This is a genomic window from Paenibacillus pabuli NBRC 13638, from assembly GCF_001514495.1.
Taxonomy (GTDB): domain Bacteria; phylum Bacillota; class Bacilli; order Paenibacillales; family Paenibacillaceae; genus Paenibacillus; species Paenibacillus pabuli.
This window is the reverse complement of sequence record NZ_BCNM01000012.1, coordinates 173,015-230,685: the sequence shown is the minus strand read 5'-3', so window position 1 is coordinate 230,685 and position 57,671 is coordinate 173,015. Positions and strand designations below refer to the sequence as shown.

At 46.3% G+C, this 57,671-nt stretch carries 40 protein-coding genes and 1 pseudogene (2 of these 41 running past the window's edge); 16 read left to right on the top strand and 25 right to left on the bottom strand.

Annotation, left to right across the window (positions count from 1 at the left end):
• The 9 genes from PPA03S_RS17780 to PPA03S_RS17745 all read right to left on the bottom strand — a co-directional run.
• Positions 1–2,403: the 5' end (the start) of an SDR family NAD(P)-dependent oxidoreductase gene (locus PPA03S_RS17780; RefSeq protein ID WP_062324699.1), read on the bottom strand. Its footprint begins 3,843 nt before the window's first position; the window shows 2,403 of its 6,246 coding nt (coding positions 1–2,403); the start codon lies at positions 2,401–2,403; the stop codon falls past the left edge of the window.
• Positions 2,400–6,353 (bottom strand): type I polyketide synthase, encoded by a 3,954-nt coding sequence (locus PPA03S_RS17775; RefSeq protein WP_217998950.1) that lies wholly within the window; start codon positions 6,351–6,353, stop codon positions 2,400–2,402. The genes PPA03S_RS17780 and PPA03S_RS17775 overlap by 4 nt, the downstream gene beginning before the upstream one ends.
• Positions 6,354–6,384: 31 nt before the next feature.
• Positions 6,385–9,672: an ACP S-malonyltransferase gene (gene fabD / locus PPA03S_RS17770; RefSeq protein ID WP_062324695.1), complete on the bottom strand. Its 3,288-nt coding sequence runs from the start codon at positions 9,670–9,672 to the stop codon at positions 6,385–6,387.
• Between the two features lie 20 nt (positions 9,673–9,692).
• On the bottom strand, positions 9,693–10,373 hold the full coding sequence (locus tag PPA03S_RS17765; protein WP_062324694.1) for an MBL fold metallo-hydrolase: 681 nt from the start codon (positions 10,371–10,373) through the stop codon (positions 9,693–9,695).
• 15 nt (positions 10,374–10,388) lie between these two features.
• Positions 10,389–11,132 carry a diacylglycerol/polyprenol kinase family protein gene (locus tag PPA03S_RS17760; RefSeq protein WP_062324691.1) on the bottom strand — a complete coding sequence of 248 codons (744 nt, stop codon included), beginning with the start codon at positions 11,130–11,132 and terminating at the stop codon, positions 10,389–10,391.
• A gap of 171 nt (positions 11,133–11,303) precedes the next feature.
• Entirely contained in the window at positions 11,304–12,140 is an 837-nt protein-coding gene (gene bacA / locus PPA03S_RS17755; protein WP_062324689.1) for an undecaprenyl-diphosphate phosphatase, read from the bottom strand.
• A gap of 380 nt (positions 12,141–12,520) precedes the next feature.
• Positions 12,521–13,399 carry a membrane protein insertase YidC gene (yidC, locus tag PPA03S_RS17750; protein ID WP_062324687.1) on the bottom strand — a complete coding sequence of 293 codons (879 nt, stop codon included), beginning with the start codon at positions 13,397–13,399 and terminating at the stop codon, positions 12,521–12,523.
• Positions 13,336–13,686, bottom strand: coding sequence for a hypothetical protein (locus PPA03S_RS32945; protein WP_157284224.1), 351 nt, complete (start codon positions 13,684–13,686; stop codon positions 13,336–13,338). The genes yidC and PPA03S_RS32945 overlap by 64 nt, the downstream gene beginning before the upstream one ends.
• A 92-nt stretch (positions 13,687–13,778) precedes the next feature.
• Complete coding sequence (locus PPA03S_RS17745; RefSeq protein WP_062324686.1) at positions 13,779–15,398, bottom strand: DUF4153 domain-containing protein; 1,620 nt, start codon at positions 15,396–15,398, stop codon at positions 13,779–13,781.
• Between the two features lie 134 nt (positions 15,399–15,532).
• Between PPA03S_RS17745 and PPA03S_RS17740 the strand changes: the two genes are divergently transcribed.
• On the top strand, positions 15,533–17,302 hold the full coding sequence (locus tag PPA03S_RS17740) for an ABC transporter substrate-binding protein (RefSeq protein ID WP_062324684.1): 1,770 nt from the start codon (positions 15,533–15,535) through the stop codon (positions 17,300–17,302).
• Positions 17,303–17,363: 61 nt separating this feature from the next.
• Here PPA03S_RS17740 and PPA03S_RS17735 read toward each other — a convergent pair whose 3' ends face one another.
• Positions 17,364–18,716 carry an FtsW/RodA/SpoVE family cell cycle protein gene (locus PPA03S_RS17735; RefSeq protein ID WP_062324682.1) on the bottom strand — a complete coding sequence of 451 codons (1,353 nt, stop codon included), beginning with the start codon at positions 18,714–18,716 and terminating at the stop codon, positions 17,364–17,366.
• The gene (locus tag PPA03S_RS17730; RefSeq protein WP_062324680.1) at positions 18,713–19,048 is read right to left on the bottom strand and encodes a PadR family transcriptional regulator; all 336 of its coding nucleotides are present in this window, start codon (positions 19,046–19,048) and stop codon (positions 18,713–18,715) included. The genes PPA03S_RS17735 and PPA03S_RS17730 overlap by 4 nt, the downstream gene beginning before the upstream one ends.
• Before the next feature lie 299 nt (positions 19,049–19,347).
• Here PPA03S_RS17730 and PPA03S_RS17725 point away from each other — a divergent pair, with 299 nt between their 5' ends.
• Positions 19,348–19,932 carry a P-loop nucleotide/nucleoside kinase family protein gene (locus PPA03S_RS17725; RefSeq protein ID WP_062324678.1) on the top strand — a complete coding sequence of 195 codons (585 nt, stop codon included), beginning with the start codon at positions 19,348–19,350 and terminating at the stop codon, positions 19,930–19,932.
• A 221-nt stretch (positions 19,933–20,153) separates the two neighbouring features.
• Here PPA03S_RS17725 and PPA03S_RS17720 read toward each other — a convergent pair whose 3' ends face one another.
• Positions 20,154–22,304, bottom strand: a complete 2,151-nt coding sequence (locus tag PPA03S_RS17720; RefSeq protein ID WP_062324676.1) for a TerD family protein — start codon at positions 22,302–22,304, stop codon at positions 20,154–20,156.
• Between the two features lie 406 nt (positions 22,305–22,710).
• Here PPA03S_RS17720 and PPA03S_RS17715 point away from each other — a divergent pair, with 406 nt between their 5' ends.
• The 3 genes from PPA03S_RS17715 (at position 22,711) to PPA03S_RS17705 (ending at position 27,864) form a co-directional block, all read left to right on the top strand.
• Positions 22,711–24,753 carry a serine hydrolase domain-containing protein gene (locus PPA03S_RS17715; protein WP_062324674.1) on the top strand — a complete coding sequence of 681 codons (2,043 nt, stop codon included), beginning with the start codon at positions 22,711–22,713 and terminating at the stop codon, positions 24,751–24,753.
• Positions 24,754–24,916: 163 nt separating this feature from the next.
• On the top strand, positions 24,917–27,229 hold the full coding sequence (locus PPA03S_RS17710; RefSeq protein WP_167666062.1) for a sensor histidine kinase: 2,313 nt from the start codon (positions 24,917–24,919) through the stop codon (positions 27,227–27,229).
• Complete coding sequence (locus PPA03S_RS17705) at positions 27,226–27,864, top strand: response regulator transcription factor (protein WP_062324670.1); 639 nt, start codon at positions 27,226–27,228, stop codon at positions 27,862–27,864. The genes PPA03S_RS17710 and PPA03S_RS17705 overlap by 4 nt, the downstream gene beginning before the upstream one ends.
• Before the next feature lie 132 nt (positions 27,865–27,996).
• Here PPA03S_RS17705 and PPA03S_RS17700 read toward each other — a convergent pair whose 3' ends face one another.
• The 3 genes from PPA03S_RS17700 to PPA03S_RS17690 all read right to left on the bottom strand — a co-directional run bounded on the left by PPA03S_RS17700 (position 27,997) and on the right by PPA03S_RS17690 (position 31,672).
• Positions 27,997–28,962, bottom strand: coding sequence for a sugar phosphate isomerase/epimerase family protein (locus tag PPA03S_RS17700; protein ID WP_062324668.1), 966 nt, complete (start codon positions 28,960–28,962; stop codon positions 27,997–27,999).
• 164 nt (positions 28,963–29,126) lie between these two features.
• The gene (locus tag PPA03S_RS17695) at positions 29,127–30,308 is read right to left on the bottom strand and encodes an ROK family transcriptional regulator (RefSeq protein ID WP_062324666.1); all 1,182 of its coding nucleotides are present in this window, start codon (positions 30,306–30,308) and stop codon (positions 29,127–29,129) included.
• A gap of 524 nt (positions 30,309–30,832) precedes the next feature.
• The gene (locus tag PPA03S_RS17690; protein ID WP_062324740.1) at positions 30,833–31,672 is read right to left on the bottom strand and encodes a YitT family protein; all 840 of its coding nucleotides are present in this window, start codon (positions 31,670–31,672) and stop codon (positions 30,833–30,835) included.
• 388 nt (positions 31,673–32,060) lie between these two features.
• Here PPA03S_RS17690 and desA point away from each other — a divergent pair, with 388 nt between their 5' ends.
• The 3 genes from desA to PPA03S_RS17675 all read left to right on the top strand — a co-directional run bounded on the left by desA (position 32,061) and on the right by PPA03S_RS17675 (position 34,960).
• A complete protein-coding gene (desA, locus tag PPA03S_RS17685) occupies positions 32,061–33,119 on the top strand; it encodes a Delta(5) desaturase DesA (protein WP_062324664.1) in 1,059 nt (352 codons plus the stop codon).
• A gap of 108 nt (positions 33,120–33,227) precedes the next feature.
• Positions 33,228–34,364 carry a sensor histidine kinase gene (locus tag PPA03S_RS17680; protein WP_174532146.1) on the top strand — a complete coding sequence of 379 codons (1,137 nt, stop codon included), beginning with the start codon at positions 33,228–33,230 and terminating at the stop codon, positions 34,362–34,364.
• Positions 34,361–34,960: a response regulator transcription factor gene (locus tag PPA03S_RS17675; RefSeq protein ID WP_062324662.1), complete on the top strand. Its 600-nt coding sequence runs from the start codon at positions 34,361–34,363 to the stop codon at positions 34,958–34,960. The genes PPA03S_RS17680 and PPA03S_RS17675 overlap by 4 nt, the downstream gene beginning before the upstream one ends.
• Before the next feature lie 135 nt (positions 34,961–35,095).
• Here the strand turns inward: PPA03S_RS17675 and PPA03S_RS17670 are convergent, their stop codons facing one another.
• From PPA03S_RS17670 to PPA03S_RS17660, 3 genes are all read right to left on the bottom strand, one after another.
• Positions 35,096–36,001 (bottom strand): hypothetical protein, encoded by a 906-nt coding sequence (locus tag PPA03S_RS17670; RefSeq protein ID WP_062324660.1) that lies wholly within the window; start codon positions 35,999–36,001, stop codon positions 35,096–35,098.
• Between the two features lie 52 nt (positions 36,002–36,053).
• Positions 36,054–36,794 carry a polysaccharide deacetylase family protein gene (locus tag PPA03S_RS17665; protein ID WP_062324658.1) on the bottom strand — a complete coding sequence of 247 codons (741 nt, stop codon included), beginning with the start codon at positions 36,792–36,794 and terminating at the stop codon, positions 36,054–36,056.
• A gap of 399 nt (positions 36,795–37,193) precedes the next feature.
• Positions 37,194–37,697 (bottom strand): ferritin, encoded by a 504-nt coding sequence (locus PPA03S_RS17660; RefSeq protein ID WP_062324656.1) that lies wholly within the window; start codon positions 37,695–37,697, stop codon positions 37,194–37,196.
• A 181-nt stretch (positions 37,698–37,878) separates the two neighbouring features.
• Here PPA03S_RS17660 and PPA03S_RS17655 point away from each other — a divergent pair.
• Positions 37,879–38,187: pseudogene (locus PPA03S_RS17655) on the top strand (amino acid permease); the annotation flags it as partial.
• 76 nt (positions 38,188–38,263) lie between these two features.
• On the opposite strand, the gene PPA03S_RS17650 reads toward PPA03S_RS17655, so the two are convergent.
• From PPA03S_RS17650 to PPA03S_RS17635, 4 genes are all read right to left on the bottom strand, one after another.
• The gene (locus PPA03S_RS17650) at positions 38,264–38,383 is read right to left on the bottom strand and encodes a hypothetical protein (RefSeq protein ID WP_017688846.1); all 120 of its coding nucleotides are present in this window, start codon (positions 38,381–38,383) and stop codon (positions 38,264–38,266) included.
• 103 nt (positions 38,384–38,486) lie between these two features.
• Positions 38,487–38,744 (bottom strand): YolD-like family protein, encoded by a 258-nt coding sequence (locus PPA03S_RS17645; protein ID WP_062324652.1) that lies wholly within the window; start codon positions 38,742–38,744, stop codon positions 38,487–38,489.
• Positions 38,745–38,906: 162 nt separating this feature from the next.
• The gene (locus tag PPA03S_RS17640; RefSeq protein ID WP_062324650.1) at positions 38,907–40,613 is read right to left on the bottom strand and encodes a DUF11 domain-containing protein; all 1,707 of its coding nucleotides are present in this window, start codon (positions 40,611–40,613) and stop codon (positions 38,907–38,909) included.
• The gene (locus PPA03S_RS17635; protein WP_062324734.1) at positions 40,610–47,320 is read right to left on the bottom strand and encodes a CLIPPER-2 domain-containing protein; all 6,711 of its coding nucleotides are present in this window, start codon (positions 47,318–47,320) and stop codon (positions 40,610–40,612) included. The genes PPA03S_RS17640 and PPA03S_RS17635 overlap by 4 nt, the downstream gene beginning before the upstream one ends.
• Before the next feature lie 232 nt (positions 47,321–47,552).
• Here PPA03S_RS17635 and PPA03S_RS17630 point away from each other — a divergent pair, with 232 nt between their 5' ends.
• On the top strand, positions 47,553–48,671 hold the full coding sequence (locus tag PPA03S_RS17630; RefSeq protein ID WP_062324648.1) for a GGDEF domain-containing protein: 1,119 nt from the start codon (positions 47,553–47,555) through the stop codon (positions 48,669–48,671).
• A gap of 97 nt (positions 48,672–48,768) precedes the next feature.
• Here the strand turns inward: PPA03S_RS17630 and PPA03S_RS17625 are convergent, their stop codons facing one another.
• Together PPA03S_RS17625 and PPA03S_RS17620 are read right to left on the bottom strand one after the other, a co-directional pair.
• On the bottom strand, positions 48,769–49,290 hold the full coding sequence (locus tag PPA03S_RS17625; protein WP_062324646.1) for a hypothetical protein: 522 nt from the start codon (positions 49,288–49,290) through the stop codon (positions 48,769–48,771).
• 52 nt (positions 49,291–49,342) lie between these two features.
• The gene (locus tag PPA03S_RS17620) at positions 49,343–50,989 is read right to left on the bottom strand and encodes a sensor domain-containing diguanylate cyclase (protein ID WP_062324732.1); all 1,647 of its coding nucleotides are present in this window, start codon (positions 50,987–50,989) and stop codon (positions 49,343–49,345) included.
• Positions 50,990–51,291: 302 nt separating this feature from the next.
• Between PPA03S_RS17620 and PPA03S_RS17615 the strand changes: the two genes are divergently transcribed.
• From PPA03S_RS17615 to mnhG, 6 genes are read left to right on the top strand one after another with little or no spacing between them, the layout of a single operon-like run.
• A complete protein-coding gene (locus tag PPA03S_RS17615) occupies positions 51,292–54,246 on the top strand; it encodes a Na+/H+ antiporter subunit A (protein WP_062324644.1) in 2,955 nt (984 codons plus the stop codon).
• 1 nt (position 54,247) lies between these two features.
• Positions 54,248–54,586, top strand: coding sequence for a Na(+)/H(+) antiporter subunit C (locus PPA03S_RS17610; protein WP_062324642.1), 339 nt, complete (start codon positions 54,248–54,250; stop codon positions 54,584–54,586).
• A complete protein-coding gene (locus PPA03S_RS17605) occupies positions 54,579–56,057 on the top strand; it encodes a Na+/H+ antiporter subunit D (protein WP_062324640.1) in 1,479 nt (492 codons plus the stop codon). Before PPA03S_RS17610 ends, PPA03S_RS17605 begins: the two co-directional genes overlap by 8 nt.
• Positions 56,058–56,063: 6 nt before the next feature.
• On the top strand, positions 56,064–56,540 hold the full coding sequence (locus tag PPA03S_RS17600; protein WP_062324638.1) for a Na+/H+ antiporter subunit E: 477 nt from the start codon (positions 56,064–56,066) through the stop codon (positions 56,538–56,540).
• Positions 56,540–56,824, top strand: a complete 285-nt coding sequence (locus PPA03S_RS17595) for a Na(+)/H(+) antiporter subunit F1 (protein ID WP_053782045.1) — start codon at positions 56,540–56,542, stop codon at positions 56,822–56,824. Before PPA03S_RS17600 ends, PPA03S_RS17595 begins: the two co-directional genes overlap by 1 nt.
• Positions 56,808–57,200, top strand: coding sequence for a monovalent cation/H(+) antiporter subunit G (mnhG, locus tag PPA03S_RS17590; protein ID WP_062324636.1), 393 nt, complete (start codon positions 56,808–56,810; stop codon positions 57,198–57,200). Before PPA03S_RS17595 ends, mnhG begins: the two co-directional genes overlap by 17 nt.
• Before the next feature lie 151 nt (positions 57,201–57,351).
• On the opposite strand, the gene PPA03S_RS17585 is transcribed toward mnhG, so the two are convergent.
• A protein-coding gene (locus tag PPA03S_RS17585; protein WP_082704199.1) for a rhamnogalacturonan acetylesterase crosses the window boundary here: on the bottom strand, positions 57,352–57,671 show its final stretch. 853 nt of this gene lie beyond the right edge of the window; the window shows 320 of its 1,173 coding nt (coding positions 854–1,173); its start codon lies beyond the right edge, outside the window — the gene reads right to left on this strand; the stop codon is at positions 57,352–57,354.

Here is a 57,671-nt window from a genome sequence, read left to right as displayed (position 1 = left end):
TGTATGCGCCTCGGTAGGAATGCCGTTTTGATGCATCAGATCATAATAATCCGAACTAACTACCCCGACAAACATGCCTGTTTTACTCCCGGACAAATCGGATGGCCTGTAACCGGCATCTTCAATGGCTTCCCATACGGTTTGCAAATAAATGCGCTGTCTTGGGTCCATCAACCCAGCCTCATGAGGGGATATGCCAAAAAACGAAGCATCAAATTGATCAATGGCTTTCATAAATCCGCCCCATTTGATGTTGGTTTTGTTGACTTCCTTTATGGGGTCCCCATAATATTGATGCCAATCCCAGCGTTCGGGAGGGATTTCGGAAATGAATGTTTTTCCGGAAACCAAGTTCTCCCATAGTTCATCCAGACTCTCGGATTGAGGCATGTAAGCGCCTATTCCAATAATGGCAATGGGTTCTTTATTCCTCCTATGGACATCGACAGGCTCACTTGTGATCTCATTAAATCCATCTGTTTCATCCTCTGAGACCGTTTGCGAAGTCTGCATTTCGGGTTCATCGTGCCCGCCACTCATTCCATGATATCGGGCGATATCTTCGCCATAAGCTTCGATCAGGTACGTTGCAAAAGCCCTTAAAGTCGCATATTCAAACACGACAGGAGGCGTCAGATCAATGTTGTACGTTGCATTAAGTCGATTGACAAAATCAGTCGTCGAAATGGAATCAAATCCGTAATCGCTCTTATCCGCGTCCAGGTCCATTTCTTGTACATCCACACTAAGAATGTGTGAGGATATCGTCAAAATGATCTCGGCTGCCTTTTCAAGTAAAACTTCTTCATTTATGCTGTTCTCCAACAACATGTTCTTTTTCGACGGCTCCACATTTGCAAACGACGTTTTCTCATGTACCCTCTGAAATTTGATTGAATCCCCGCCCACAATCACCAGCTGACTTTCCTTGCAATGGAACGCATCTTCAAAAGCCTGTATGGCATCTTCGCTGGATAACGATGAAATCCCGAGTGTATTTTCCAAAAAAAGGCGATGAGTTGGATCTACTCCCATCCCTCCTTCCAACCACAGAGGCCAATTCAGGGAGATCGTTTGACCGGGACGCATCCCCTCTTTGTTCAATCGATCCCGTTGACGGCAATAAGCGTCCATAAAGCCATTGGCAAAGGCATAATCACATTGTCCAGCATTTCCAAGAACGGACATGACAGAAGAGCAAACGATGAAAAAGTCCAACTGTTCATGACAGGAAGCTTCGTCCAGCCAAACCGTTCCGTATACTTTTGGAGCCAGAACAGCTTCCATGTCCGCTTTATTTTTGGATTGAAGTGTTGAGTCTCTCAATACGCCAGCGCAATGAATCAGACCATGAATTCTCCCAAATCTGGCTTTGCATTCGCGGATGAGATCAAAGGCCGACTCACGTTGCGATACATCCGCTGGGATATACACCATTTCAGCTCCTAACTTCCCCAAATCGCGCAATTGTTGTTCCTGATCTCTACTGAGAATGGAGCGTCCGGACAAAACAATAACTCGAGCGGATTGGGCAAGCAAGGAGGCAAACTGAAGACCGATGCCACCCATCCCACCTGTAATCAAATAAATGCCTTGTTTGTTCCACTCTACTTGTGGATATTCTGTTTTCGGGAGCGATACCAATCTCTTCACATAGCGCCGATTGTCCCGATAACGAACCTCAACCGCCTGGTCCCGAGCTTCCAGCTCCTGTTGAATGAGTTGAAACATATGGATAGTTTCATTTCCCATGTCCAATGTACGGCACGTCCATTGCGGGTGTTCCCATTTCACACTGCGCATGAAACTGCTTACAGCTTCATTTGCCGGTTCTTCTTTACGATCACTGGAATACGCATATAACAGGTTTACTTTCTTGTTGTCAGCACATTTCGCCAGCCATCGGCATGTATAAAATAAGGTGTACACACCTTGGGCAAGCCGTTTGCTTAATAGGGTCCCTTCATCTTCAGGAAGCACCGTACCACTCCATCCGTGAACGACAGTATCAGGTATCCACTGTAATTCGGACAGCCTGTTGAACAAACGGTCAACGTCCTCTTCCTGTTCCGGGCGGATTATGAATGTATTAACGTCCTGCTCAATGAATTGATTTCCCTGTAACACACGAATCACGGAAGTACTCTGGTCCCATTGCCGCATGTTTTCTTCACCAGAAACAAATAACAGAAGCCTTTCACTTTTGAAAAGAGTACGTTGAAGGGTCTGACTCTCCCAGGAGGGATAAAGATACGTATTCTGCTGCATGTTTTTTTCATGGGAAGCCGAGCTATCCTGTCGCTGTATCTCCTGTATAAGCTGGTAGGCTGTCTCAGATGAGAGACGTCGTCCCTTAACCATGTCAAGAATCTGATCCAGTGATAACATCTGATCTTTTCTCATCGCTCCTCCATATAAGTTAAGACATCAATAGGCTCGACCTCTCCGGCTTCCAATTTTTGCAAAAGTATTTTCAATAGGTCCTTTGCATGGTGTTTTTTGTTCTGAACCGGTCTTACCGTAAAATCGCTCATTTCCATGCATATTTGTTCCTGCTCATCAAGCCATACCATATCAAACTTAAATGCTTTTCCCCCTTGTTTACCCTGCTGTCTGACATACACACTTCCCTTGTCTGGAAGCCGATTCCACCACTTGACCGCACCTATGGAATAGGGCATACAAGGAACAGAGCTCATCTTTTGGACAAGTAGCATCGCTGTCTGCAGAGCGCTGTCCATCGTTACAGGATGAAGCGTATACAAATGTGACTGTTCATAACAAGGGACCGGAAGCACATACCTGGCAATAGCCTCGTTATCACCCATGCAGCAATCCGTTATGGATTGAAAGGAAGGTCCATAGACCAGTTGAAGCCCCTCAAGTTTGCGATATACTCCCGGAACAGGGTCAATACATCTTTTTCTAATCGCATCGATATCCTGGTTCGTTCCGAATGGACTGCGTTGTCGCGCGTCCTGTATGTTGCCATCTGTCTTTATTCCATACAACGTACCTTGTCCGTAAATTTTTCTGGAGTTCGCCTCATCGCCGGTCCAAACGTGGAACTGAACTTTTCCCTGAGCTTTGGACAAAGAAATATTCACTTCAACCGGATGCTCTATCACCGTTAAGGGTATGGACCACACTACTTCATCAAATCCGCTGACCTCCTGGATGCCTGCATTCTGCGCAGCGGCTAATGCCATCTCCAAATAAGCAACACCTGGTAATGTCCGTTTACCGTCTACGAGGTGATCATTCAGAAAAAATTCTTTGCCTGTAAACAGCGTTTGGTACTTGAATTCATCCAAGGTTGAGGCATTCCAGCCGATCATCGGGTGCAAAGTCGATCCCAATCCTTTCCCATACACACTTGTAATCGCATGTACATCCGTAACTGATTCATTAGCTACATTAGCTACGGTATCATCATTGTGATGTAATCGATGGATTACAGAATCGAAACGCTGAGTCGGCAGGGCAAGCTTGTTAAATGTTCCTGGAGGGAACCATAGGTCCCATCTCACATTCACGCCATGGAGCCATAACTGACAGAGAAAATTCCAGACATCATCTCCCGCTTCATCCTCTTTTAAAGCGAGTTTCAGCGTATCAGGTGAGGCAGATTGAAATGCACCGATGTCGATGATTTTGATGTCTGACGAAATTTTCCCCAGCTCAATCTGGCTTTCCTGCGTTTGACGCAGCCATAGCTCAGCGCTTCCAATTTCGGGAAGAATATCGTTTCGGGCATATAACTGCTTGTCATTTTGGTTCGTATAGATCTCTTGCTGTTTCAGGTTCATGGATTGGACAACAGCCTTATAATCCGCATTGGAATCCAAAACAAGCCGGGCGACCATTTCTGGAAGTAAGATGTGATCGTCCATCAGGTCCAGCATTTCTTCGAAACGTGGATCGGGCTCAGCCATTATGGTCAAATCCCACTTGCGGTTCAACCTTCGGAGGGAATGAGCCACAGCCGTAACCATAATGAATAACTGTTGAGCGGAAAGCTCCGTAAACCTCAGGACATCAACGGGGTTCCCAAGCAACTCCCCCAAATTCCACTCGTCCCCACTTACTTTACCTAGCAGATTCGACCATTCATCCATATACTTTCTGAAGGTGAACTGATGAGAGATAAGGGATTGACCCTTCGTCAGATAATATTGAACCCGTTCGTAATCACTTACCATTGGATATTCCAATTGATCATTTCTGCTATTCCCAGAGCCCACACTTTCAACTTGCGAGCTACCCAACAGACGCCGGAGATAAGACTCGTCAAAAGAACTCGGATACAAAATATCCTGCAATGTTGGATCATAATAGGGCAGATACGGACGATTGAGTTGAATGAAGTCTGTTTCATCCCTCCCAGCAAGCCTCGCAAGGATTTGTTCGGGAGCAATCATATGGTTTACGGCAAGAACAGCCCACATGCCTGTATGTTCCCCTGTTATCCATTCCACTTTTAAGCCCGATTCCAGTAAACATCGAAGGACGGCGTATCCCGCAATGAACTGACAACAGGAAAGTGTCTCTTTCTCCCATGGTTCATTGTAGAACATCCGCCGATAGTGATCGGCCAGTGAGCGATTAGCAATTTGGTCAAGTAAGGATTGGACAAAGTCCTGCACATGCGGTAAATCACGGGTTGACATGCTAAATTGCTCATAGTTTAAACAGGAAAAATGACCCATTCTTATTGCCCACTTTTCCTGTTTTGGCCTCGATGAAAGTCCAGACTCTAAATGCAACTTTTCCTTTAACTGCTGCAAGCTGTCTGCCATGACAGCATAACGGTAAGGAGAAGCCACTCTTCCCGTGAGCATCGTTCCGCTAATATCACGCAGCGTACATTCATCAAACTGGGGTGTAAGCGAGAATGCTCTCCACGATTCAAGCTGTTTTTCCAAATGCCATTTCGTTTTGCCTGAGAGCGTGAACAACTGAGAACGGACTTCTGCTGCTTCCCCCCTCTGTTTGTGCAAGGGTGCAGCGCTCCATTGTTCAATCACCAGATGCGCGTTAACTCCACCAAAGCCGAAAGAGCTTATGCCTGCTCTTAAAGGCAGCCCGTCGCCAGCACTGTTCCAATCGGTTAGCTGGCTGGCCACCTCAAAAGGAGTACTCTTAAAATCTATGACGGGATTAGGGTCGTTAAAATGAAGGTTGGCTGGTATTTTGCCATGTTTCATCATCATGATCACTTTAACAATACCAGCCATGCCTGCAGCACTCTCAAGGTGGCCAATATTGGTTTTCACCGAACCAATTCGACAGAACTGGGTACGGGAAGTATAGGCAGCAAATGCATTTTTGAGCGCTTCAATTTCGATGGGATCTCCCAATGACGTGCCGGTTCCATGTGCCTCAATATACGTGACCATTTCCGGGGAAATACCTGCATCCTGATACGCAGCCAAGATGACGTCTTGTTGTGCCTTCATGCGCGGAGCGGTTATGGATGCGCTTCTTCCGCCATGATTGCAGGCAGACCCTTTAATAATTCCGTGGATATGATTGCCTTCCGCTAACGCATCTTCAAGCCTTTGAAGCAAAAGCACCCCTGCTCCATCGCCTGGTACATAACCATTGGCTTCCTTATCAAAGGTTTTACAACGTCCATCCGGACTTAACATTCTGGACTTGGAAAATGAAATAAACTTCCAGGGGTGAAGATTAAGATTCACACATGCAGCCAATGCGTAATTGCACTCTTTTCGTTGCAAGGCTAGCTTCGCTTCATGGACGGCTACTAGTGAGGATGCACAGGCCGCATTCACCGTTATACTGGCCCCCTTGAGGTCCATGACGTAAGAAATCCGATTGGCAAGGATGCTTTCATAATTTCCAAGGCAGGCGTAGCTATCTGTCTCCAATCCTGGGAGAGAGGCCATCTGGCGGTGATCCACTGTCATTACTCCGGCATAAACGGAAGTGACCTGATTCTGTAACCTTTGAAGTGAAATCCCGGAATCCTCAATGCATTGCCAGGAAACTTCTAGCATAATTCGTTGCTGTGGGTCCATATTTTTGGCCTCTCGGGGAGAGATACTAAAAAAGCGGTGATCAAAAGAATACACATCATCCAGCAGACCGCACCATTTCCCAATGCTCTTATTCGGGGCTTCAATATCTTGAGAATAGAACTTCGATACATCCCATCGATCTGGAGGAATCTCCTTGATGGAATCCACACCATTCGCAAGATTATCCCAAAACGTCGTATAATGATCAGCCTGTGGAAACCTGCATGCCATACCAACAATGGCAATATCCGCAAGGAAAATTCCCGGATCAATATCGGATGTTGGCTTCAAGTCCTTCTTTTGTCGCATCATCACACACCCCTGTCCCCCACAATGCTAAAAGTTAGTTCATCTCAACCGCCACAGCCAACTGCTTCAAGCGTTCCTCCAAAACCAAAGCCGTATCTTCCATCAGCTTTATGCCCACTTCAGCTACACGACGGTTTCTCCAGTCCTCAAGCGGTGTGCCTTTTACCCATTGATTAAAAGCACCCAAGGCAGGACCACAGTGGATCTGATAATCGACCTGATGACCTTTTGTTCCTTCCATGGCAAGCTTTGTGCTATGGGCAAAATACCACTTGAATACCAATGCCATTTTGTATTTGGGATTCTGTTCAGCTTTCTGTATTTCCTCGGGAGATCGATATTGAACAACCTCGCGGTATACTTCTTCAAAGGTTTTTTTGAAATATTTGTTTTCCAGCTGCTGTTTGTTTTTTTCACTAATGTCATTCAATGAATCATGCTGCCGGTACAGATCATAGAGCTTGTTCGCCCTGGCGGGGAAAAATACACCTTTGCGAAGCACCTGCACCTTGGCTCCGATCTCAAACATGTCTCCAGCAGGGGCATATTCCGTGTCCTGTATATTCATGTCCTGTAGTAAATCCTTCACAGCGTCGCTAGTAGCTGCTTCAACAGTGCATTGATTAATTGAACCGGTTACAATGAAATCCGCTCCGAGCAGAAAGGCTGCTGCTGCAGCTTCAGGTGTACCAATACCGCCCCCAGCACCTATGCAAATGTCTCTTGAATAACTGTACTTTTCCATCATTCTATTTCGAAGACGAACGATTGCAGGCAGCATGACATAAGCCACGCCCGCATCTGTATGTCCTCCTGAATCAGACTCAAGACAAAGATCTTCTGCAACAGGTACTTTTTTCAGGAGTTCTGCCTGAGCAGATGTAATCTTGTTTTCCTTTAACAACCTCTCAACCATAAATTCCGGAGCGGGACTTAAAAATACTTCAGCTACTTCAGGTCTGGATACCTTGGCAATAATGCGATTGGTTGCAGTTACCCGCCCATCTGAAGAACGCTTCAATCCATGGGCACGATACTGAATTAATGCCGGAGTAACACCCATGAAGGCGGAAGCCTCTACTGTATGTACACCTTTACGCAGTAATAAGTTAACTTGTTCTTCCTCTCGTTCAGGATGAGTCATTTGATGCAGAAGATTTAACCCATACGCCTGTCCATCCTGCAAATGCTGTTGTATATAATCGATTCCTTCTTCGATCTGTTTCAAACTTAGCCCACCTGTCCCCAAAAAACCCATCATTCCTGATTGCCCCACTTTAACAACCATCTCGGGAGAAGCAATCCCTTTGTACATTGCACCTGTCAAATAGGCCCATTTCAACTTGTAGTCCTTTTTAAATTGTTTTGAGCCTAGGGATTCGGACAGTCGAGTTCCTTTGCTGCCGGGCTGTATGGCGGATGATGTTGGAGAAGTGGAGTGAACTGCTGACGTTGACGGTTCCACAGACATTTCATCAGGACGATATACTATGGGCTCGCACTCCGTCTGAATCTTTGTAACCAGCTTAGTCAGCACGTTGCCTGGACCTATCTCTTCTATTGTGTTTACTCCCATGCCCATCAGAACCCTTACCGTTTCACACCAGCGAACCGGATGTGTAATTTGACGGACCAAATTGCCATGAATTTCATTCAAGCGGTAGGGCTTAGCTGTATAATTCGAAATGATGGTCATCGTTGGAGCGGAAAAAGAAAAACGCTGGAGGTACTGTTCAAATTGTTTCGCTGATTGTTCCATATAACGGGAATGAAATGCCCCGCTGACCCTGAGAGGGATATACATCTGCGCGCCGTTTTGTTCAAAAATCGTTTTGGCCTGATCAATGATTTCTAGAGGTCCTGCCAGAACAATTTGGGTCGGGGAGTTCAGATTGGCGATATCCAGTTGATGCAGCCCATATTGTTGAAGGATTTTTTTTAATGCAATATCCGTTAGACCGATCACAGCGGCCATCCCCCCTTTAGGGGCTTTGCTCATGAGTTCTCCTCTTTTGCGTACAAGCTTCAGTCCTGTAGCGAAATCAAATACGTCTGCCGCAAAAAGCGCATTGTATTCTCCCAGACTGTGACCGGAAACTAGGCTTGGCTTTCTGCCCGTTTCCTTGATCTTATGTAAATATGTCATGGCGTTAACTACAAACAAAGCTGGCTGCGTATATTCTGTGAGGCTTAATTGCTGAGAACGATCATACATACACAGTTCCCGAATGGAATATCCAAGAATATCTTCCGCCTGCCGGGTCAGCTCTGGAAACTGCTCAAACAACCCTTCACCCATGCCCAATTTCTGTGATCCCTGTCCTGGAAATACATATGCCCACAAAGGTTCATCCCCTCCAGTTTCATTCGAATTGGCATAACAACTAATGATCTGTTCTACATGTTTTACATCCTGATGGAAGGGTGTCATGGTTACACATGTTCGTTCCTTCCGGGGGCTAATCTGATTCACGAGGCTGGAAAGTGTGCCCGAAGGCCCCAAATCCAGAAATATACTATTCGGTTTCTCTTCTCTTATATGAGATAACGCCTGAGAGAATTGAATCGGTTCCATGACAACTCGCCAAAAATGGTCGGTTGATACCTTGGTGACAGGTTGTCCGGTCAAGCTGGAGAAAAACGGAATCGCGGGAACATTGTAAGACTGCGTGTTCAGATAGGCTAAATACTCTTTGGCCGCAGGATTGATACAGGCTGAATGAAAACCCTGAGTCACAGGCAGTCTGACATAAGAAAGCCCTTGGTTTTTAAGCCAACTCTCTGCTCTTGTAACCCCTCTCAAACTCCCGGAGATGACTAGATGATTTGACGAATTCACAGCAATTAGCTCGCACTCCCCATACAGCTCCGGATTAGTGTCATAGACGTCACGACTATGCAATACAGCCAGCATGCCTCCCGGAGTACACGTCCTGTGCATGATTTCAGCTTGTCTATAAACTGCTTCCAGTCCCGCCTTGGGAGTCATTACGTTGGATACAGCCGCTGCCGCAAACTCCCCCAAACTGGTGCCAACAACGGTTGTGGGTATAACCCCCCTCTCCATTAACGTCCTGGCAAGCGCATATTCCAGCATATAAATGGCAGGATGTGTAATTAGAGTTTCCTCGAAATCATCAGAATAAGACCGATTTGAATCGTATAATTCCTGTATAATGGATCTGCCGCCGATATCTTGAACCCAACGATCCATCTGCAGCATCCATTGACGAAACACCGGATAACTCCGGTATAGTTCTTTTCCCGCCTGAATATATTGTGAACCCTGACCGGAGAACATAAAAACAATATTTTCCTTCATATGTCACGCCCCTTGTTCCTTCACACAAAGCTTTTGGCATCCGGCTGATTCTTTCGCATACGAAAAGCAATAAACTGTTCTTTATCCAAAATATTAAAATATATATTTCTCTCAAGCAGCATATCAAGTGTCTGACCCGGTTCAAGGCCAAACGAATGTGCAGGGTATACCCTGACAGAAGGATGTACTCGTTCCCGTATTTTTTGTAAACTGTGATACATCGCACCCGGGTCCCCTCCGCGCTCAGAGCATATGCCACATCCCTCCGCAAACAGAGTATCTCCTGTGAAAATATGGTCTTGCAATGAAAAACATATTGAACCCGGCGTGTGCCCAGGGGTCAGCATACAGGATATCAGTGTGTTACCCAGCAAAATGGCATCCTGATCCTTTACGGGTTTCAAATTTTCACATTGGTACCTAAAAAATTCAATTTCCACGGCTCCCATATACACCTCAGGATTGAAACGCTCCAGCAATGCCCCCACCAGATTTACATGATCAACATGGGAATGCGTTAACAGAATGTGAGTAAGTGTGGCCTGTTCCGCTGCCAGGGAATCAAGAATGGCTTCCAGATCCCAAGAAGGATCAATAACGGCTGCCTCGCGAGTCGTTTTATCAACGACAACATAGCTATAATTGATGAACGCACCATAACTGGACTTTATGGCAAGCAATTTGTATTCACTGGTTGTCATATGCTATTCTCCTTGTTAAACGAATGAAACAATCATATACAGACACGCAAAACCAACAATCAGTATAAACGGAGTATCTACGGTATGGGGTGAGAATGCCTCAGCCAGAGTTACAGCTATAGGAAGAACCAGAAGTGCCACAACGAGTTGCGGAACGGTAAAACTACTTGCGAATACCAGCAAAATAAGTACCGCTGATAAAAACACACATAAACTGCCTTCAATACTTCTAGTAAACTTTTTCTTGGAAAACAAGGCATGAACACGATATTTATGCTTTCCAAAGCGAATACCGATCGGTTCGGCAAGTCCGTCTCCAAGTCCATTGATAATGACCGGGATAAAGGCCAGCGTGCCATAACCTATACTTTGAAAATATAGAAAGCAGGGTGCCAGAACAACGTAGCCGGCAATTAATTGCGTATTCATCCATAGCAAGGTATGAGGACGGTCCTCTGGTCGGTCAAACGAGGCAAACATGCGATGAACCAATGCACTTTTCTCACGAATTGGCTTAATATAGATGAGCATTATTACACAGTTCATCAGCATTCCGACGATAAAAATAGGCCCGGTATATCCCGTACTGGAGCTCACGATCAATTCGATAGCCATCGGTGTAATAAATGACATGAAATGAACAATTTTACGAGCGTAATTCACACGCAACCGATATTTGAGTACAATCGTACCGATCAAAAATTGGATTCCATACAGTATGACAAACATGATGCTTTGCTTTACGATGAATGCAGTCATATTTTGCGCTCCCACCTCAGTAGATGAATGTCCCTTTAGCTAACCGCTAATTTCCGCCAAAAAATAAAAGGGAATCTTTCCTTTTCAATGTGAGTTAATAAAAAACACTGATTATGGATAAGACTCCCGATTATTGTTACCTTATTCAAATGTAATGAATGGTCTGTACTTCTAGCGAAGTAAAAAGATCCAAAAAGCGGCTGCCAATACAAAGCGATAGATCGCAAAAGGAATCAGTTTAATCCGGTTAATCAACTTCAGGAAAAATTTAACTGCAATCATAGCTACGATAAAAGCAGTTACAAACCCTGTAATAAACAAGGGAAGATCATCAACGGACAGATAATCCCAGCTCTCGTATAAATCCTTCAGTGAAGCGCCGAACATAATAGGAAGCGCCATTATAAACGTAAATTCCGAGGCTGTTTTGTGACTCATGCCTGCCAGCAAACCTCCTGATAGCGTAGCACCCATTCTTGAAAAACCGGGAATAAGCGCAAAGCACTGGAACAACCCTACAATTAACGCCTGTCGGTAAGTGACCTGATCCAACGTTTCTGCAGCCGGCTTTTTCGGTTTGAATATCTCGGCTGCAATCATCAGAATCCCGCCAAGGATTAACGTAACAACAACCGTTTGAGCACTGAACAAAACCTCTTTTATGTAATCGTAAAAAAATACGCCCCCAATACCAAAAGGGATCACGCCAATAATGATATGAATAAGTGTTAATTTTTCCTTAGCTTTGGTTGCTTTCCGATCTTCTCCAACATGAATGCCAAGGATGCTGAGGATTCGTTTCCAGAACAGAAAAGCTACAGCCAGGATGGAACCGAGTTGGATTACAATCTCGAATGTCGAAGCACGTACAGTACCCTCGAAACCTAGCAAATGTCCCACCAGAATCAAATGACCTGTGGATGACACTGGGGCAAACTCCGTAAGTCCTTCCACTATACCTAGTATAAGCCCGATAATAATATCCACTAATTCCCCTCCAGATCCAATTTATCGCGGTATGAATTTACAAAAAACGCCCTATTAAGTCAAGCATTTCTACAATAGATTAGCTCCTTCCCAAAACTCTTAAACAAAATGGTAATTGATGCATCAAATTTTGTCAATAAATCCAAACAATAAATTTTATATGTTTTTATTCCATGTTTCCGCATCATGTTTACTCTGAAATTGACTTGTAATCCCTTCCTACCATACGTATGTTCCCCCCTCCCCTATACACTAAATTCTGTTGAGCTATTATCTACCTCTTAGATCACTGGATAGTACCCCCTCACAAAAAGACCCTATAAAGTAGACTTTATGTCTGCTCTATAGGGTGCATGTACGTAAAAGATGTTCTTAGATATTGTATGATGTTACACGCCAGTCTAGGACTTGGCAGGTTTTGCGGACTTGTTATGTTTTGCAGACTTGACCTTCTTCACCTCAATCACAGCAGGATCCTGCGGATGTTCAACGGGATACAGTTTGCGGAACAATAACGTTTGCAAGACCAGGAATGAACCACCAATCGTCCAATACAGCGGCATAGCTGCCGGGGCCGAAAGGGAGAAAAAGGCCATCATCAGAGGAGAGATGTATCCCATGATTGCAAATTGTTTTCGCTGTTCCGGCGCCATATTGGCTTGCGAGACCTTGGCTTGAATCAGATAAATAACAGCTACTACAACAGCAAGCACATAGTCAGGCGCTCCTAATTTGAACCACAGAAATGAGTGGGATGACAGCTCTGGCGTAAGTCGGATAGCCGTGTAAATACCGGACAGAATAGGCAACTGAATGAGCATCGGCAAGCAACCGATATTCAGCGGATTGAACTTGTGCTTTTTGTACAGCTCCATCGTTTCCTGCGAAAGCTTCTGCTTATCGGCCGGATCGTTTTTGCCCTCATATTTTTTCTTGAGCGCATCCATCTCCGGCTTCATGGCATTCATGATCACTCGGGTACCTTGCTGAGATTTGGCTTGACGCATCATCAAAGGCAGCAGTGCAAGACGAATGACCAGTGTAATCACGATAATTGCAACCCCATAGCTTCCGCTAAACAGGGTAGCAAAGTGCTGGATCAGATACGACAGTGGAAAAACAATGTAATGATTAAAAAATCCCGGTGTTGATGAAGTAATCTCTGATACGTTGTTGCTGCAACCGGCAAGCAGCATGACCGCAAACAAAATGGCGATCAGGCCATAGATCCGTCCCTTGCCCGATGTAAAAGTGAACCCCTTGCTTGTCTTATGTTCCATATATATCCTCCTCGTTGATTTGTAGGAATTTCGCTCAACGAGGGCGTGCAATCGGGTTCATCTTCATCCGGTGATTCTCTGCGTCTGACCATTCGAGTTAATGCTTCAGGTCTGTGGTGTGCATCCAGGAACAATGCAGGCAAGCCTGGTTCAAGTCCACCACCGGCTCCAGCTTCCATCCAGTACTCTGTCATGCCGCAATGCAGATGGGCAATATAAGCATAACTGACGGTGAAAATGAGTCCGATTGTGAATATATAAGGTATTAATTCATGAAGTTCAAACAAGGAATTCACCCCCTTTATAGGTTAGTTTTTATAGTATAACACTTACATATTGATTTTGCATAAATTCATTGCTGGAAAACAGATAGATGAATTCATTCCGTTCTCAATTTGGACAATTCAAGCTCAGCCCTATGTCTTGCCATGTTATAAGAAGGCCAGGAAAGGTCTGCTGAATTCTTGTCCAGGAAGGCATGGCGCTCCAAGAGCTTCTTCTTTAGAATCGGATACTCTTCCAAGGCAAACTCCCGCAGTAGCGGAACTGCATCTGCCGACAGACTCGCCAGGTATGAAGCATCGATTGTGCCCGTCTGATGATAACGTTCGATATTTAGCTCGGCAATTCGTTTATCCATTCCCACATAATTGACTGCAACATAGGCTGTGAGTGCCAGCACAATATACCAGCGAATCAGCGGTATCGTTGTGTAACGTATACGAAGACCGGCAATCAATAATAGAAGTGCCAGGAAGATCATGAATGCGTGCACTAGGAATCGAATGTACGTATATCCATAAGCCTGCTCATAGAGATTCAGACGCATAAACGCGGAATACAACATGATTGCTGAGCAACAGACCAGAACCAAAAGTAACACTTGATGCATGATTAAACCAGCTTTTCCACTCGGACGGGTATACTGCAATGCAACAATAAGAATAAAAAAGTTAATGCCTGTGACGAGAACCAATTCTGCGAATCCACTTCTCGCATACTCCGCGTAAGACAGATCGGCCGGAAGCTGCCCGTCGCCTGCACCAAACAAGTACGAAAACTGTACGAGCACAAACAGAACGTACACACAGTTAATGACCAGCAGCATCGTGCCCACAATGACCGGGTCCAATTTGAATGGTTCCCGATGAACCTGCGTGCAGGGTTCCTCGGCCGTGATCTGATTCGTAACTTCCCCCTCGACAATCGGGTTTACAGGAGAGGCTTCAAGCGTATGATCACGCGGAATAACCGCGGATTCTGCTCCATTTTTCCAATGTGCGTTCGCTCTCTTCTCTGCTTCATATTGCATCGGCTGTACGAATCCCCATACATAACCGAACAACAATACACCTGCAATAATAATCCAGAGGATTCTCGGTAATCCTGGCGTAAATGTTAATTGATTCAGCCACTCCGGGAATCCGGATAAATATTGATTGAAAATTCCATCAGCAGAAGACAGTAAGGATAAGACCACAATGAGGATGGGCAAGGATGCCACCAGGCCAATGAGCACTTTGAAAACAACTGTTTTCTGTGACTTGCCTATGCCACGTCCTCCTGCTTTTACAGCCATAGCCCCAATGGTCCCCCAATGTCGTATGGCTTGTGGTACCAGATGGTCAATAGCCGTACCGATCAAGCCAATTTCCCACCACTGCCTCCGTTTTCTACCCATCAGATATGTCATATGTAAGCTAATAAGGCCCGGTACAGCCAGGAAATTGAGAGCGTACAGCGGTTCATTGTCGTATAACATAAAAGTTAGCGACAACAAAAAAACAACGCCCCCTACAAATGCATCAATCCACTTGAATGACCTCATACGATCCCGGGCAAAAAGATACATGAAACCATAAAAGAGAATAACAAAGATCGGATACGATACGCCTATCTCATTGCCAAAGAATAAATACTGTTGAATGACAGCCAGTATCCATGCAGATAGCAGCGTGATTAAAGCGCGTTGCGGTGAAGCCATTATTTTATCAATCATGGGAAAAACCTCCATTATACTTTCTATGTTTAATTTTAGATGATAAAATAAGAATATAAATAGAAATAAAAATGAACAAAACTTCTTATTTTATGACATTACCATCGTGATCATCTCCCAGGAGGGCTTCATATTTGAAATTACACCAGCAATATCTGCTGCTGCATAACCGACTTGGTCACAAGACAGAACACGAAGTTACACTTGCCGACCTTGCTGAACTACTTGATTGTACACACCGTAACACGTTAACAATCGTCAAAAAAATGGTTGCCAACGAATGGATTCGTTGGGTGTCCCAACGCGGACGCGGACGGCGTTCAACGCTAACCCTGCTTGTTCCGGCTGATCAAATTGCAGCAGAATACATGATGCAAGCCATGAATCGCCGGGAGCTGCAGCAAGCTGCCGAACAGGTTGGTGCTTACTCCAATTCTACGACGATGCAGGATCACCTAAACCAGTGGCTGCTTGGTTATTCTGGACATCATACGGAAGCTGGCAGCCATAATGAGAGAATTGATACGCTCAGGTTACCGATCCGCCAACAGCTGCACGCGCTTGATCCCCTTTATATCAATCTGCTGGCCGAATCTTTTGTCACCAGTCATGTGTTCGACGGGCTGGTTCAACGTAATGAACATGGAGAGATTGTTCCCTGCCTGTCTCATACCTGGGATATCAGTTCAGATCGGAGAACATGTTTTTTTTATTTGCGTAAAGGTGTTACTTTTCACAATGGACATCTGTTGACCGCTGCGGATGTGGTGTATACATTTGAACGACTGCAATCCACAGAACGCCGGACATTATACCGCGATGTGAGCAAACAAATTCTTTCGATTGAAGCAGCAGATACCTTGACCGTTTGTTTCAAGCTCAAAGCCCCACACGAATTGTTTTTGCCCTTTCTTTCTACGAGCCGTGCAGCGATTGTTTCACAAGCCCCTTACGGGCAGCATAAAAATGGAGACAATGAACCAGATCTACCGAATACCATGCAGAAGCCTATAGGAACGGGCCCTTTCAAGGTCACAACCTGGGATGATCACCTGTGCAGACTTGAAGCTTTTCCGATGTATTTTCAAGGCAGAGCCCATCTGGACCGAGTAGATATTCTACAGATTCCGTGGAGTACCCCTGCACATTTGGATGAAAGGCAAGATATCGAATCTCCCTTCTTCCATCTTGTTCATAATCCATCCTCGTCTGAGGGTAGGGACTGGACACAGATAAGTGCAGGCGTGATGGTGCGCAAATTACTCACTTGTAATACGCAAAAAACCGGACCGCTAAGCGATCCGGATGTAAGAACACATGTTCAGGCGTGTATTGCTGAAATGTATCGGAATGATATGCATGAAAGTGATCCAGGAGAAAGTGGTAAGATGTTAATGAATGCAGAAAAGGTAACTCATTCGTCTCAGCACCCCACTTTTAACATCCCGATCTCCTTGCACATCGCAACTATTCCTCAATATCGGATGGATGCCAAACGTTTGGCATCGTCATTGGAAATGTGCGGCTTCTCCTGTACAGTCCGCACGGGTACAATGGAACAGTTCAAAGGTCATCTGCGGCTGGAATCCGATCTGATTCTCTTCTCGCTGATACGGGATCGGGACGAAGAATTGCGCAGATACGATCTCTATCTCACCTTATCGGAGCATCTGGAGGACTTTTCCAAGAAGAGGGTACAGGAGATGCTGCAAACCGTTGTTGCTTCGCAAATATCAGCTGACCGAACTGCCGAACTGGATCGGGTCGAACAATTTTTGCTACAGCAGAGTTTATTGTTCCATTTAACAGAAAAACCTGTGGAGACTGCCTATCTGCCTTCCGTTCGCGGCCTTTCCTTCAACAGTCAGGGATGGGTAAACCTCCGGCACATCTGGTTCCCATAAATGCTCGTTAAACGAGAATAACAATCCCTTCGTTTCAAAATGCGGTAATGAGTCTGGATGCCTATGAACTCATTATTGGGTCGGCATCCACCTTCTGCCGCATTTTGTCATTTTTCTTTGAAATAGTATCCTTCCTGCGGTAAATACCAAGAAGTAAACCGAACATGGCATAATCAAACATCAGGTGATTTCCGTATCCAATAAAAGGAAAGGGAATGCTAAGGATTGGAACCTTACCGGTGGACATCGCCAACGAATAGATGATTTGCATTGCAAACATGGCTGTGATACTGACCAAAATCATGCGACCAAAATCATCCCGAATGCGAGGAAGCATCTTTACCATACTGACAACAAACCAAATGATCCCCACCAATAACAATATCCCGGCTGACCAGCCAAACACATCAATGAGCAGCACACCTGGGTAATCCTTATAACTCGTTTTAAAACTGTCAAACGTTGTATCAATCCCGTTACCCCACCAGCCGGCTGATCGAATAATTTCAATAATGGAATAATTGCTATAACCACTCCCGTAGCGGTTTTCCTGAAGATTCAAAACGACAGAGAGCCTCTTCAGGCCTCCGTATTGATCTGCAAAAAACAATAACAATACAAAAACACTTCCTGTTACAACAGCACCTAAGGCTGTGTAAAGCCATTTTCGCGTGAGCCAGCCAAATAAAATAATGGACATTGTGCCAAACAGAAACATGCGAACCCAATCCGTCATTAGAAACAATAGCACCGCAGGTAACGCCACCATTGCAATATAGGTTAATATGGATTGCAGATTACAATTGGAACGAAGCTTGTCCAGCATAATGGCACCTATAGCAAGTGGCAAAATCCACATTGAAGCCGTGGTCACATCTAACACAAAGCCTAATGGTAACACCCAGAACCTATTTATCCCATCGTAAGTGGAAGATAGCACTGGATTGATCCACAGCATGGCATTAAGTAGAATATAGATCCACCAGGCTGCTCTTTTCAACTTACGATAATCAAAGTAAATAAAGAACAACATTATCGTTACACCTATAACCGTGTACACCACATGCCCCCGATATAAGGACTGATACTTTACATCTGCGACATTCGTTGTAAAAATCCACATTATCAACAGGCTAACTGTAGCCAAACCAATTAATCCAATGAACAGTCCCCAATGCATACGATGACGATGCAACCGGTGCATGCTTTTGCCCACCACTGCGGGATCCCCCATCTGCTCAATGGCATACATAGCCGCCTCTTCTTGAGTGAAGCCCTCTTGCTCCTTGTCCAGCATCATTTCTTCCATGTGGTTGCCAAGCTCATCACGCAGATCAGTATGTACTTCACGTGCCTTAACCTGACTACACAGTTGATCAAGATAATGTTTAATCTTCGCATGTTGATCGGTCATGTTAAGCCTCCCTCTCCAAGCACCCGATCCACGGCACCACGGAATAAAAGCCACTCGGCTTTTTTATGCTGCAACGCCTCCATACCCTTGTCAGAAATGGAATAATATTTGCGTTTCCGACCTTCAACCTCCATCCAGTAAGACTCCACCCATCCCTCAAGCTCCATCGCGTGCAGAATGGGATATAACGTACCTTCCTTCAAATTAAACACACCCTCGGATTGACGATGGAGTTCCTTGATCAATTCATAACCGTATAGCGGCTGTTCCTTTAGTAGCGTAAGAATCAATGTCTCCGTGCTGCCTTTAATCATTTGTTTGTTTACCTGCAAAGCTGTCACTCCCCTTTGTTCATGCTCCCACGTCCAATAACCACAACCACTTTTACCACTTCTTAAAAATTCAACATTAACTCCATAAAATCACTTGGTCGTATACATCGGAAATCTATGCATAGTAAATCTAGGTATTATATTACCTGATCCTTCCTTTTCTGTCCAGCTATCCATTGAGGACGTTTGTGATAAAATAAACAAGTCATTCCACATCTGGAGTGTCATCATGAATCTCTTATTCTTACTCACACACATTACATATTCTTTCTATTCATTATGAGGAGGACATTCAAATCATGAGCAAACTGATTTTCTTTCTTGGCGGGGCCGGGAGCGGCAAAACAACCCTTGCCAAAGCCCTCTCGCGTAAACATAAAGCTGCTTTTTTGGATATGGATATCCTGCTGCGTCCAGCTGCTGAAGCCATAATGACCCTACAAGGACTCGACCCATCCGATCGGGATTCACCGGAATACAAACGGCTGTGCCGTGATCTGGGATACCGTATTACGATGGATGCTGCACTGGACAACGTGCAATTGGGTATCGATACTGTTGTTGTGGGCCCGTTTACCAAAGAAACCGGAACACCAGATTGGATCGAGCAAGAGCTTGCCCGAATCGGCCGATCCTTGCAGGATACAGATGTTCGTGTGGCCTATATTTATCTGGCTAATGAAGCATTGTATCGTGAGCGAATTACAGCCAGACAATCTCCACTGGATGAATGGAAACTCGCGAACTGGGAGGCGTTCACTGCTTCACTTTCCCACAAACAAGTCGCTTGGCCGCTGCCCCCCTCAGCCGTGGCTTATATCGATAATTCAAAAGAAGATTACCATATTGCATTAACTGAAGTGGAACAGCGTATGTATGAATAACATGTAGAATCAATTAGGCCATGTCTCCAACTCAAGCAAGCTATATCTTGGTGAATGCCAGTGTCCGAGAATTCTTATGGGTTGGACTATTGCTACACATCGAAGAAATATGAAGACACAGCAAAAGAGGTATTTGCCAAGAAGACCTTAATGGGCCAACATGACAAATACCTCTTACCATTTTATATAATACGAGCTCAGGCTTCACGAACTCCCTATCCTTACAAAAAATGCTCCAAAATACGTTCCTGTGCCAATGGTGTAATCACCGTACGATCCACAGCAGGTCCTTCGGTCAAATATTCCGCTACTTCAGCTACACGATTGGACTCCAGTTCCGCCGTAAACACAACATTCGCTGCACCCAGCGTCTCCACCAATCTTCCGCGTGCGGTCGCATGCAGCATAAATAAGGTATACAGATCAGGACGTCGCAGTTCAGTCATGGCTCTTGCGATCGATGCGATACCTGACTTCTTGCTCTCTACATCATTTTGTATACTAGGGAACTGCTTCTGTCCAAGGTCACACCATAATATACGGCGCTCCTGCAAATCTATAATAGCTGGCATACCTATATGTGCACCCATCGCCAGATCAATCCGGTCCTGTACTGGAGACACTTCAAAGATATCACCCGGCTGCGGTGCCTTTCGCATCATCCATCCTGCATAAACCTCGGACAAATCATTGAGTGGGTGATCAGCAACCAGGTTAACCATCAATACAATATATCGGGCCCCAAACGCACGTGCAGAAGGCATATGTATATCGATGTACTCTGCCGCACCATCCGGTACAACCACAATATCGCCGCTATGTAAGGCCTGAACGTTATCCGACTTTGGATGGGCATAGGAAACCTGATCCAGAGCGTGCCAATCCGAATCGTATACCACACAGCACAGAGCGATTTTCACACGCCCGGTAGAAACGGTGGCACCCCCGCCCTCTCTCCACCAAATAAAAAAGCGAACCGTATCACCGGCTGGTAAAGGGACCCATGATCCACGGGATAGGAATTTATGGGATTTACTTACTGAGCGGCTCCCCTGCGGTATCGTATAATCTTGCAGTCTTTCATCAATGTAGACATTACCGAATGAGGGCAACTTCGCAAAGCGTTTCAGCAAAACATCCTCCACTGCCGAGATGACTACATGAACATCCTGAGCATCCATGGGTGGCAACGTCTGTGCAGAAACATACAGCTTGGCTGTATTCCCTTTTGGAAAAAAGCATCTCCGCTCTTGAACATTCACTCTTGTCCGAAAATGAGTAAGCACATGGAGCAATGCAGGCGTAGAAAGCCTGTCTGCCACAACTTCCAGTTTGCTCACCACATCCCGCACCGCAACCCCCGAACGAATCATTCGATCCAATTGTCGTACCATCTCATCAGGCCGTTCAGCTAGTGTAGTCAGTATAAGGGAACGATCCATTTGTTTAAAAGCATGCTCCACCCTGCCTGAAAAAGTAAACGGGCGCTCTCCAGAGCGTAACTGTTCAATGGCTTTCACCGCTTTTGGATATCGTTGCCGATACTCACCCGGATGCAGTCGTTCAGCTAATCTTAGCCAACGTCCTTTGTAACGAAACAGCTCTTCCAACGGTTCGGGAACAGACTCTAACAAAGCAAGCAGCAAACGACGCTCAGATCGGTTGAACGAACGAAAGCGCGTGTTCCGCTTCAGACTAACATCACCATCGGAACAAGCTGCAGCCAGCCGCAGTATGTCTGTTGCTGTTCGCAAATATCGCTGGAAATGTGCCAATGAAGCTCGTCCTGTTCTTAACCATGCAGCACAATAGACTGCCGCATTCTCTTTCACAAGGATTTGATCCAGCTCGAACAGATCCCATCCATCATACTCCGTCGCGAACCAAATGAACTGCTCTCGTGCTACGGGTGACCGTGGCATTTGGCCTGCGAGCAAGTTAAGTCCGATTCGATGAAAATCAGATGGATGACCGATGTCGATCACACGAAGCCTGGTCTGACCGACCCATAATGTTCGTTCATCCAGTTTGCTCTCCTGCTTATGAAGTGTCCAATAATGCATCAATGCGTTCAGGTAAAGCTCGCTCTCATGAATATTCATCAGTTGATCAGGATACGTTGGAACGCTAAAGTTCCCCATAGGATGAGCACCTGTCATATAACGAAGTTCCTCCATGACCCGCTCAACCCAGAGCACAAATGACTCTTGTTCCCACGTACTCAGCATATCAATCAATCTGGTCGAAAATGTATATCCCAGTAACTCCAGATTTTTCAATGCTGTCGCCAGAACACATTCAGGCAATATATCATCACTCTCTGTAATGATTACCCTGAGTTCCCTGTTCAGATAGATTGAAAATAAGTCCATCGCCTGTAATCTCCCTGAAGATCATATATGTCTACTTTCTTTTCCATCCTATTTCTAACTTGCAACCATCCAAGGATCAACTTAATCATTATGTATAAAAAAACAAAAAACAGGAGAGCGGCACCCCTAATACTGAACGAATGATTTAGAAGGAAGGGATGCCATAGCCTGATTATTCCATATTATATCCCAGAATTTTCGATATTGGCAAATGAACAAATTGGCACAACGCCTCATTGCGGGATCACGCAAAAGGTTTGCGGAACCTCCCTCATAAATACACGCTTACTACGGGGTCTAAGAAGCGCTAGAACTGATAGATTATAGATACGGGCTGTATATATAGGTCTAACCACATCTCAACATATATCAAAGTCCACATTTCAACATCACAAAGGAGTATGCTATGAAATTGAAATCCAATTCCGCAACCTGCCTAAGTCCTCAACATCAGAGCCACAAATCGAATCACAAGTGGAAACAAACTGTAGCCAGCATCATGCTGATTGCATCCTTGAGCTTAACAACATTTACAAGTGTATCCGCAGAGGGCAAACCATCCTACAACCCTTTAGGCCCTCAGGAAACGGAATTGTTCATCGATGGTTTCTTTGCCCAGCCTGAAATAAAGGCCGCTCTGAAAGGTGCCGTAGTCACTGTGGTTCAGGACCAACAGATTGTTCTCAATAAAGGGTATGGTTATGCCAATGTAAAAAAAGAAATCCCTGTCGATGCTAACTCCACCCTGTTTCGTGCAGCCTCGATCTCCAAAACGTTTACCGCAACAGCCATCATGCAATTGGCAGAGCAAGGTAAAGTAAAGCTTAATCAGGATATCAGCGTGTACACAGATGGGCTGGAACTGGCCAATCACACCGGGACATCGTTGACTTTAAAACACCTGATGACCCATACCAGCGGATTTGATTTCACCGATACAGCGACTACAGCCAGGGAACTGAACAGCTCTTATCCACTTGAGCAATTCATCAAAGACCACAAACCATCCGTTGTCCGTACTCCCGGAGAAGTTTTCCGATATGACAACTACGGCTATGCCCTTCAGGGCTATATTGTTCAAAAACAGTCGGGGATGCCATTTGAGAATTATGTACAGCAGCATATTTTCAACCCGCTCGGCATGTCCGATAGCCATTTCACATTAAGCAAAGACATACTGGAAAGACTCGCGGTTCCTTATAACGCAGATGGACAGGAGCTTTCCCAATATCCCAACGTACCAGACAGCTCACCTGAAGGCGGATTAATTACAACTGGACGAGATATGGCTCATTTTATGCTTGCCCAGCTCAACCAAGGTTCGTACCAGGGCGCACGCATACTCGATCCCTCATCCGTACAAGCCATGCAAACGTTGGATGTCTCCATTCATCCTGATCTACCCGGCACGGGTTATGGATTCGAATCCACCTATTCGCAGTATAATCATGGACGAAACGTGGTAAGTAAAGCAGGTGATCTTGCAGGCTTCCACTCCAATCTGTGGCTGTTGCCTGACGAAAAGACCGGCCTCTTTATCGTATCCAATAGTGATGGTCCTGACCTGCGAGAAGCACTCTTTCACGCATTCATGGGTCATTATTATCCAGATAACCAGACCAAGGATGCCGATTACAGCGTATCTGAGGCAGCACTCCGATCATACGAAGGACTCTATCGTGATGTCCGTTTACCCGCATGGTTATATGATATTTCGACAACAGAGAAGGGACTTCGGGTTATAGATGCATACGGTACTCACACCTTAACACCCGTTAAGGACATGCTGTTCAGGGATGAGGATGGTAAGCTCGCTGGCTTCAAAAAAAATAAGTCAGGGGAAATCACCTATTTCTATTACAACAAATCGGATAGCTGGTCCGAAAAATTGCCTGAAGCTAAACTTTATACAGACGTGCCAGAAGATCATCCTTATGCTCCTTACATCTATCGTCTAGCACAGATTGGCCTGTATCCACAGGATCACCCCCTTTTTGAACCAGATAAACCTGTAAGTCGTGTTGAATTCGTAACACAGATCGTGAGCATCAGCGGAATGACCCTTTCAAATCAATCGCCAAAATTTAAAGATACCCTATCTAGCCCCTATGCCGCCTATGTTCAAACCGCTCTTGAACTAGGCATTGTGCAAGGTAATACTCGTGGATGGTTTCATCCCGAGCAAGCTATAACCCGGCAAGAGGCCGCGGTAATTATTTCGAGAACTGCACAACAACTACTCGGAGCACCTGCAGCCTCTGCCAACCTGGCAGGTTCACAGGATGGTTGGGCTCAAGAAGGTGTCCAGTTTGTGGTCGCTTTGGGTCTCTACGGTCCGGAAGTGTCTGTATCAAGCAGCGGTGCTGTCGATTATAAGTCGAAGCAGCCTATGCTCAGGCAGGAATCATCGGTTTTGATGTACAAAATGTTGGGAACTCTGCTACATTAATATCATGATCGACGGCAAGCCGTGCCAATGCTGCATGGCTTGCTTTTTTCACAACATATACCAATGATGCACATCATAAGAACGGATGATTTCTTCCATGGGATTAGAACTTTCATTAAGTAGATTCATAAAAAGTAAATTTAGTTTTGTATGGCTTATAACGATGTTGTGTTTTATACTGACAGCCATTTATATTCATATCTCTTCATTTTCACACCCTTATATCGGACTTTCGTTGATACCGGATGGCTCCAACTCATGGGTGGTAGACGAAGCGGATCCGCAAGGTGTAGCTTATTCATCTGGGATCAGGTCAGGTGACACCGTTATCTCTCTGGAGCCAAAAGGAAACGTCCGATTACTCCATCAGCAAGGTATATTCTCAGTGACGGAAGCCTACACCATTGGCATAGAGAAGTCTAGTAGCGAGGCAGCAGAATATATCATGAAGCCTGGAATGCGAGAATGGTTTAACCTCGGCTTCTCCTCCAGTGTAGAGTTGTTGTTATTATTAACCGGAAGTTATGCCTTGTTCAGCCAACCAGGTTCCCGTGTGATGCGTCTATTCTACCTGCTTAACCTGTCCATGGCCTTATGTATATTGACAATATATACTGCCCAACTTCCGTTATCCAACTATATTTTGGCCTTTTGTGCTGCATGGTTACCTTATTGTCTAACCGCATTTTATGTTTCTTTTGTATTCCGCAGCCGTCTGCATCACTTTCGATGGTTATTATGGATCAGCAGATGTATTGCCATAGCCTATTCCACTGGTCTCGCTTTTCTGTACATTAAACGATGGCTTATGACCGAAGTTCAGTTCAATCAAGGCATTACTATTGTTGGCACTCCTGCTGCATCGTCTGGTCCAACCAATCTGCTTACCTTTATTCTTTGTGTCACCCTTCTGGTATTAATCTGGATTACATGGTCTAATCGTCTAAGCTATAATCGCAAGGAGCAGAATCAGCTATTACTCATGTCAGCAGGCATTATCGTTAGCCTGATTCCCTTCATCATCTGTTTTGCCGTTCCAACCCTGCTGCAAGGAGAACCGTTGCTTCCTGTTGAATACACATTAATTGGTTTTCTTCCTTTATCATGGATGTTCACTTATGTACTCGTGCAGCGGAGTATGCTTGATTTCAAACTGGTTATGCCAAGATTGTTGATTCATGGATTGTACGCCTTAATCGTATTTTTACTGTTCATAGTTGCTTCAAACCTGCATACCTTCGTGCACACCAGCTTGCTCTTTGTCCTTTTTTTGCTCATCACATGGGTGTATCAGTACACGCTCACACGCTCTCGCAAGCAAAACAAACGTAACAAGGACTGGCTTGAACACCAGCAGCTGCGATTGACTGTTCGAATGTCTGAGCAGCAAAACATGCGGGACATGATTCATCTGTTTGCCGAGATGTTTCACAAGCTGTTGGATATTGAAGGCATCGTTATCATCTGGATCGATGATAAGCACTCCTATTCTCAAGCAGGTACAGGAGTTTTCGCTTCCATTCAGGATGTCGAAGACGAGGCGTTACATGTTGAAGGTTTACGACAGAGATACGACTTGGCACAGGTTTGGGAGTTGTCAGGTGAACCACCGATGGAGATGGCAGGTTTTCTGGGCATTGGTCACAAACGAAATGGTACCCTTTTTTCAGCAGAAGAGCAGGATATCATTGATAAAGGACGGCTCGAAGCAATCCGAATGCTCGTGAATGGCAAACTTTTATCTGATCTGCAGAAACGATATGAACACCGTGTAGATCAAACGACTCTCCATGAACTCCAGATGCGCCGTCATCGTGAGTTCAATGATATTTTGATGGAAGCCCAGCAAGCAGAGCGTATGAAAACCTCCTATTTCCTTCATGACCAGCTGCTCCAAAACTTGATTTTCTTGTCTCGTGATTTGGAGGAATTTCATGATACCGGAGAGACACATATGGATCAAACGGCTGTTTGGCTGGAGTGCCTGTATGCTTCCCAGAAGGATATACGCCAATTGTGTGATGATCTGTACCCTCATATTATAGATCGAAGCGATCTTGAGGAAGCGCTGCAATGGCTTGTTCGTTCGCTCCAAGTGCAGAGCGGGATCAAGATGGAACTCAGCTATAACGCGCCGTCTGCTGAATTGGAACAAGAACCACTGAAATCCATGGTGTTTCGGACCATACGGGAACTTGTCATCAATGTGATGAAACACGCCCAGGCTTCTTTTTGTTCCATTGAGGTGCACACTCAGGATCAGGATCTCATTTTCAAGGTAAAAGATGATGGCTCGGGGTTCAATGTTCATTCCGCATATGATTTTTCAAATTCAGCATCGGGGCACTTCGGTTTAATATCCATCCAAAGCAGCATCCAGCATCTCGGTGGCGACATCACCGTCCATTCCAGCCCTGGCAAAGGAACATCCATAAGCATTCGTTTGCCTTTAACCAAAGGAGTAACTGTACAATGAGCGAACCACACATTCAAGTCGTACTGCTGGATGATCACCCCCTGGTTATGGAAGGTCTCAACAACCGTTTAAACCGCGAACCAGGCATAAAGGTATTGAAAACATTTAACGATCCGATGCTGTTCTTGTCCGAAGTAGAAGCATTGCGACCTGACGTGGTTGTAATGGATATCCGTATGCCTCAACTCGATGGTTTTGAGGTTGCCCAAAAATTAAAAGAACAATTTGGACTAACTATCAAAATTATTTTGTTATCCGGATACAACTATCACGAATTCCAGTTAAAAGCCTACGATCTGGGTGTTCATGCGTACCTGTCTAAGCAAGCGACGTATGGACAGATTATCAATGCCATCCGACAAAGTATGCTGGGCCATGTGCTTATTCCAGAGAGAATGCTTTCTCCCCATTTAGAGGAATCACTCACTGCAACGGAGCGCGAAGTGCTTCACCGTATTTCATTGGAAATGACCAATAAGGAAATTGCACAGGATCTGGCGATCAGTCAGCGCACTGTTGAGTATCACATCACCTCCATTACGCAGAAGTTTGGCGTGAAATCCAGAATTGGTGCTGTAGTGAAAGGTTATCAGGCTGGCATACTTGGAGACGTCATACTCCCTGAGAAGCAATAACCCCCGCCTCATACATGCCAAAGAAAGCGGTAGAACACCTCTTTAACCCGAAAGTTAAAAGTCGTTCTGTACCGCTCTCTGTATGGTTATCGATCCCTTTTACAGTTTTGAATTGAGGAATGCCAGCCCACCTTAACTGTGCTGACGGGCCGCTTGACGTTCAGCTATACGAGCTGTTATTAACCGGTGACTCTCGTCAATCTCTTCTGCTGTACATGCCGCTTTTAACTCATATACTTTAACCGGAGAACGATCAATGATATCCAAAAACGAATCAAAAAATGTCATGTCCTTACTATGTACATAAGGACACCAATGATCCGACAATCCTACCGTTTCATGAATATGCACGCCAACGACATGGTCAATTAACTCGTTCGCTTCGCGTACATTGTCATAGAGTCCCATTCGGTCCATCATCATGCCGTGACCAATGTCGTACCATAAACCGAGTGGCGCCCCCTTCATTCGTCCGATGATCGTACCCGCCTCATGCAGCGTTGGCATTTGGTAACAGCGTGATCGGGTCTCTATGCCGAAATTCACTCCGTACCCGCGCTGCTCGGACAGCTCACATACTTCTTCCAGACTCTCCTGAATCCGTTTCAGGTAGTGTGCGCTGCCCGCCTCACGCTTCTCGATCATCTCCTGCCATAACGATTGATAGGCTGCGGAATCCGGTCCTTGATCGTGATATATTTTTTTCAACGCTTCATCAATATTATATTCAAAAGGGACTTCACCTGGATGCACCACAACCGCCCTAGCGCCATACCGATGAGCATACTCGGCTGAACGAAGCAGCAGTTCAATTGCCCGCTTCCGGCGCGGCTCATCGTCGAAACCTAGCAGAACCGAATCGGTTCCATAATCAGGATCTGCTACGTGCGGGAACGTGTTATGTACACTGGAGATGCCCATTTCTCCCCGCTCAATCATTGGTTCAATCGTTTGCAGCATCTCGTCTGTAACGTTATAGTTCAGCTCAACCTGTCTGAATCCCAGTGATTTGATCTCCTCCATCATGCCCTGACCTGTAGTGTGACGTTTGATGTTCCAGCAAGTTGAAAATGAGTACTCTTTTTTGTCGGTAAACATAGCTGTGTTCCTCCTGTATGCGATGTTAGGCCCTTACCATGTCTACAGTTTTTTTCTCTATTTTATATCAGTCTGGCTGATGTTTATTTACAATTTCATTTATTTCATATTGGTTACGCCTGAATAATAACGCTCGATGGTAACCGCTTCACCACATCTATCGATTAGTGCTGGAGATGCAGTATCGTTTGTTGCAAGGCCACCTGCACTGCTCCAGTCGCGACAGCCCGATCCCCAAGCTTTGAACAGGTCAGTTTCGGCTGAACCGAGAATTGTTCAGAACGGATCTGTCTGAGAAACGGCAGCAGTACATCCCCGTTCCCCCCAATACCTCCGCCAAGCACAATGAGATCAGGAGCGAGAATCACACAAATATGATGTAGTGCCATTGCAAGCCAATGGCTGTATTGCTCCAGAATTTGAACGGCCTGCACTTCTCCACTCCGGGCAGCTTCGAATAGTCTCTCTGGCGTCGGATGTTTTCGGAATTCCGCTGTACCCGAATCGTATTCTTCAGGAAAATGAGCCTGCATCTCTCGTGCAAGTTTCATTAGTCCATCCGCAGACAACATATCCTCCAGACGCCGGCCCCCTTTCAATAGCATTTCGGCAAGCTCACCCGTCAGTCCGCCCATTCCTCGAAGCAATTGACCGTTCACCATAATGCCTGCTCCGGTCCCTGCTCCGATGGACATAAAAACAAACAGATCCGATTCCACCGCTGCTCCATTTGTGTACTCGCCCAGCGCAGCCAGGTTCACATCATTCTCCAGAATGATTTTGCATGGGAATACCTTGGATAATGAATTCATCTCAAGCGCTTCTTCCATTCCTTCTAATGGAGAAACAATACGACTGATCTCTCCCGAATTCGGGTTTACAACGCCCGGTATACCAAAACCAATACATTGGATCTGCTCCCATGTCAGATGATTCGCCGCCAATAATTCATCCGTATACCTCCGTAGAAGATCAAGAATCTGCGTCCCCGCTTGATCCCGACCTGAGTTCGCTTCCATTGGATAAGTTCTATAGTCCAGCACTGCACCCCTCAGATCGGCTAATGCCATACGGATTTGGGTTGCGCCAATATCAACGCCACAGACATAATAAGCTGCCTGATTGAAACGTATTAACGTTGCCTTACGACCTTGGGCATTGTCAGCTCTCCCGGTTTCAAGCACAAGATTTCGTTCAATCAGATGCTCAACCGCTGACGACACTGTAGGTTTGCTAAGTTTGGTATATCGGCTGATGTCAGCCCTCGACATGTCACCCATTGCAATCAGTGCGTCCATTATTAGATTTTCATTCAGATTGCGCATATATTGCGGTGAGCCAGCCAACTGGTCGCCCTCCTTTATAAGTTAGTTAACTTTATTAACGAATTAAAATCAATATATCATCGTGCTTGGTACGTGTACAGCTTTTTGTCTTTAGACTCCTCTCCTATTAAGAACGACTTATTCACTTAGAGTATAAACGTCTAATTCAGGTATTATTATACATTTATGGACGTATATACGCTTCCGAAACAGTGACCTGTTCATACAATAATCTATCACAATCAGGGAGGGTTCAATATGTATAGCAAGAAACATAAATGTTATGATCCAAAAACAAAGTGTTATTATAAAAAAATTACGAAAACATGTGTTACCAAAATTAAATATGTTCCCAAGGTCAAAAAACACTGTCATGTAACTATTGAATATGGCGTAATCAAAAAAAGAAAGCACTATTAATAGCCTTCTGCCCTTCTCTGGAGAGAAGGGTATCTTTTTACTCTAGATTAAACCTGGGTTGGATTAATCCATCAAAAAAGTTGCGGTGACATTCCACCGCAACTCCCTTCCTTATATACACTTCATTAGGATTTGGATAGTTCAATGAACCCCTCGCCAAATACGTCACGTACATCATGGATGGTTATAAAAGCAATCTCGTCCTCCGCCCGCACAATCTTCTTCAGCATCGGGACTTCTTGTTTGCTAATGACAATATATAAGATTTCTTTCGGGTTCTTCGTATAGTAGCCATGACCGGACAGGACCGTGACTCCCCGATCCATTTTCTCAATGACCTGCTGTGCAATGGCATCCTGTTTGGTCGATATAATGGTGACTGCTTTTTTCGGATTGAGTCCTTCAATAATGAATTCCATCGTTTTGGTGCCAACGAACAACATGACAATCGTACACATCAATCCTTGTGGCCCTATAATGAAGAACGATGAGAACGCCACGATCAGATCGAAAAATAACAGTCCATAACTGATGTTCCAATCCAGATATTTGTTGGCAAGCCGAGCCAGAATAACTGTCCCCGCTGTTGTGCCGCCTACTCTAACAATCAAGCCGATACCCAGACCGGCAAATAATCCGCCAAAAATAGTATTAATCCAGAGCTCATCCGATGCAATCGTCCAGCTCTCGGTCAGGTGCAGGAACAGCGAGTTGAATACCACCGCAATAATGGTATACACCGTTGTCGTTCTGTCCAGAAACTTGTACCCCACAAGTAGCAAAATACCATTGAGGAGCAAGTTCATCAGTCCTGGAGACCACTCAAAGAGGTAATACAAAATAATCGTAATACCCGTAACGCCGCCTTCAGCCAGATCATTCGGGATGACAAACAGGTTTACTGCAAGTGCAAACAGAAATGCACCCGCCATAATAAATAGAATATCCGTTATTCTTTTCTTCATCATACACTCCATCCAATCCATCAGAAAATCAACCTATCAACCAATTTCATAAGTTGTCATGATCACTTGATCACTCAATGATAGATTCTACCATGCCATGAACAAAATTTGTATACATAATACAAATTGTTGCTCGAATTGTACAAAGGAGTCCGACGTCATTCCGGTCAGGGCCCTGATTCAGAGTCAGGATCAACATACATACATGACAAATGTCATGTGTCATCATGGATGTTTGTCACTACACAGGACTGACGTTTATGACTTACCGTCATGGTCAGATTATTTTACAATGAGACAAAGGCGAGCACGGAGAGACGATGGATCATTCCCGGAAACGCCGCGTTACCACCAATATGGCTGTAACGATGAAGGAGGACGTACGTCTATGAGCAGAACCAAAGAGATGGCGCTAAAAAAAGAAGTTACCCCTTATGAAAAAAATAATCTTCGCCTGAGTATCCAACAATTAGTAAATTCCATACTTCCCCTATTATTATTATGGGCCGCCGCGTACTATAGCTTGTCCGTGTCCTACTGGTTGACATTTCCGATTGCTATTGTAGCCTCGGGATTTGTACTTCGAACGTTTATCATCTTCCATGACTGTTGTCATGGCTCATTCTTCAAAAGCAAGCGTGCCAACGACATTCTCGGTACGATTACAGGTGTATTAACCCTGACGCCTTACTTGCAATGGAAAAACGAGCATTCCATTCATCACGCAACCAGCAGCAATCTGGACAAACGTGGGGTTGGCGATATCTGGGTGATGACAGTGGAGGAATACAAAGCAGCTTCTACTTGGGGCCGCCTCTTCTACCGTATTTATCGTAATCCGCTTGTCATGTTTGGTATTGGACCCATTTATGTATTTTTGTTCGCCTACCGTTTTAATCGTAAAGGTGCAAGACGTAAAGAACGCATTAATACTCACCTGACTACAGTATTGATTGTTGCGCTCTATGCCTTTATGTGCTGGTTAATCGGCTGGCAGGCTTTTGTATTGGTGCAGGCACCCGTATTTTTCTTCTCCGGTTTCTTCGGTATTTGGCTGTTCTACGTACAGCATCAATTTGAAGATACGTACTTTGAACATGAAGATGAGTGGAGTTATGTAAAAGCGGCCGTAGAAGGTAGTTCGTATTACAAACTGCCGAAGCTGTTGCAATGGATCAGTGGCAATATCGGGTTCCACCATGTGCATCACTTGAGCCCGCGTGTTCCCAACTATTATTTGGAAGAGGCACATAACGCAACACCTCCTTTGCAGAAGGCTACAACGATTACGCTGCGTTCGAGTCTGGCTGCCTTGCGCTTCCGTCTGTGGGACGAAGAATCCAAGCGGTTTATCAGCTTTGGCGAGATCAAAACCTTATCCCGCAAACCTTACGTTCAACCGCCTATTCGAGTAAACAACCAAGCGGGTCTGACAGAGAAGCCTTAACTCTGTCGGATTCGTTTTCTTGTATTCACGCTGAAATTTATGCTAAAGTCAGGCTAAGTTGGAGTACAATGCAAAAGTTTGAGGAGGAGAATTTACATTCAAAAGTGGATGCAGCTCTTTTATAAAAATACAGGTTTGAATCCCTATGTATGGCTCGTCTTTTTCATCCTGCCCTTCTACTATATTTCGCAATATTCCAAATTGTGGCCGATGGTCGCAGGCATTTTCATCATCCTTTTCTTCTTCGTATGTTATCTGCTTGCTTTCATCACAAAGGGATGGCAGGTCTATATGTGGATTGGACTGCTGATCGCGATCTCGATAACGATGACCATTGCCTATGATTACGCCTACTTCTCATTGTTTCTTGCTTTTTTTATTGGGAATATTAAAAATAAAGCCGGCTTCTTCACGCTCTATTCCGTGAATCTGGCAGCCAGTTTTCTAACCATCAATTATAGCTTCATCAAGCAGAGCACTCTGCTGCTCAGTCAGTTCCCGTTTGTATTCATCAGTCTCATGGCATCCATTCTGCTTCCGATCAGCACGTATAACAAAAACAACCGTGAACAGCTGGAAGGCCAACTCGAGAATGCCAACAAACGGCTGGATGATCTGGTGAAAATGGAAGAGAGACAGCGTATCGCTCGCGACCTGCATGATACGCTTGGACAAAAACTCTCTTTAATCGGTCTGAAAACAGACCTCGCAAAGCGTCTGCTCCGCCTGAATCCGGATCAGGCCGAGATTGAATTGAACGACCTGAGGCAGACGGCAAGCACAGCTCTGAAGGAAGTTCGGGAAATGGTAACGACCATGCGTGGCACCCAATTGGTGGATGAACTGTTCCGCGCTGAACAGATTCTGAAGGCTGCTTCGATTGAATTTGTACTGGAAGGAAACCCGAAATTGCAGGATACTTCCCAATTGAATGAAAATGTGCTTGGCATGTGTCTGAAAGAAGCCGTCACGAATGTTGTCAAACACAGTCAGGCGACGGAATGCACCATACGTATAGAGGAGACACCGGCCGATAATGTATTAACGGTCCAGGATAACGGTGTTGGAATAGAACGTACCCGCAAGCTGGAACGACGCGGTACAGGAATTTTGGGTATGAAAGAACGACTTGAGTTTGTGAACGGATGCCTGGACATTCGCTCCGGAGCAGACATGGAAGGTACAGGCATTATTATCCATGTTCCCAAGCTGGTTCGCAAACCGATAAAGGAGGTTGAACAATGATCAGAATCGTAATTGCCGAAGACCAGCGCATGATGCTTGGGGCCTTGTCATCCCTGCTCAATCTGGAAGAGGATATGGAAGTGGTTGGACGTGCAAGCAATGGACAGGAAGCGCTTGCTCTTGTCAAGGAGCATTCACCTGACATCTGTCTGATGGACATTGAAATGCCAGTCAAAAGCGGCCTGGAGGCCGCTGAAGAACTCAAGGGCATGCACTGTAAAGTCATCATTTTGACAACCTTTGCCCGAACCGGTTATTTCGAACGTGCCCTGAAAGGCGGTGTACGCGGTTATCTGTTAAAGGATAGCCCGATTGAAGAACTGGCAGAAGCCATCCGTCAGGTCATGAATGGAAGACGTATCTTCGCCCCTGACCTGGTAGATGAGGCTTATGTTCAGGAGAATCCGCTGACCGAACGCGAGAATGCCGTTCTAAACCTAATGGCAGACGGCAAAAACACGAAAGAAATTGCCGGACATCTTTTTATTACAACCGGCACGGTGCGGAATTACATCTCCATTATCCTTAACAAGTTAAACGCGAGCAACCGGATCGAAGCGATTACCCGCTCCAAGGAAAAAGGGTGGTTTAAATGAAAGTACCGCTTTAACCCACTGAAACACAAATAAGCAAGGTACATCATGGTATGATGATGTACTTTGCTCATACATGAAAGGGATGGCTTGGAGCACTCACTCCGGGCCATCCCTTTTCTATTTCTTTTGAAACCGCTATTTAACGGAAACAACCATACCCAGTGCATCAAGTGGCACCTGATGGGTATGAAGCTGATGAATCTGCTTGCCATCTTGCCAGGAAATCGTTACATCGACGCTCTTGCCACCACTCGGGTATTCCACATTCACGAAGCCTTTATCCTTCGGTACTGGCAGTGTATGTGATTCCAGGTAGTCGACCATCTTCTTCGCAATACCAGGATTATTCATCTTGTCCTCGGAAACGGAACGAATCTGCAGCGTCCACCGGCCTTCCTCCCAGGTTAGATACTGGCTGCCAGCTGCGCCTTCAACCATTCCTTGGATACCATGCCCCAGATCCACTGTCATGTCCTTTGGTATGTCTTTCAGGTCTGTCTCCGGGAAAATATCTGTACTGTTTGGGTCTTTATACGACTTTACTTCATAAGAAGCCAGAACGGGAACCTTGCTGCCAGATGCCTTCAACGAATCATCATTAACTGCAACAGGATGATCCGTAGTATAGAAATCGATCCGAAAAGCATCTGAAGCATTCGAAGGAATCGATGCAGTCAGGTTTTTTCCTTTTGCCAGGGTAAACGAAGTCGGTAAGGAAGCATTTTTCATCTTCAGCTGGCTTCGGATGTCCTGAATGACATCGTTCACACTTGGCTTGGCTTGACTATTACTGCCCGTTTCCGAATTCGATGAAGATGTGCCGCTTCCCGCGGAACCCGTTGTTTCTGTTGTATCTGTTTTGTCCTCTGTTCCGTTGGAGATGTCGGCTCCCCCACTGCCCGACTGTGCCTGTTCACCAACTGCAGGAGGCGTGTTGTCCGCCGAGGATGATTGGGTATCCTGACCTCCACCACACCCCGCCAGAGCAAGCAGCACCGCTGTCGTCACAGGAATGGTCATCCATAATTTTGGTTTACTCATGTTGTTGTCCTCCTTGAAGCTTTTATTGGAATATATATCAAGTTTGCTCGTATTAACGTTTGTCATTCCAAAAATTCACTGGCTGTACTTTCTTGGTCAGCACTTCAAACCGATATCCTTCTGCTTTCAGTGTCTTTAACACTTGTGGAAGCACCTTCAATGTGGCTTCCTGGTCATGCATCAGTACTACCGGAGTTGTTCCAGCCTTTTGCACATTGTGAATCTGTTTCATTACGCTGTTGTATACTTTCTGATGATCCTTCTTATACTTCCAATCCTCGGAATCTACATTCCAATCCCACAGGTGAAATCCCCCCTGTCCCAGCAATACATTGCGATATGCAGACTTGAGATAAGGCTTACTGCCGTACGGGGTACGAACAAGACTTGTTTTGACTCCAGCTACCTTATTCAGACTTTCATTTGCCTGTTGCATTTCTTTCAGTCCACTGTACGCAGATTTGTAAAATTTCCCTGGAACATGCGTTACACCATGCAAGCCCAATCCATGTCCATCGGCAACAATCCGTTTGGTGGCCTTCTGAAACTTCTCCATCTGAGGTCCGAGCATGAAGAATGTCCCTTTGGCCTTATACTGATCCAAAATATCCAGCAGTTGTCCCGTATGGGCTGATGGCCCATCATCAAACGTCAAATATATGATCTTGGCATTCGCTTTATTTCCAGCATTTTTGGATGCGGATGATGCGGCTGAAGCCGAATGCGGCAATAGCAATGGGATGATGAATAGAATAGCGAGTGCGGTGATGAACGATTTACGAATATGTAGCATAATAAAAGTCTCCCTTATGTCTTGTATTTCCCCGGGTGTCTATGTTTCTCTCATTGCAGCCCTTGGCGATAATCCTAATACTATCAAAAAGGTTGCGTCCCATTCTCGTTCCAAATACTACGTTCGAGTTACACTTTTGTCAGATTAACCAAAAAAATAAAACGAAATTGATAGATTTGTTCGAAAAAGGACATCCGACGGGATAGATCAATGTTGACATATATTCTATTAACCCAAATGGTGGAATCTGATAGATAGATGTCAGGAATTATTCTGACGCATGTTTGTTAATTCCAGTAAAGGAATAAACAAAAAAGCCTGCCAAAGGCAGACTTTTCATATGTAAATACATTCACTTCAACTACGGATGAATCATGCTGCCTTGCCCTTCGTCGCCTATTACTCCGCAGGAGCTGTGAACGAACGCTTGCCAAACTCGGCGTCAAGCATATAGAAGGCATTGCTGTCTTTCTCGATACGGCGTAGCTTCTGAATGATATTGTCAAACAAAGCTTCTTCTTCGACTTGCTCATCAATAAACCATTTCAGGAAATACATTGTGGCATGTTCGCGCTCATTCAGGGCAATATCTGCCAAATTGTAGAACTTCTTGGTGTTTTGCTGCTCATGTGCATATCCGTGTTCGAACACATCCAGCATCGAGGAATATTCATTCTTCGGCTCTGGCAATGCAGCTAGAGTTGCCCGTTGTCCACGGTCATTCAGGAATTTGTATATTTTCATCCCATGGAATCGCTCTTCCTCCGCCTGCACGATGAAGAAATTAGCAAATCCATCCAGGCTTTTGCTGGAACAGTATGCAGCCATCGCCAGATATACATGTGCCGAATAAAACTCAAAGTTCATTTGTTCATTTAAAGATTGTGTTAACTCTTTACTCATCAAAATTACACCTCATTCTTTCTCTAGGGATGATTTTATTCTATCATAACGACCACATGACTTACATCGAATTTTCTACAAAATTCGCCAATGACTCAAAGAGTCTCTTCCTGTACAATACATCGTTCTCGTTCCAAAATCATTTCATCCTGAAAGGCAGGCCATTTTATTCATCAACACATCTATTTTGTTTTGGTGTTTTATCGGCTGGGAAGCCGTATCGCACTTGTCAGAAGAATTCACGGACCCGCGAAAGGCAGATATTAAGGGGAGTAACCATCGCAGCCATCATCGTGGGAGTGCTCTATTTCCTGACCGCCCTGGCAACTGTAGGAACCCCAAGCTACCTTCATGGGGAGCAGATGTCTCTCTGGTATGGATTATTAGTCAGACCTTTGGCTCCTGGGGTGGCATACTTGCTGGTCTGACCGGCATATTTATTTGCACAGCTGCGGTTATTGCCTATGCTGGTGCCGCATCACGGGTTGCAAACGACAGTTCTGAATATGAATAAAAAAAGCTCTGCCATGATGGCAGAGCTTCTTTCATTTAATGAGAATGACGTATTATACCAGGAACGCTTTGGAGATGATAACCAACAGGATGAACAGAACCAGAATGGCACCTACAGAAGTGAAACCTCCGTATCCGTAGCCTCTTGTTTCTCCACCTAATACTTCGCTCATTGACCGTACCTCCTCTGCAACAGGTATGGGTTATCTTATGCAGAGAGAACGTTTTTGACAGGGCGGATGCCCTAATTATTCTGATCCAATTTATCATTTCTGTTTAATAACGTGGAGAATCAATACGCATAATATCCAGGAACGGTACTTTCGCCGTTAATTCCTCCTCCGTATACTCTACATGAACAAGCCGGGTACGTGAATCCAGCTTAATAATGATCCCTTGAACCTGTTCTTCCTTACCCCATACGGTCAGCAATACTTCCGAACGTTCATGAAATGCTTCAACTAACCGATTCCCCAATTCTTCAAGCTCAAACTCATCCCGGGTAGGTCTTTTTGCAACTTTTGCTTTTGCCAATGTAGCGGCCTCCTCTATAGCTAATCCGACGTCCCGATTCACGGGTTGTTTGCCGAGGTCATATTCAATTAGTATACCATTCATTCACGTTCGTGTAATGTCATGACTCCATTATGAAGCAAAAAATTCCTTACATTTACAGCTAAAAGCTCTTGTCACCCATTATTCATCGCCATCTTCAATAATAATGGTGTATACATTCGAAATGGACTTTCCTGAATGCCTTTGCCCATTCCACTCGTAGGTATACATTGCAGTGATGAAACCCTGCTGGATTCCCAGTTGTCCAGCGGGGGAAATCTGAGCAGCGTAGGTGATCCGTCTCTCTGCTCCAGGTTTCAACTCACCCACATGTAAATATCTTGGGGAAGAGTACACTGAAATAACCGCTTGTTCGCTTACTTCTGCCTTCCCGATCCATTTCGCACCTGGCGGAAGCACATCAGCCAACTGCACTCTTGCTGGCCATGATCCTGTGTTGGTGACATGTACGTAAAAGGTTACATTCCCTCCTCGTTCGATCAGGTCAGGCTTCACTTCCACATGGACCCAGATGATGGGAAACTTCAACTGAATGACAACTGTATTGGAGGATATGATTCGCTGCACGGACCGAGAATCAGGTAAGCGAAATGTATAAATCAGGCGAGCCTGATTTATCAGCTCGAAGACTGGAGGTGCATTCTGCTCCAGTTCCTTCTCCTGCTCTAAAAGGATTACATCAAATTGGATATTAACTGTAGATCCTGCAGTCAGCGTGCCCAGATTGATACCTTTAACCAGATTTGTTCCACCACGCTTCACGCCATTCCATCCGAGACTTCCCTCAACATAACGCATACCTGGCGGGAGAAAATCCGTCACGATCGCATCGACTGCAAATGAACCTTCATTGTGTACTGTGATCTGGTAATGAACGGTATCCCCAGGAGCAGCGATAGACGGATATACACTTTTTACAATTGAAACCCGGGGCTGAATGATCTGCAACGTTGCTGCGTTCGAATTCACCACTTCCAACTTGTCATCTGAAGTGTACTCCAGCACGGCCTGGGTTGTTATACTCTCTGCTAAGCTTCCTCCCGTGACCTGTACCCGAAATTGAATAGGAGCCGATTGTCCGGGCAAAACCTCACCTATCATAATGCCGGAATCAGGCGTCGTTTCGGGAACAAAAGTCTCATTTACAATGACACTTCCCGGAATAAATTCAATGCCTTTGGGCAATGGGATGGTCACCGAGGCATGATTGCCTGTCACAAAACCAGGATTGCTCACCAGAAGATTATAAGTGACGATATCTCCGACAAAGGTCTGTGTACGATCTGCATTCAAGACCAACGACAGACTTGATGAGATGAGGCTTACTTCCACCACATTGGATTTCTCTTCGCCCTCAACCGTGCGTCGTTCAGGAGTCACAAAGGTGTATCGAACCTTCGCTTGATTCACCAGTTTTAAGGCCGGTGGGAGACCGACGATAATGACCTGGAAATGAATGCGCAACGTCGCTCCGGGCACGACTTCCTGCCCCGGTATCCCCCGCTCTGGCGATACTCCTGGTAGTGGAACTCCATCCAAAAGGACACTATTGGGAAGAAGTGAAGTGTCTGACGAAAGCGAATCAAGCACATGTACCATGGCAGAACAATTACCGGAGTTCTCAATTTCAATCAGGTAAGTTAGTGTCTGCCCCAGAGCAGCCTCGGCAGTGTTGCAGAACTTGTGAACTTCCAGCCTGGGGCCTATCCATGGTGTAACTACCGTGTTGGAGTATGCTACTTGTTCCAGTTCAGTCGTACCCGAGCTGAACCGAACCAGGGACTGATTCTGTAGCCAGTGGGACAACGGACCGGAAGTTTGGCTCATATCACCACAACCTCTACTCTAAATGTAACGGTAACTGAAGTGTCGGCAGCAATCGAACCAAGCGTTATCCCTGTATTTGGATTCCCCGTAGGCCTTGAGACCCCGTCCACCGTAACACTTCCCGGCACAAACACGGTGCCAGTTGGCACAGGGTCTACCATGACCACATTATTAACCGCTTCAATGCCGCTATTGGTAACAACAACCGTATAAGTGATCACATCGCCGACAACAGCATCAATGGCGTCTGTGCTTTTGACAACAGTCACATTTGGAGCAGATACCGGAATCACCAGAACGTTGGAGGATACAGATCCCGTCAACACACGGCCATCGGGTGGACTAAATGTATAGCTGGCTACGCCCTGATTTACCAGCTGCTGATTCTGTGGCAATGTATCCACAGTCACTTCAAGTGTAACCGTTACGTTAACGGACCCTCCAGGTGGAATGGTACCAACAACAATGCCTGCTTCCGGATTAGCACCTGGTTGAGGAACGCCATCAATCAGGACACTGTTTGGAAGCAGCACGGCTCCATCTGGAATGTTATCCGTTAATGTCAAATTCACTGCAAGATTTCCACTGTTGTTAATGGAGAAAGAGTAGACGATGGTGTCACCAATGGTCGCATTGGAGGTGCTCGCTGTTTTGGTTAAGCCAATGATTGGCTGATAAATTGGCGTTATCACCGTATTCGAGTAGGCTGCCCCCGAGAAAACACCTGATGTAAAACTTACGGATGACTGACTGCTCACTTGCGGCGGTGAAGGCAGTGTATTAACCCGTACCGCATACGATACGGCTACAGATGCTCCAGGCGCCAAGGTACCAAGCGAGATGCCCAGTGCCGGGTTTGCCGAGGCACGCGGAACACCATCCACCAGAACACTGCCTGCTACAAAGGTTACGGCTGGATCGATTGGATCGGTCAGCACCACGTTGTTTACGGGATCTATTCCGTTATTGGTCACAACCATTTCATATACAATGGTATCGCCAACAACAGCATCGACTGCCGGAGTCGTCTTCACCACACTGACATTCGGAGAAGATACCTGGATATTGAGAGCGTTTGAGGAAATGCTGCCTCCCAGTGTTCTTCCGTCTGGCAGTGTATAGGAGTATGTTGCCGAAGCCTGATTAATTATCGACTGACTCAAGGGAAGAGTAACAATCACAACCGAAAACATGACGGTCGTTGTTGTCGAGACTACACCCAGAGGAATCCCTGAGGCCGGATCAGCTCCTGGTGCAGATGCCCCGTTAATAATAACACTATTCGGCACAAGCTCTGTTCCTGCCGGGATGGTATCGGTCAACGTGACGGATGCCCCATAGTTCCCGGCATTGGAGATGGCGATGCTGTACACAACGGTATCCCCTACTGTGGCTAATGTCTGATCTCCCGTTTTGACTGCTGACAGAATGGGTTGATAGACCGGAGTTGTAACCGTATTGGAAAATGTGGTAGCTGAGAAAGCACCTGATGTAAAGCTAACCGTGGACTGATTGTTTAATACTGCACTTGCCGGGAGTGCCGTAACCTGCACACTAAATACAACAGTCACGGTAACTCCCGGTGCGATCGAACCAAGTGTTATTCCCGTAGAAGGATTGGCGCCAGGGCGCAGAACACCATCGACAAACACGCCGCTGGGCGCAAGAACGGTACTTGTCGGCAATGCATCCGTGAAGACCACATTACTGACCGTCGCAATGCCGTTGTTGGTTACAGCGATGCTGTACGTGACGACATCACCAACAGATACAGCTGTAGAAGTTGTGGATTTGACCACTTCGACATCCGGTGCCGATACGGTAATGGTCAGTACGTTAGATAGTACAGATCCCGTGATGTTGCGACCGTCAGGCAATGTATACGATAGAGCTACCGAAGCCTGATTCACCAGCTGTTGAGGGTTTGGCAACGTATCAATAACCACCGAAAAGGTAATCGTTGTGGTTGCCCCGGCAGCGACATTGCCTGCTGGAATGCCTGTTGCAGGATTGGCGGCAGGCAATGGCTGACCATTTACAATGACACTGTTAGTAACGAGACTGGTCCCTGCAGGGATATTGTCTGTCAGAATAATCTGAGCACCATAATTCCCCTGATTGGTGACGGTTACCGTATAGCTTACGGTATCCCCAACGGTAGCATTTTGTGTACTGGCTGCTTTTTGCGCTGAAAGAATAGGCTGGTACACCGGAGTGACCACGGTATTCGAAAAGGTCGTGCTTGAGAATGTACCTGAGGTAAAACTGACAGTAGAGCGATTGCTCAACTGATTACTTGGCGGGATCGCGTCGACACGGATACTGAACGTGACTGTCGCTGACGTTCCGGGTCCCAATGTACCGAGCGATATCCCCCCTGCCGGATTGGCTGCGGGCTGCGCAACCCCATTCACGGTGACACTCCCTGTGACAAAGGATGCTCCGGCTGGAATCGGGTCCGAAAACTGAATATTGTTCACTGGTGCAATTCCGCTGTTCGTTACCAGAATGGAATAAGTGACTGTATCGCCTACCGTAGCCGCAGTCAAAGCTGTACTTTTAACCACGGCAACGTTTGGAGACGAAACGGGGAACGTCAGCGTATTCGAAGTCGCTGTTCCGGTTAACGTTCGTCCGTCAGGAGGTGTAAACGTAAAGGACGATGTAGCAACATTGCTAAGCTGCTGCGGAGATGGAAGTGAATCTACAACCACAGCGAACGTGACAACAGCTGTCGCTCCAGCTGCCACAATGCCTACGGGAATGCCCGTACCTGGTGTCGCTCCAGGCTGCGGCACACCGGATACCACCACGCTGTTGGATACTAAAGTCGTTGCGGCAGGAATGGTATCTGTCAACGTAACATTTGCCTCCAGATTGCCTGTGTTGCTTACGTTTACCGTGTACACAACCGTGTCACCTACAGTCGCATTTACGGTATTCGCTGTTTTGACGAGAGATATTTGCGGTTGGATGACCGGAGTCTGTGTTGTATTGGATGATGATGACCCCGAAAATGAACCGGATGTGAAGCTGACCGTCGACTGATTGTTAATCTGTGAAGGGATCGGCATAGTAATCGTCACCTCAAAAGTTACGGTAACCTCGGCTCCAGGAGCCAACGTACCGATTGGAATACCGGCGGTCGGATTGGAGAGCGGGAATGAAGTCCCGTTCACAATGACGCTTCCGGGTACAAATGGGGTATTCGGAGGAAGAGGGTTGACATATATCACATTGTTTACAGCTACTGTCCCGTTATTTCGTATAACTGATGTGTACTGGATGACATCCCCGACTACTCCGTACTCTACATTATCACTGTTTACAATCGTTACATTGGGCAGGGATACGGGAATGGTTATCGTATTCGATGACAGGAAACCAGCTACCGTTCTCCCACTCGGAAGAGTATAGGTGAAAGATGCAACCGCCTGGTTAGTCAACTGCCTTGAATCAGGCAAACTTGTGACCGTTGCAACAAAGGTGACCGTTACGCTTGAGCCTGCAGCGATCGCCCCCAGATTAATTCCCGTTTCCGGGCTTACACCTGGTGTAGGTACGCCATTAATAATGACGCTGTTCGTACTGAATACAGCTCCCGCAGGAATGGGATCCGTCAAAGTAACACTTGCGGCAATGTTGCCTGAATTGTTGATTTGGATGGAGTAATTAAAGGAATCCCCAACCGTCAAATTCGATGTACTGGCTGCTTTGACCACTTGGATTACAGGCTGGAATATAGGGGTATTCACCGTGACGGACGAAGAAACACCACTAAAACTGCCTGACGTAAATGCTGCACTTGCCCGGTTGCTGACCGCACCTGTGGACGGAACAGATGTCACTCTTGTCTGGTAGGTCACCGTAACGCTGCTTGAGCTGTTCAATGTTCCAACAGCAATGCCCGAAACTGGACTTGCATTCCTAGCGGCAGTTCCATTAATGGTGACACTGCCGGAGACAAACTCCGAGCCGGTTGGCGTATCCGAGATCACCAGATTTTGTACCGCACTGCCCCCTGCATTTGTTGCAATGACCGTGTAGGTAAGTACATCGCCTACAGTGGCGTCCGGCGTATTTACTGTTTTGCTGATGGATATATTGGGACTCGATGCAGGTATGCGAACGACATTGGATATGCTGCTGCCTGAGAGAGTACGTCCACTCGGAAGCTGGTACGTATAACTTGCAGTCCCCTGATTCTCCAGTGTTGGCGGAGACGGGAGCGTATTGAGTGTAGCGCGAAACACCACCGTGGCCGTAGCTCCCGGCAGGAGACTGCCCACTGTTATCCCGGTCAAAGGGCTGGTTCCAGGACGCGCAGTACCATTCACGGTTACCGAATCCGGGACAAGCGTCAGGCCTGCCGGAATCGTATCAGTCACAGTCGTTTGAGTCGCTATGTTCCCGCTGTTCGTTACCACAAGGGTGTATGCAAGCTGATCGCCCAATGTCGCGTTGGTTTGGCTCGCGGACTTGTTGATGCCGATTACTGCCTGGTATACGGGAGTTGTAATGGAATTGGAGTTGGAAATCCCTGTGAACGACCCCGAGCTATAAGACACTACAGCTCGGTTGACTAGCGACCCTGATGCAGGCAGGGACTGAACAACAACCTGAAACGTGACCGTCGCAGAACTCCCGGCCGCCAGCGTTCCTAGTGAAACTCCACTGCTCGGATTGGCCGATGATACGACAGTTCCCCTGACAGTCACACTGCCGGGCACAAAGATTATACCGACAGGCAGAGGATCCGTAAGTATCGCATTATTAATCGCCTCGGTGCCTGCGTTGGTTGTAATCACGGTGTAAGTAAACGTCTCTCCCACAGCAACATCGGTGACTGAAGCCGATTTTACCGTTGTAACATTTGGTAAACTAACCGGTACCGTCAACGTGTTCGAGGCTACTGTGCCAGTAATGGTCCGACCGTCAGGCGAGTTGAATGAATAGGAGCCCGTAGCTTGATCCACAAGGGTTGGAGGCGAGGGCAAGCTTGTTACAAGCACCTGGAAAGTTACGGTATTGGTGCTTCCAGTTGCGAGACTCCCCAGATTAACACCAGTCGCAGGATTGGCACCTGCAATCACATTTCCATTCAGTCGGAAGCTGCCTGCGACATACGAACTGCCACTCGGAATGTTATCCGTTAATGTTACGTTGGCAGCAACATTCCCTCTGTTGTTCACCTGAAGCGTATATGTGACCTGGCTACCCACCGTGGCATTGGTTGTACTCGCCGACTTCACAATGGACAGGTTTGGCGAATAAACAGTAAGGGTGGAGTTATTGGACGGGATAACTCCCGTAATCACTGACCCCCCTGCCACACTTTGAAACGTAAAAGCGGCATTCGCTGAATTTACCAGCTGCAATATGCTTGCATCCTGACCAATGAGCGCACGATAGGTGACTACGATGCTGCTGGACAGGTTTAATGAACCCAGCGGAATGCCGGCGGTTACATCGAGTGTCGGGCGGGGTATCCCAGCAACCGTGACACTGCCTGGAATAAAGGTAAGACCTGCAGGAAGTGAATCGGATAAGACTACACTGGCTGCACTCGCAGTACCTGCATTGCTGACGGTAACGGTATAGAGAACACTATCTCCCGCTACCGCGCCGGAGGCAACAGATGCCTTGGCCACTGTAATTTTGGGAGCATTGATATCCACCTGAATCGCATTGGCGTTGACAATGTATGCATCCCCAGAGGTCGTCAGCGTTAATACAGCAGAAGATTGGTTGTTAATCAGTCTCGCAGACACATCCACATTGGTAATATCCCAGCCTTGACGTCCACCGATAATATTGGTGCCTGGGGCCCCGTTCGTCTGGTTTCGCGTGCCGAAAGTCCCCGTGGTATTAAGCGCTCCGGTATCTCCGTTGATTTGGGAAGCAAAAAAGTTCGCAGCCAGATTATTGGGCCCGGACAAGGCAACCGATGTCGCTGAAGTCGGCCCGAATAATGCCTGATCCCCGGTCCGGTTCGCATCACCCTCCTGCGCACTGAACAGGGCTCTCCCTCCCAATGCACCCGAAAGTGGCGTGGCAAATCCAGTCAGTGTAGTAACAACAGGTGGAGAGGCGGCTTGAACCAGTACCCCACCTGCACGCAAGGACATGTTGCGAAAGGGCAGGCTGGGGTTCTGATAAATGACTCCAAGTGTCCAGCCTGCATGATTGGCTGTAGAATCATTAGTGATGACAATCGTTCCTACAACTGCTCCGGTGGTATATGTACCGGCTCCCCCATTTTGTACAAGCGAAGTAACATTGGCTGAACGCACATAGCCGGCAGCGCCGTTCCCCAGATCAAATTGATTGTAGGTAGCTGGATCAGGGGTAACACTGAAAGTTCCTGCGGGAGTAGTAAACGTAACCGGATTGTTAATTGCAGCACTTAAATTGACTGTTCCATTGATGTAACTACCGCCCCAGATCAATTCTGCATAAAAGACGGTGCTGCCCGCTGGAAGGACGAGTATAGCCGCTGAACTGTTGCTCTGATACAGGCTTGTGGTTCCTGGAGGGTAGGTGCCGTATTGAGCGCTGGTGTTGGTTGTGGTAAATCCTCCAATACTGTCCTGCGTCCCTGGTACCCCTGCAGTTTCTGAACGACTCAGTCCAAGCGTGTTACCTGTAAATGTAATTGCTCCCGTAGCGTTAACGGTTGAACGAACGATAAGAGGAATTGATCTCACCTCCCCTTCATCACATAATTGCAATCATATGAATTGGAGCCTTCATATAAAGTCTATGAGCCTCATTTGATTTTTTGTTTGTCCCCAATAATTACTTTATGTTCTTTGCATTTATGTAAGCTTTGTTTCCATTTCATAATTAAATGATTGCGTTTCGCACAATGTGTTCTATAATCAGATTATACGAGAGCGATGTCTGTCGTATCATTATGATGCAGTCAGCGGTGATAATTTGAAGATTCCCAACTTACATAGCAACCATATTCCAACGGGTTACGAATTCAAGCATTCCAAATGGATCAAAAAAATGCTTCGTGCATACTGGGTTGTCGTTTTAACGCATGTTGTCATTCAAATAGGCTGCTTTCAGTTTCTGGATTATGATCGCACTCCGGAAGATTTTATGATCCATGTTTTATTTTGGCCTACCTTAGCCAGCACTCTAGCTATTCTGATTGCCAGTTGGGTGGAACACCATTTCAGTTCGGTTTCCTTCTATTCCATGTCCATCGCCAGCACGATCATAGCCTGGACCATCATTCATGTTAATTATGATATTCGGATCATATTAGCCATTTGTCTGCTGCCGATCTTCGCTTCGGTTCTGTTCTTCAGCAAGAAGAGGGTATGGATGGTATGCCTCATGCAGATCATTGGCTATCTCATCGTTCTCTGTGAACCAACCTATCGGCTCTACTTGTCCTCGTTTGATATGGTTTCCATTCCGGCTTTTCTCATTGTAGGTACATATGTTGCACAACTGATTGTTACGAGCGGCGTCGAGGTTCTGGATGATCTTCAGGCCAGTATGCTTGCCAAACAGGATCTGATTGTGCGAAACGCGATTATGAGCAAGGAATCCAAGACAGACGGGTTAACCAAACTGTATAATCAAAGCTCCTTTAAGGACTATTATGAAAAAGCGTTTGAGTATGCCACTAATGGAATGAGTCTTCACCTGGCTCTAATGGATATTGACAACTTCAAATCCATCAATGATACCTATGGACATCAGGTGGGAGATACCATTCTGGAAAGAGTCTCGCTGGTCATTCAGGAGAACATCACCTCAAGCGATATCGCCGCACGTTATGGCGGAGAAGAATTCGCACTGTTAATGTTTGAGCAATCTTTTGAACAGGCTTATGCCATGGTGGAGCAGATCCGTAAGAAAATCGCCCGAAGCGTTCACAAGGAACTTGAAGGATCTTATATTACAGTGTCAGTCGGCCTCAAGAGCTACAGTCCCCATCTGACCAAGGACACATTGTTTGAGGAAGTGGATGCATGTCTCTATACCGCCAAACGAACGGGGAAAAATAAAACGATGACGTCCCTTGATCTGGTTTAGTCCTCCAAAAAAACGCAAAAAGTAGTGCTGCTCTCCGGGAAACCGGCTGTACAGCACTACTTTTTTTCCTGCTAATTGTCACTCTGAATGTACCGGTTCACTCTGCCCATTCCCAGCGATGTGTATTTTGCTCCAGCTTCGGGTGGAGCTTAACAGGGTCTCCATCAATAATCAGACGTACTTCCTTAATCCAATCTTTGAACGAATCAAATGATGCGAACTGATTTGCCATCTCCACGGTGAGATACAAGAAGTGAGGTGCCTTATATTCTGCCGTAATATGGCGTAAAGCTGTATCGATCGGTGTATATTTCTTCCTTTTGCCCTCCAATGACTCCACCCTTATGCGGGATGCAGGATGATCCCTCCTCCAGTCATGAAGACGATCTTCTCTTTTGTAATATGCCTGTACGGCATCCCGGCTCATTCGCTTAACGGTACTCTCATGCAATGGATAAAGCACAAGCTGTTCAAAAGAACGTGTATCCGCCGTTGCAGCGGCGCGTTCAAGCTGCTCATCCGTTACGTGCTCAAATGAATCATAGAAAATCAGTGTGCCTTTCCGGGTAGCCGGGGGCGGTTCGTAGCCATAGGGTACATTGGTATATTTTCCAGACATCTCATCGCTCCTTGCCTGTATGCTGAACAGTTACCTGATACTTTATATTATATTATTCTCTACTTGTGTTCTTCCATTCTGGATAGAATGTCATTCTATTTTTGCCTGCACGTTTCGATTCATACAGTGCCTCATCTGCCATGCGAATAATTTCACTCGGATTGCCACTGTTCGCAGGATACTCAGCACCGCCGATGCTGCATCCAATATGAATACGCTCATATTCGATAATAAATGGCTTGTTCAGGGTCTGTATAATATCTTCTGCATAAGCTCGTGCTTCTCCTCTTGGATCTTCTCCCGCAGAGCGGAGTACAATGAGGAACTCATCTCCCCCAAGTCTTACCGTAATTCCCTTGTCCCGCTTAAGACTGGATAAGCGCTGTGCCACTTTTTGCAGCAAAATGTCTCCAGTCTGGTGACCAAGCGTATCATTCACGCTTTTGAAGCCGTCCAAATCAATATACAGGAAGGTCAAGGTATGATCAGTACTTTCTGATTCAAGTGATTCCTCCAGATATACTTCCAGCGCAGTTCGATTAGGCAGACCCGTCAGTTGATCATAATGCGCAAGATTCTGCATAATAACCAGTTCAGAATCCTTATTCGTTAGCGAAGTCAGCATATCTCCGAGGGAACGCGACAGCAGTTCGATTTCCCTGAAGCCCCGATTTTCCGGAATCTGTTCTTGTACTCCGGCACCAAGTCGATTCGCTACTTGAGTCAGCCTTGCAATCGGAGCCGAGATTTGACGGGAGATTAGCCAGCCAATTAGCGCGAACAAAACGGTAACGGCCAGTCCTGCCCACACATTAAACCAAAGCATATCTGTTACGGAAGAAAACGCCGTTGATTTGAGCTGACGAATAACTACTGTCCATCCAAAACCCGGATAGTCCAGATGGCCCTGACTGGTTGCAAATCCTGTAACATATTCTTTCCCATCCGGCCACTCTTCTATGGACCAGGTGCTTTTATGCTGCCTCGCCGTTTCAATACCCGTTAGTTTCAGTGGTTGGCCAATCCATTCTTTTGTACCAAGCAGCACCGTATTATCCTTTTGGCTGACAATAAACATCTCAATGTCCTTCTCCTCATGCTTCAACGGTTCAAGGACACTTTCCTCCACTTCCTTCGCCCAAGCCCAGCTCAAATGTGCAGCCAGCACGCCAGCAACCTCTCCGTTCTTATATTTCACCGGAAAGCTGATATCGACAAATTGCAGTGGTTCGCCAGTTGGGTTCGGAAGCAGCTTCGCCAGAAGGACAGCATCATGAACATCTCCAATAAATTTACCCTTGATGCCCTCCTGATACACAGGTCGTTCCGATAAATTTTCACCACGCAATATGCCATCTGTGGAAGCCAGCACTTTTCCTTTTGGATTCATGAATCCAACCCATGAGAAAGTGGGAAAGCTATCTTGAAGCTGATTGAGCAGCATCTGAATTTCGGCAGGTTCGAAGCGGTCCTCCAGGGCGATCATTTGCCCCAGCAGCTCCAGCTCCCCTGAACGCGTCCACATGAAACGGTCCAGCTTGTCCGAGGTCTGAGAAGCTGTGCTTGTCAGTGAGTGACCAATTTCGGTTTCCACAGCGACAGCGGATTTCTGGCTGAGAATATACCCAAACGTCAATGTGACCAACAGGGATAACACACCAAAGGTCATGGTTAGTACAGTTTTAAGTTTAAAAGACATGACTTCCTCCAATAAACGGTGAAACCAGCCAGCTTTTTCAACATCATTCATGCTGTTAAGAACTTCGGGATGTCACCTATTCGTATACATCTTTATCGGAAATAATGTCTTTTTTCATTATACAGATCCATACAATATGGGAACACTAATCGCACCGTGTTTCTTCCATTCCAAAAATAGTCACGATTCTGTATATACATACTTGGGTTATGAATATAGAGAGCAAGCATATCGGATCGTTGATAATGCACCTGCTCGTTATAACAGAACGCATTAGAAATTCAGTCATTGGGGGTGTAATGTTGAGCCTGCTTCATGTTGCTGTGATTCTGCCTTTTGCCGCTGGTATTATTCTTGCCATGCTGCATCAATTTTTCCGTAAAATACATATGGGATGGCCGGTCTTGCTTGTCCCGGCCCTGTTATTTGTCTATTTTGCGAGCCTCATACCCGCCGTGTCCCAGCGGAATACGGTATCCGGATATATTCCATGGATTCCGTCACTGGACATTGGATTTAATCTATATCTGGATGGTCTAAGTCTGCTGCTGACACTCTTAATCACCGGAATAGGAACCCTCGTGGTCCTTTATTCCATTTTCTATATGGATACCAAAGAAGCCTTGAATCGCTTCTACCTGTATCTGTTGATGTTTATGGGAGCCATGCTGGGCGTGGTGCTGTCAGATAATATGATTGTATTGTATGGATTCTGGGAATTGACCAGTATTACGTCCTTTCTCTTGATCGCTTTTCACTACAAACGCAAAGCGTCCACTTCAGGCGCACAGAAGTCGTTCCTCATTACTGTTTTTGGTGGTTTTGCCATGCTTGCCGGGTTCATGCTGATGTATCTCATGACGGGTACGTTCAGCATCCGCGCAACGATTACGGAATGGGGACAGATTCAGGAAAGTACACTCTTCTTGCCTGCTCTTGTGCTCATTCTGGTCGGAGCTTTTACCAAATCGGCACAGTTCCCGTTCCACATCTGGCTGCCTGATGCGATGGAAGCTCCCACTCCCGTCAGCGCCTATCTGCATTCGGCTACGATGGTCAAGGCAGGACTTTATGTCGTAGCCCGGTTTACACCGATCTTTGGTGGACAGGGAATATGGTTTTGGCTCGTCACCGGGGTTGGTCTGTTTACCCTTTGTTATGGATCTTTCCTTGCCGTGAAAAAAAATGATCTTAAAGCCATACTGGCCTATTCTACCATCTCACAGCTTGGTCTAATCATGTCTCTGCTCGGCGTTGGCTCAGCAGCCCTCTATTTCGGATATGGCGAATCCTCCGCGATGTACACCGTTGCCATTACAGCAGCTCTGCTTCATCTGTTCAACCACGCTACCTTCAAGGCTGCTTTGTTTATGGTCGTTGGTATTGTGGATCATGAGACAGGTACGCGGGATATAAGGAAACTCGGCGGACTTGCTTCATTCATGCCTGTGACCTTTACGGTAGCACTCGTCGGAGCACTCGCCATGGCCGGAATTCCGCCGTTTAACGGATTTCTGAGCAAGGAACTATTCTTCCAGGCCATGGTGGAAGTAACACACTTCCGTATCTTTGGACTCGGGTCATGGAGTTTACTCTTGCCTGTGTTCGCCTGGCTCGCAAGTGTATTCACTCTGATCTATGCGCTCATTATTGTGTTCAAAACATTCCTCGGTCACACCCGCAGTGAGATTCCTGCCGAGAAGCTTCATGAAGCTCCTGCTGGCATGCTGATTCCTCCAGTCATTCTCGGCATACTCGTGATTACATTCGGCCTATTCCCGAATCTGCTGGCTGGATCATTAATTGAACCGGCGATGACAGGAGTGCTTCCTTCTCTGCTAAGCGGAAATGAGCACTTTGATGTTCATTTCTCATTATGGCATGGCATCACACCGGAATTGATCATGACCGTCGGTGTAATTGCCCTGGGGGGTACATTATACAAATTGCTGCCCCGCTGGAGAAATATATATGAGCACTACCCCCAAGGACTGACGATAAACAATATGTACCATGTCGTGCTTGATCATCTTCAGCATTATGCACGCAAATGGACCGAAGCCTATATGAACGGTTCGGTTCGTAACTATCTGGTATATATTTTCTCGTTCACCGTTGCATTGCTGGTCTATGCCTTTTTCCGTTCAGGGGAAAATATCACCTGGAATTTCAAGGGCAACGCCCCCTTTTCATTCTATGAGGCAGTGCTTCTGGTCGCATTGATCGCGGCAGCCGTTTCGATTCCATTTGCCAAGAACAGGCTATCCGCGGTCATTATGACAGGCGCAGTGGGTTACCTCGTCACTTTACTATTTGTCCTGTTCCGAGCGCCGGATCTGGCATTAACCCAGATGATTGTCGAAACGGTATCGGTTGCCCTGTTCCTGCTATGCTTCTACCATCTGCCTGAGCTACAACAGGGCAAATCAAGCCGCCGCTATCTCAGTGTGAATATGGTTGTAGCCATTGCAGTAGGTGTGGTCATGACCTTTGTAGCATTAGCTGCGAGCGGAACCGCGTCACTGGAGAGCATCTCCGACTTTTTCATTCAGGAAAGTTACCATCTGGCTGGCGGCAAAAATGTCGTCAATGTGCTGCTGGTGGACTTCCGTGGTTTCGATACCTTACTGGAAATTATGGTACTCGGGGTAGCTTCATTATCGATCTACTCCATGATTAATCTGAATCTCGAAGCAAGAGACCTTGGCGCCAGATTGAAATTCCGCAAGAAAGAACAGACTGAAGAAACGGATAATGCGTCGGACGATGAAACAGACAATACGAAAAAGTACGGCAACCGTGAACGCAGTTCTTCAACATGGGATACCGTACCTCTCCAAAGCAACGATGTGTTGTTGCAAACGACGACCAAAGTTGTTGTCTTTATCATTCTGACCTTTGCCCTGCATCTGTTCTTTGCTGGACACCATAACCCCGGCGGGGGATTCATCGGCGGGCTTGTGACGGCAGCCGGACTGGTTCTAATTGCACTGGCGTTCAGTACAGATACCGTTCGCAAAGCGTTACCTATTGATTTTCGAACCCTGACAGCCATCGGGCTGGGCATTGCCTTGTTAACCGGAGCGGGCTCCTTTTTGTTCGGCGTCCCCTTCCTGAGCCAGACCTTCGGTTATTTTGATCTTCCTATACTTGGGGAAACAGAACTGGCCACCGCGATGCTGTTTGACCTAGGCGTGTATCTGGCTGTCCTGGGAGTCACCATGAATATCATTCTACAGATCGGGGAGGATCGCTGATATGGAAATATTGATGTGTGTGGCCGTTGGCATACTGTTTGCAGTCGCCGTCTTTTTAATCTTATCGCGGAGCCTGCTCCGGATCGTGCTCGGCATGTCCATTCTCACTCACGGGGTGCATCTGCTGCTGATCACGATGTCTCGTCTCAAAACAGGTGCACCACCCCTGCTTGGGGAGCAGGCTGAACGCTATGTCGATCCACTTCCCCAGGCACTGATATTAACATCCATCGTCATTAATTTCGGACTAACTGCTTTCTTCTTTGTTCTCTCCTATCGTTCCTATCTGAAGCTGAAAACAGATGATATGGAAGAAGTTAGGAGGCACCCATATGAATAATCTCGTTGTGCTGCCCATTCTGCTGCCACTGATTACGGGAGTTATGGCTCTCCTGTTCTTTCGACGGACAGATATTCAACGAATGGTGAGTGTTATTGGCCTTTTGCTTACAGCAACGGCTTCAACCGTCCTGATTACCCAAGTGGCGCAGTCAGGGATCCAGACGCTAAATATGGGAGGTTGGGCACCTCCCTACGGCATTGTGCTTGTTGCCGATATGGTATCGGCCTTGCTCGTGGTGGCTGCATCCATTATCGCACTGGCTTGCCTGCTCTACGCCTTTCGCAGTGTAAACAAGGAGCGGGAAGAGCATCATTTTTACCCATTCTTTCATTTTCTGATTGCAGGTGTAAACGGTTCGTTTCTTACCGGTGATCTGTTTAACCTGTTTGTCTGCTTTGAATTGATGCTCATCTCTTCTTATGCACTGATTGTATTGGGAGGTACGGAGAGACAACTGCGGGAAACGATTAAATATGTATTGATTAACATTGTCTCTTCTGCATTGTTTGTAGCCTCTATTGGCTTTCTCTACTCGATTACCGGCACTCTAAACATGGCCGACTTGTCCAACCGGATTGCCGAAGTCGGACAGAGTGGTGTCATCACCCTAATTGCGGTCCTCTTCCTGATCGTATTCAGTATCAAGGCAGGACTGTTCCTGTTCTTCTGGTTATCCGGCTCCTACGCGGCCCCTCCGGCAGTGGTCACCGCCCTATTCGCTGGTTTGCTGACCAAAGTTGGCCTGTACGCTATTGTGCGAACATTCACACTGATTTTCTATCATGATCCGGATTTCTTTCATGCACTTATCGGCTGGATGGCTGGAGCGACAATGGTACTTGGGGTCATCGGGGCCATGTCCTATCGTGACGTTAATAAAATTCTTATCTACAACGTTATCGCAGGGGTTGGATTTGTAGCCTTCGGCATGGCTGCTGCCAGCCGCCCGTCACTGGAAGGTCTACTCTTCTACATGCTGCATGATATGCTGATCAAAACGCTGCTCTTCCTGCTCGGGGGTGCCCTGATCGCGGTCGCAGGAACCTCCAAACTCGATAATATGGGCGGGCTGATCCATCGCTATCCACTGCTTGGCTGGATGTTCTTCATCAGTGCACTTGCCTTGGCCGGCATTCCGCCATTCAGTGGATTTCCTGGGAAATTGCTGCTGTTCGAAGGCGGATTCCAGGCTGGGTTGTATGGTCTGACAGGTATTGCCGTCCTGTCCAGCCTGCTAATGCTATATTCGGTTCTGCGCATCTTCATTCAAGCGTTCTGGGGTGAACCACCAGCAGGCACCGTGAGAAGACCCTACGCCGTGAACGGTCTGCTCATCCCTGCCGGAATTCTGTTTGTGTTCATCATCGTGATGGGTGTGGGGGCTGAGGGTATGTTCCAACTGACCTCCCGCGCAGGCGACATTCTGCTGCATCCCAATCTTTACATTGATGCAGTATTGAAGGAGTAGATGCGTATGGCTTTTCAGATAGTGCTTAATCTTATCATTGCCTTTGTATGGATGTTTCTGAATAATGCGTGGAATGGCGTTGGTTTTCTCACGGGTTATCTGCTGGGACTGCTGTTGATCGGAGGCATGCGACGATTCTTCCCTCAACGCTTTTACATCGTTCGTGTCTGGGCGATCATCAAGCTGATTGCCTTGCTGTTCAGGGAACTCGTACGGGCCAGTATTGAAGTTATTCGCCAGATTGTGAAGCCGAAGCTCGATATTCGGCCAGGCATATTTTCCTATCAGACACAGCTGTCCTCTGACTGGGAAGTTACACTTCTCTGTCTGATGATCTCACTCACACCAGGTTCCCTGCCACTTGAAATTTCGGGCAATCAACGCAAATTGTATATACACGCGCTGGATATCAAAGACGAACAGAAAATGAGTGATGATATCAAAAATACGTTCGAAAAAGCCATTATGGAGGTGACGCGATAATGTTATCCTCACTGTTGTTCATATCCTTGCTTATTCTGTCCCTGGCGATCCTGGGTTGTCTGTATCGGGTGCTGCGGGGCCCTTCCATGGCTGATCGAATTACGGCACTCGATACCATCGGTATTAATGTTATTGCCATCGTTGCTGTGCTATCCATGATGCTTCATACACAGGCTTATCTGGATATCATACTGCTGATCGGCATTCTCGCTTTTCTGAGTACAGTGGCATTCGCAAGATACATTGAACGGGGGGCGGTATTCAAAAATGAAGGAGATCGTTGATGGAACCGCCGGAATTGTCATCGGACTCATTGTCCTGCTGGGGGCACTCCTAAGCGCATTCAGTGCGTTTGGACTGATTCGACTGCCAGATGTATATTTGCGTGCACATGCCGCTACCAAAAGTACAACGCTTGGTGTACTGTGTGTGCTAAGTGGAACGTTTCTCTTCTTCTGGTATTTCGACAACTATATTAGTGCTCGGGTATTGCTTGGCATTGTGTTTGTCTTTATTACGGCACCGGTTGCCGGGCACCTGAACGGACGCGCGGCCTATCGCACAGACGTACCCCTGTGGGAACAGAGTGTCCAGGACGAACTTGAGCCGTTGTTAAAAGGTAAAAAAGTCAACCATGAGGCCAAGGACATGATGGAGTAGTCACCTGGTCCACTATTAAATACCCCCGGGACATGCCGCACATTAGCGGTCGTCCCGGGGGTATTTTGGGGGTTATTGAATTATCTCCGTGCAATCTATCTTCATGGAGAAGTGGAACTAAGCTCTGGAACGAAGCTCTATTTTCACCAGATCAGAATCCATCCAGTCCCTGTCTTCTCAGATCCGCAGCAACGATTCGTGCAAGCTGGGCAGCACCCTGACGATTTGGATGCAGCGTATCTCCTGTCATATACAGGGCAAGTGTTGCATCAGGACCAATGGATGTGAAGTAAGCCGAACTGAGTTTGTTCAGTTCTACCAGCTTCACTCCCTCTTCCTGAGCCAACGCACGCGTGGATGCATTGTACCAACGGTTCTCTGCCGTGTGTACATTCGCTGAGTTGAAATCGGTTGCCCGGCCCTGAGGCGTCGACAGAATGACGGTGGCTCCTTTATTTTTGGCTTGACGGA

What these genes read in the sequence shown, in the direction of transcription:
- PPA03S_RS17625 (WP_062324646.1), bottom strand. Translation starts at nt 49,290, where the DNA reads ATGTCTGGAAAATATACCAATGTACCCTATGGCTACGAACCGCCCCCG.
- yidC (WP_062324687.1), bottom strand. Translation starts at nt 13,399, where the DNA reads ATGGAACATAAGACAAGCAAGGGGTTCACTTTTACATCGGGCAAGGGA.
- PPA03S_RS17680 (WP_174532146.1), top strand. Translation starts at nt 33,228, where the DNA reads ATGCAGCTCTTTTATAAAAATACAGGTTTGAATCCCTATGTATGGCTC.
- PPA03S_RS17650 (WP_017688846.1), bottom strand. Translation starts at nt 38,383, where the DNA reads ATGAGCGAAGTATTAGGTGGAGAAACAAGAGGCTACGGATACGGAGGT.
- PPA03S_RS17715 (WP_062324674.1), top strand. Translation starts at nt 22,711, where the DNA reads ATGAAATTGAAATCCAATTCCGCAACCTGCCTAAGTCCTCAACATCAG.
- PPA03S_RS17610 (WP_062324642.1), top strand. Translation starts at nt 54,248, where the DNA reads ATGGAAATATTGATGTGTGTGGCCGTTGGCATACTGTTTGCAGTCGCC.
- PPA03S_RS17605 (WP_062324640.1), top strand. Translation starts at nt 54,579, where the DNA reads ATGAATAATCTCGTTGTGCTGCCCATTCTGCTGCCACTGATTACGGGA.
- PPA03S_RS17705 (WP_062324670.1), top strand. Translation starts at nt 27,226, where the DNA reads ATGAGCGAACCACACATTCAAGTCGTACTGCTGGATGATCACCCCCTG.
- PPA03S_RS17700 (WP_062324668.1), bottom strand. Translation starts at nt 28,962, where the DNA reads ATGTTTACCGACAAAAAAGAGTACTCATTTTCAACTTGCTGGAACATC.
- PPA03S_RS17660 (WP_062324656.1), bottom strand. Translation starts at nt 37,697, where the DNA reads ATGAGTAAAGAGTTAACACAATCTTTAAATGAACAAATGAACTTTGAG.
- PPA03S_RS17665 (WP_062324658.1), bottom strand. Translation starts at nt 36,794, where the DNA reads ATGCTACATATTCGTAAATCGTTCATCACCGCACTCGCTATTCTATTC.
- PPA03S_RS17735 (WP_062324682.1), bottom strand. Translation starts at nt 18,716, where the DNA reads ATGACCGATCAACATGCGAAGATTAAACATTATCTTGATCAACTGTGT.
- PPA03S_RS17640 (WP_062324650.1), bottom strand. Translation starts at nt 40,613, where the DNA reads ATGAGCCAAACTTCCGGTCCGTTGTCCCACTGGCTACAGAATCAGTCC.
- PPA03S_RS17765 (WP_062324694.1), bottom strand. Translation starts at nt 10,373, where the DNA reads ATGACAACCAGTGAATACAAATTGCTTGCCATAAAGTCCAGTTATGGT.
- PPA03S_RS17725 (WP_062324678.1), top strand. Translation starts at nt 19,348, where the DNA reads ATGAGCAAACTGATTTTCTTTCTTGGCGGGGCCGGGAGCGGCAAAACA.
- PPA03S_RS17670 (WP_062324660.1), bottom strand. Translation starts at nt 36,001, where the DNA reads ATGAGTAAACCAAAATTATGGATGACCATTCCTGTGACGACAGCGGTG.
- PPA03S_RS17675 (WP_062324662.1), top strand. Translation starts at nt 34,361, where the DNA reads ATGATCAGAATCGTAATTGCCGAAGACCAGCGCATGATGCTTGGGGCC.
- desA (WP_062324664.1), top strand. Translation starts at nt 32,061, where the DNA reads ATGAGCAGAACCAAAGAGATGGCGCTAAAAAAAGAAGTTACCCCTTAT.
- PPA03S_RS17595 (WP_053782045.1), top strand. Translation starts at nt 56,540, where the DNA reads ATGTTATCCTCACTGTTGTTCATATCCTTGCTTATTCTGTCCCTGGCG.
- PPA03S_RS17760 (WP_062324691.1), bottom strand. Translation starts at nt 11,132, where the DNA reads ATGACTGCATTCATCGTAAAGCAAAGCATCATGTTTGTCATACTGTAT.
- PPA03S_RS17600 (WP_062324638.1), top strand. Translation starts at nt 56,064, where the DNA reads ATGGCTTTTCAGATAGTGCTTAATCTTATCATTGCCTTTGTATGGATG.
- PPA03S_RS17775 (WP_217998950.1), bottom strand. Translation starts at nt 6,353, where the DNA reads ATGATGCGACAAAAGAAGGACTTGAAGCCAACATCCGATATTGATCCG.
- PPA03S_RS17720 (WP_062324676.1), bottom strand. Translation starts at nt 22,304, where the DNA reads ATGGACTTATTTTCAATCTATCTGAACAGGGAACTCAGGGTAATCATT.
- PPA03S_RS17745 (WP_062324686.1), bottom strand. Translation starts at nt 15,398, where the DNA reads ATGATTGATAAAATAATGGCTTCACCGCAACGCGCTTTAATCACGCTG.
- PPA03S_RS17620 (WP_062324732.1), bottom strand. Translation starts at nt 50,989, where the DNA reads ATGTCTTTTAAACTTAAAACTGTACTAACCATGACCTTTGGTGTGTTA.
- mnhG (WP_062324636.1), top strand. Translation starts at nt 56,808, where the DNA reads ATGAAGGAGATCGTTGATGGAACCGCCGGAATTGTCATCGGACTCATT.
- PPA03S_RS17690 (WP_062324740.1), bottom strand. Translation starts at nt 31,672, where the DNA reads ATGAAGAAAAGAATAACGGATATTCTATTTATTATGGCGGGTGCATTT.
- fabD (WP_062324695.1), bottom strand. Translation starts at nt 9,672, where the DNA reads ATGAAGGAAAATATTGTTTTTATGTTCTCCGGTCAGGGTTCACAATAT.
- PPA03S_RS17710 (WP_167666062.1), top strand. Translation starts at nt 24,917, where the DNA reads ATGTTGTGTTTTATACTGACAGCCATTTATATTCATATCTCTTCATTT.